Genomic DNA, 57,671 nt, shown 5'->3' on the forward strand with positions numbered 1-57,671 from the left:
TGGAAATATGTACCCCTTCTTGATAAGACCTATACCTCTGCATGAGGTTGAAGCTACGATGCTAGGTCTGCAAAAGGGTGCTTGAAATAAGCACTCGACACATGTGGAGTGCTGTGTGTTGCTAACTAAGGAATAGTACTCGGATACCACATTTACCTAGAAAAACACTATAGAAGTTCAAGCATCATTTCAGCTTGAGCTTCTATTTTTCTTATACTGACGATATCTGAGCAGAACTATTTAAGCGTCGTTTACAGATTTCCGTTATTCCCATACTGGCAGCATGTTAATTACAAAGGCTCTTTGCCAAATTTTGCACCTGATTAGTGAAAGAGAAATATATCAATTGCACCTAACATAGGTACAATGTCTCTCCATCTTGGGGGACTTCCAACTTCTTCTTCCCATAAAAATACTCCTTTCGACCTTAGCTCAATTATAACTTAGAAGTTATCTGGGGTCTCATGGGGTCAGTATACAAGGATAGTAAACAGTCTGGAGAAAAAAAGATCCAAATCCAGGTTCATATTGGGATGTGGCTCGTAGGGGCATTGTAGTTTTATGTCGTTTAATTACTAAAATAGAAGGATTTTGATAATTTATGTTGAATTAACTCGGAAATACATTTTCTTACAAGTATTTATTAAAGAGTAAAGATGGGAGGTGGACAAAATAAGGATAGGATGGGATAAACGGGCTATCGAGCCAATAGCATCATGGAGCAAAAGGTATGAAGAAGTGAAATATACTCGATAATATATGCTATTGTGTGCATATTTTATAGAAATTGGCAGAATAAAGATTATCTGTATGTCGAAATAAAATGTATGGGATGGTGAAACATCAGTGAAAAAATTTTTAAGTGAAGGTATTACTTTAGGAAGTTACATTGAGAATAGTACAGAGATAGAGTTCTCTCCAGAAAGTATGAATTTTACGATTAATACCTCGCTTACAAACAGAATGAAAGCAATTGCCGAAAAAGATAAGAATTCAGTGAACACCCTTTTGTTTACTGCATTTGCAATTTTATTGTTTAAGTATACCCGTGAAGAAGAAAATATTATTGAAAATATAGTTTCAACTGAGAATATCAGTAATCAATACAGTTATTCTTTTATTAAGAATGCGATAAATGAAAATGAAACTTTTAGAAGTGCAAGTGTGGAAGAAAATGTTCAATTCGCTGAATTTTCAGGCGGTTTTAATAAGGCGGACAATTATCACAATGTTATCTTTGATACTGTGACTATGCTGAAGGAAATTCCTTTGTTAAAAGAACTTAAGTTTGGTATATGGATTAGATTTAGTGAAATTTCGCAAGGAATAAATGGGAGAATCGAATTTAACGCAAGCCTTTTTGATAAAAATGAAATTAAAAATTTCTCTGAATGTTTTATCAATATATTAAAAGAAGTAACAGAGAATCCGGAAATTAAAGTGTGCGAAATAGACATGCTTTCAGATGTAGAAAAGAAGAGGATTTTAGTAGAATTCAATGACACCAAGGAAGAATTTCCCAAAGACAAAACGATATCTGTGTTATTTGAGGAGCAAGTTGAAAGGACACCGGATAACATAGCAGTAGTTTATGAAGATAAGAAATTAACCTATAGAGAACTGAATGAGAAAGCGAATCAATTGGCAAGGGTGCTGCGGTATAAAGGTGTAGTGCCGGACAGCATTGTAGGAATAATGGTAGAGCCATCGATAGAAATGCTGATCGGAATAATGGCAACGCTAAAAGCGGGTGGAGGATACCTGCCTATAGACACCAAGTATCCTAAGGAAAGGATACAATATATGCTTGAAGATAGCAGAACAAGCATATTACTTGCACAAAAGGATTTGTTGGAAATAGATTTTAGGGGAGAAATAATCGACCTGAACAATGAAGAAGAATATTCAACGGAAGGAGAAAATCTAAAAAGTGTAAATAGCTCAAATGCATTAGCCTATGTGATATATACCTCCGGGTCTACAGGAAAGCCTAAGGGAGTTATGGTAGAACATATTAGCTTAGTGAATTTATGCATTTGGCATAACAATTATTATGAAGTAGATGAATCTGATAAAGCAGCAAAATACGCAGGAGTCGGGTTTGATGCTTCTGTATGGGAGATATTCCCATATCTTATATCCGGTGCTTCCATACATATCATCAGTGACGAATTGAAACTTGATGTCAATAAGTTAAATAAATACTTTGAGGAGAACGAAATATCAATAGGCTTCATGCCGACTCAAGTTTTTGAACAATTCATAAGATTGGAAAATAATTCATTACGGAGATTATTAACGGGAGCTGATACGCTCAGATATACAGAGAATAAGAACTATGAGATATACAATAACTATGGCCCGACAGAGTATACTGTTGTATCGACAAGCTTTAAGATAGATCGGGAATATGAAAATATACCTATTGGAAGACCAATAAGTAACACAAAGATATATATTGTTGATAAAAATAATAATCTTCAGCCAATAGGTGTTCCAGGAGAGATATGTTTATCAGGTAGCGGTATTTCAAGGGGATATTTACATAATGAAGATTTAAGTAAGGAAAAATTCATAGAAAATCCTTTTGAATCAGGCACATACATGTATAAAACAGGAGATTTAGGAAGATGGCTGACCGATGGAAACATAGAATTCCTGGGTAGGATAGATAGCCAGGTAAAAATAAGGGGCTATCGAATCGAACTTGGAGAAATCGAAAGCCAGTTACTGAAATATGAAGGAATTAAGCAGGCAGTTGTGCTGGATAGAGAGGATGGACAAGGAAATAAGTACTTATGTGCCTATATTGTATCCGAAGAAGAGATAACAGTACCAGAGTTAAGGAAAAACCTGTCTCAAAGCTTACCGACCTATATGATACCGACATATTTTATGCAAATAGAAAAAATGCCTGTAACACCCAATGGCAAGATAAATAGAAGGGCACTGCCAAAACCGGACGGAGAAATCGATACAGGAGTGGAATATATCGCTCCAAGAAATGAAGTAGAAGAAAAGCTTGTGAAAATATGGAATGAAGTATTAGAAGTAGACAGGATCGGAATAAATGATGACTTCTTCACTTTAGGAGGAGATTCATTAAAGGCTATAAAAATTGTGTTAATGATACAAAGAGAGCTAAATGCTGATATATCTGTAGGTGAAATATTTAGCCATCTGACTGTAAGAGAGCTGGGAGAATATATAGGGAAAACGAAAGAAGCTGTATATTCACCCATAGAAGTTGTAGAAGAAAAGGAACTGTATGAAGTATCCTCGGCTCAAAAAAGAATGTTTGCCCTACATCAGTTTTCAAAACAGGAGACCAATTATAATCTACCCTTCCTATTGCTTTTAGAAGGCGGGCTGGAAAGAAATAAAGTTGAAGAAACCTTGAGAAAGTTTGTCCAAAGACATGAAGCCTTCAGAACTTCCTTTGAATTGGAAGCTGGAGAAATCATGCAGAGAATTCATCAAACTGTTGAATGTAAGGTGGAATATGAAGAAATAAACACAGATTCAGAAGAAATAATTAAGTGTGAAGTAGAGAAATTCGTAAAACCCTTTGATTTATCAAAAGCGCCCCTTTTAAGGGTGAAGCTTATTAGGCTTGCAGCAGAGAAGCATATGTTAATGTTTGATATGCATCACATCATATCAGACGGTACTTCCATGGGTATTTTTATGGAGGAATTCACAAAGCTGTATAAAGGTGAAAGCCTAGAAGAGCTAAGCGTACAGTATAAGGATTATTCTGCCTGGGAAAATAAAATGCTGGAATCCGAGGCAATGAAAAAACACGAAAAATATTGGACAGAGATATTCAGTGATGGCATACCAGTACTAGATTTACCAATGGATTATCAAAGGCCAGCTCTTCAAAGCTTTGAAGGGGAAAGTATTGGCTTTAGACTAGACAAGAGACTAACAGAAAAGCTGAAGAAAGTAGGTAAGGATAACGGAGCAACCTTGTACATGACTTTATTATCTGCCTACAATATATTGTTAGCCAAATACAGTGGGCAGGAAGATGTAGTCGTGGGTTCAGCGACAGCAGGCAGATCCCATGATGATTTGCAGGGAGTAGTGGGTATGTTTGTAAATACCTTGGCTATGAGAAACTACCCTGAAGGAAAGAAAAGCTTTGCTGAATTTCTAGGAGAGGTAAAGAAAAATGCATTACGTGCATATGAAAATCAGAATTATCCGTTTGATAGATTGGTGGAAGCACTACATCTAAGAAAAGATGTAAGCAGGAATCCGTTGTTTGATACGATGCTTGTGCTACAGAATACGGATACGAAAGAAATTGAACTTGAAAATATAAGCATAAGAGAATATGCGTATAAAGGTAAAGTATCCAAGTTTGATATGACTTTGGAAGCAGAAGAAGTAGGGGAAGAAATAAAATGTAATTTAGAATATTGCACCAAGCTATTTAAGAGAGAAACCATCGAAAGAGTAATTCAACATTATATCAACATAGTAAAGGTAGTAACAGAGAATCCGGAAATAAAACTATGTGAAATAGACATGCTTGTAGAGGAAGAGAGACATAAGCTACTGCATGAATTCAATGACACCTATGCAGAATATCCAAGGGGCAAATCTATTCATGAGTTGTTTGAGGAGCAAGTTGAAAGGACACCGGATAATATAGCAATAGTATATGAAGATAAGAAACTTACTTACAGGGAGCTAAACAGCAAGGCGAATCAGGTTGCTAGAACTTTGAGAATTGAGGGAATAGAGGAGAATAAGACCGTAGGTATTTTAATTTCCAGATCTGCTGAACTTCTCATAGGTATACTTGGAGTGTTGAAGGCAGGAGGAACATATCTGCCTATAGATACGCAATACCCAACAGATAGAATTGAATATATGCTGAAGGATAGCGGTACAGGCATTTTGTTGACACAGGAAAGCTACCGTAAGCAGACGGAAGGATTGGGTATAAAAGTAGTAGGGATAGAAAAAATTCTGGAAACGTCCGAAGAATCCGTAGGTAATTTGAATCTCAAGTATCGTCCGGATAGACAGATGTACCTTATCTATACCTCAGGTTCTACTGGGAACCCAAAGGGAGCCACGGTAAGAGCCGATTCTTTTTCTAACCTTATGAACTGGTTTACAAGGGATTTTGAAATAAATGAAAGCGACAATATCCTCTTAATAGCACCTGTAGGTTTCGATTTAGCTCAAAAGAATCTTTACGCGTCCCTCATAAAAGGGGGGAGGCTGATTGTGCTTCCAGAAAAGATTTACAGCTATAACAATGTTCTTACACTGATGGACGAGCAAAAAATCACGATCGTGAATTGTACTCCTAGTGCATTTCAGTTAATCGTTGATACATCATCGGACTATCATGAATTAAGGCAATTGAAGTGGGTATTTTTAGGCGGTGAACCAATAAACATCCCTAAATTGTTAAGCTGGATAGATACACCATACTATCAGGCGGAGATAGTAAACACCTATGGCCCGACAGAGTGTACGGATATAGCGACATACTACAGAATACCGAATGAACAGATAAATAATATAGAAGTAGTACCGATAGGTAAGCCAATTGACAACGTAAAGCTGTATATTGTCAATAAAGATTATCAGTTGCTTACAGTTGGACAACCAGGAGAACTGTGTATAGCTGGTGACAGTTTAGGAACAGGGTATATGAACAAACCGGAGCTGACAGCAGAGAGGTTTGTGCCTAACCCCTTTGTACCGGGAACAAGAATGTACAGAACAGGAGACCTAGCAAGATGGCTGCCTGATGGCAACGTAGAATACCTGGGGAGGATAGATCACCAGGTGAAAATACGGGGCTTCCGGATCGAACTGGGGGAGATAGAAAACCAGCTGCTTTTCTATCCAAACGTAAAGGAAGCAGTAGTAGTAGCAAGAGGAGAAGGCGGAAGCAAGTACCTATGTGCATACATAGTAGGAGACAAAGAACTAACGGTAGGCGAGCTAAGAGAATATTTATCGAAGGTATTGCCGGACTACATGGTACCGTCATACTTCGTACAATTGGACAGATTTCCGTTGACACCAAACGGTAAGGTTGACAGGAAGGCGTTACCCGAACCTGATGGAAGCATGGAAACAGGGACAGAATATGAAGCACCAAGAAACGAAATGGAAGAGAAATTGGCAAAGATATGGCAGGAAGTGCTTGGGGTAGAGAAAGTAGGAATAAATGACAACTTCTTTGTCTTGGGAGGACATTCATTAAAGGCCATAAAAATGGCAGCAATTGTACAAAGAGACTTACTGGCTGAAATATCTGTAGATGAAACATTTAAAAACCCAACGGTAAGGGAACTGGCAGAATATATAGGAAATACCAAGGAAGCTGAATATTCACCGATAGAAGCTGTAGAAGAAAGGGAACTCTATGAGGTATCCTCGGCTCAAAAGAGATTGTTTGCCTTACATCAGTTCTCGAAGGAAGAAATCAGTTACAATATCCCGTACGTATTGGTTTTCGAAGGCAAACTGGATAGAGATAAGCTATCGGAAAGCTTTGCCAAGCTTGTGCAAAGACATGAAGTTTTCAGAACCTGCTTTGAAGTGGAAGATGGAGAAATAAAGCAGAAAATTCATGAAGCTGTTGAATTTAGAGTGGAATACGAAGAGAGAAACACAGACTCTGAAGAGATGGTCACCTCTGAGGCGGAAAAATTCGTAAAACCCTTTGATTTAGCAAAAGCTCCCCTTTTAAGGGTGAAGCTTATTAAGCTTGCAACAGAGAAGCATGTTGTAATGATTGATATGCATCACATCATATCTGATGGTACTTCCATGGGTATTATTTTGGAGGAATTCACAAAGCTGTATAAAGGTGAAGATTTAGAAGAGCTGAAAGTACAGTATAAGGATTATTCTGCCTGGGAACATAAAATGTTAGAGTCCGAGGCTATGAAAAAACAAGAAGAATATTGGACAAAGATATTCAGCGATGAAATACCTGTATTGAATTTGCCAATTGATTATCCGAGACCGAGTTTTCAGAGTTTTGAAGGGGAAAACATAGGATTTAGTCTGGACAAGCATGTAACAGAAAAGCTGAAGAACATATGCAAGACTAAGGAAGTAACCTTGTATATGACGTTACTGTCAGCCTACAATGTATTGCTTTCAAAGTATAGCGGACAAGAAGATATCGTAGTAGGTTCACCGATATTGGGCAGATCGCATGCTGATCTGCAACATATGGTAGGAATGTTCGTAAACACTCTTGCCATGAGAAACTATCCTGGAAGAACGAAGACTTTTGCTGGATTTCTACAGGAAGTAAAGAAAAATGCCTTGTGCGCATATGAAAATCAAAATTATCAATTTGATCGATTGGTGGAAAATCTAAATCTACGAAAAGATTTAAGTAGAAATCCATTGTTTGACACGATGTTTGTGCTACAGAATACGGATGCTAAAGAAATTGAGCTTGATGAGGCAAGGATTAAACAGCTTCAATTTGAAAGAGGCGTTTCCAAGTTTGATATAACTTTAGGAGCAGAAGAAAAAGGGGAGGAAATACGCTTTGAGTTAGAGTATTGTACCAAGCTGTTTAAGAGAGAAACCATAGAACGAATGATTGAGCATTTTAAGAATATAGTAAAGGCAGTAACAGAGAATCCGGAAATACAGCTATGCAAAATAGAGATGCTTTCAGAGGAAGAGAAAAAGGAAATAGTAGTCGATTTCAATAACACGAAAACACAATATCCCATGGATAAAACCATCTGCGAAGTCTTTGAGGAACAAGTAAAAAAGACACCGGACAATATAGCAGTAGTATATGAAGATAGGAAATTAACCTACAGGGAACTAAATGAGAAAGCAAATCAATTGGCAGGAGTGTTAAGAGGTAAAGGTGTAAAAGCAGACACAATCGTCGGAATAATGGTGGATAGATCAGTTGAGCTGATGGTTGGAATCATGGGAATAATAAAAGCTGGGGGAGCCTATTTGCCAATTTCTCCGGAATATCCGAGTGACAGGATAAAATATATGCTGGAGGATAGTAAAGCTACCCTGTTGCTGACACAAAAACATCTGGTGCATACGATACAGTTTGATGGAATTGCATTAGATTTAGAAGACGAACAACTATATCAAGGCAATAAAATGAATTTAGAAATAGTAAACAATTCCAATGATCTTGCCTATGTAATCTATACCTCTGGTTCAACGGGCAGGCCAAAAGGAGTTATGATCCAGCATGGTAACGTTATTAATCTTGTTACAGGGCTAGGTAAAATAATTTATGATCAATATACTGGGCCATTACATGTAGCTTTGGTTGCACAATATGTTTTTGATGCTTCAGTCAAGCAGATATTTGCCAGTTTGTTGAGAGGTGACTGCCTGCATATTATCCCGGAAGACTACAGAACCATAGGGGAAAAACTTGTAGAATACTACATTGATAACTCAATAGATGTTTCAGATGGAACGCCGTCTCATCTTAAATTGATATTGAGTGATAACAGAGAAAAAATAAAGGATATGACCGTCAAGCATTTTATATTAGGCGGAGAAGAATTGACCGTTCAAGCAGTTAAAGACTTATTCACACTTTGCGGTGAGAGAAAACCTGAGATAACCAATATATACGGGCCAACCGAATGCTGCGTGGACTCGACAGCCTTCTTGATTGACCGTGAGCGTCTTGATCTGTTGAACACTATTCCTATTGGTCGTCCGTTAGTCAATTATCGTGTATACGTATTGGACAAAGATAATAATCCTCAGCCGGTAGGGGTAGCAGGAGAACTATGTATAGCAGGAGACGGACTGGCAAGAGGTTATCTCAATAACCCGGAGCTGACAGAAGAAAAATTTGTAGCAAATCCATTTGCCCCAGGGGAAAGGATGTATAAGACAGGAGACCTTGTAAAATGGCTGGCCGATGGGAATATAGAATTTTTAGGCCGTATAGACCATCAGGTAAAAATCAGAGGCTACCGCATTGAAATAGGGGAGATTGAGGCTACGATCAAGAGACATCCTTCCGTTCAAGACTCAGTCGTACTAGTTCGCGAGGATAGCGCGGGAGAAAACAGAATAGTAGCGTACATTGTTCCAAAGACAAACAGTGATGAGAAATATAGTGAAGCGGGATTAAAGGAATACGTAAAGAAAAAACTTCCCCAATACATGGTTCCGGCTAAATTTGTTCAGCTTGAGTCTATACCGTTGAATACCAATGGTAAGGTTGACCGTTTTGCACTTCCTGAACCTGATATGCTGCAAAGAGATTCGGATGAAGGCTTTATCGCACCAAGGAACAAAGAAGAAATTGAAATGGCTGAAATTTGGGCCCAAATACTAGGAATTGAGAAAATAGGCATTGATGACGATTTCTTTGATTTAGGTGGAGATTCTTTTAAAGCCATTAAGCTGGTAAGAAGCATTAGCAACAACTTAGGGGTAATGGAGCTGTTTAAGAATTCAACGGTTCGTGAATTGGTAGCTTATTTATCAAAAGATGTAGCAAATAATAGAACTATGCTGCATGAGCTTACAAAACCTGTTGATGAAAAAAATAAAGTTGTATCACTCATTTGCTTTCCTTACGGTGGAGGAAGCGCGATATCTTATCAACCTTTAGCTAATTCCCTACCGAAAAATTATTCGCTTTATGCCGTTGAGCTTCCAGGCCATGACTACAGTTGCCCCGATGAAGAATTGGTTTCAATCGAGGAGAGCGCAGCTCGTTGCTTGGAGGAAATCATACAAAAGGTTAAAGGGCCTGTAGTTCTTTATGGACATTGTCTGGGTGCCACAATGTCGGTACTTCTTGCTCCTAAGCTGGAAGAGGCTGGTATTCAGGTTGATGGGGTTTTTGTTGGTGCTATGTTCCCGACACCGCGTATTTCCAATATGTTTTTCAACATGTGGGAGAAAATATTCCCCACTCAGTTGACGGACAAGGGCAATCGAGACATGTTGAAAATGATTGGAGGTTTAACTAGTGAATTTAGTCCTGATGAAACAGAATTTGTTCTTAGGAATTTGAAGCATGATGCAAAGGAATGTGTGAAATGGTATACACAGCACTATAACAGCAAGAAAAATACGAAATGTAATGCTCCAATCACATGCATCATTGGAGAGGGCGATAGGGCTACGGAATTTTATCAGGAAAGATATAAGGAATGGGAGCACTTTAGTGAAAATGTGGATTTAAAAACAATCAAGCATGCAGGACATTTTTTCTTTAAAAACCAAGTAGTGGAGCTAGTTGAGATTATTAAAGAGAAGGTTGACGTATGGAAGGAGCGTTCTTCTAAGGTATCTGAAACCAAGAAAACGAATGAAAGCAAAGAAAACAAGGTAAGTTTGAAAGCACCTACGAAAAGGCAAGTAGTTCCAAGTATGAATTTGTTTTTGATGGTTGCCTTAGTGCAGATTATTTCTGAAATAGGCTCAATCTTATCTACGTTCGCAACAGGTATATGGATATTCAATCAAACCCAGGCACTATCGGAATTTGCCATAATGTTTCTCTTGGGAATGCTTCCTACTATTTTGGTTCTTCCGTTTGCAGGTGCCATTGTAGACAGGTTTGACAGACGTGTAATTCTAATTATCAGTGATTTGGTTTTAGCAATATGCCCTTTAGGTTTGCTTATATTGTTATTTGGTAATGAGCTTCAAATTTGGCAAGTATATGTATTTACAATCATTACATCTGTTGCAAACTGCTTCAGGCAACCGGCGTATATGGCAGCAATTACGCAGATTACGCCAAAGATGTACCTGCCACAGGCAAATAGTGTTTCTCAATTTTCCGTTGCGATAGGAGGAATACTGGCACCAATCTGCGGTGGCGTATTTATGGATTCGATAGGTTTTAAGGGGCTTGTTCTCATTGATTTTGTAACATTCGCAATATCCGTTGTAGTTTTGCTCTTTTTGAGATTTCCGGATACCATGTTTACAAGATTAGAGGAACCTATTCGGAAGGAGTTAATGGGTGGCTGGAATTTTATCATGAAAAGAAAAAGTTTGGTTGCAATGGTTGTATTTTTTGTTGTAGTTAACTTTTTACTGAGCATGTTTCTGGTTACAATGACACCGCTCATCCTTTCCTTCACGAATTCATCAATGTTGGGGATTATTAATGCATTTTCAGGAATTGGAGTTCTCTGCGGAGCTATAGCTATGTTAGTAACTGGCGGTATGAGTAAAAGAGCAAAAGGGATGGTTGGTTTTGTAATTCCGTTAGCAGTTTCAATTATGATTGCAGGAATAAGACCACTACCTATTTTTGCGGCGATTGCTTTGTTCGGATCCTCTTTGGCTATAACTATTACAAATATTCATTGGCAGTCATTGATACAGGTTAAGGTTGGACTGGAATTGCAAGGACGTGTATTTGCTGTGAACCGTATGCTGGTGGCTCTATTAGCACCGATTAGCTATATTGTCGCAGCTATATTAGCAGATGAGGTATTCGCGTCTGTACTGACATCTAGTGTATTTGATTCACCAATCGTAAACATGATATTAGGCACAGGTGCAGGCCGCGAAATGAGACTTAGTCTGTTAATTGCTGGAGCAGTATTATTTGTTTGGGGCTTAATAGGGATCAGGTATAAACCATTGAGTGAAATGGATGATATCCTTGAAGATGCAACTCCAGGCGAAATTATTATTAAAGATAAGGATAAATTACAAGAAATAGCCGATGAAAAGATTAAAACGTTTTCAGGCGCGTCTGAAAGTGCTAAGAGTGGAGAACTTCCTCCTGTTGCGGGATAATGTAGATAGAAAATGTGTACAGTGCAAAAGAGCCATGCAGTAACATGACTTCCCGCGCAATAGCCACTTTTAAGAGCGGTGGGCTTCAAAAGACGAATCGATCAGAAATAGACCGTTACCTTGATCAGGGCGGTCTATTTCTTATTTCTGGAAATTTCAAACGAAAATGACTGAAGTATGGAGTGGAAATGCCGATTAATATTTATTTGTGGCGAATTGATAGAAACTATTTGTAAGGAATATGGGCTGAAAATTGCTGAGGTTGGTGTGAACAGGATTAAGTATATTTATGTTCGTTACATTTTGGTTTGAGACTTTTGAGTTAGTTCCTCAAGTTTGCACCTATGAAGATAATTCTCAACTACTTGATAGCCAGGAGTTATGTCAATTTTTTTGGGAAAAATATCCTTTTGTGAACAAACAGACATTTTGTATTGGGAATCTATACTATATTGTTGAAAATACCATTCATCCCCATTATCAACTAAAGAAATCCTTCCTTCGCTCTTTATGATAGAAAAGGTATCTAGTGGATGGTATAACCCTTTTCCAATAGCTTTTATATAGCTTTCTTTTAGTGTCCATAAATCATAAAAGTAGAGAATCCTTTCTTCTGCAGGCAGAGAATTCAACGTAGCAACCTCCAGTTTAGAGAAAATCTTATCTGATATTCTAATATCTATATCCTCAATTTTTTCAATATCTATTCCCACTAGAAAAGGTGCGGTGACACAAACAATCCAATCACCAGAATGAGATATATTAAAGTAATAATCTGGATTTTGTTCCCAAAAAGGCTTCCCATATTTATTTGTTGTTAGAAGAAACTCATTGTGTCTCATTCTAAAGGTTTCCATGATTGAAGTGCGAATTAGTAATTGCGCGATAAGTGAACGCCAAGCATCTTTGAATTTGACAAACTTACCTATTTTGATCCTTGACTCTGTCGGTAGATATTCCAGTATGTCTTTTAAGTCATAAGAATAAAGCAATTCTTCTAAATAAGCTGCACGTATCTTCACCTGTTTTCCCCTATCATAACCTATTATCTCTTTTCTCTTTCGTATATCTAAACCTAAGAATAAATATTTTTTAGTTTTCTAAAGAGGAAAGTTTGCTACTCACTATAATAGTATTTTACTACCATTAAATACTCAAGATACAATTCTTGTTTGTACACTACATTTATGTATAATTATATCTACTCCAGTTTTATTGTCAGTTGGCAACTTAATGATAGAAAGTGGGATATAGATGTTAGGAATTGAGAATATTGATATAACGGCTTACAACTATTGTCTTTGGCTACATACAGCCACTTTTCAAAGTACTCAAACAATGATGGATTCATTCGGCACTAGGTAGCCCCACACCATCAAGACCTAGATATCGTTCATTTTTTCTCTTCGCTCCTTGTTTTGGAATGCAATTATAACTTCATAAGCATCTTTAGGACTTAGTTTTGCCTTTTCAGCCTCTTCAAGGGCTATTTCAATAGTACGGAATCGAGGGACTAATTCCCCCTCATCATAGTTTAAATAGTATCGTCCATTCTCCACACTTATTTCAACCCCGTAATCAGAAAATATTACACTCATATTAACGCTCCCTCACTTTAATATTTCAGTAACGATGAGTTTGTCTAAAGGTACTTGATCTATTGTCGCTTCAGGTATTCCACCACCCGTATAACCTCCAGGAATCCACTGTGAATTTGCTGCTACCTCATTGCCATCGGGCATTCTTAAACCTGTCGGCTTTGGTATATTTACACGAACAGGCGAACTTTGGCGAATTTTGTAAATATTTATCCAAAAAGCTGGTAATTTAGTTGTAAATATTGTAACATAGTAAGGGGCTATTTTTTTGGAATTTTCATTCACAAGGTTATTCAAGGTGGGAATAGTATTAGCAGCGGTTGAATTTTCATAATACATACAAGGGAGAGACACAATTAACAATGAAAAAGATATTAATATTTGTATTAGCTATTTCTATGGTTGCTATCCTTGCGGCATGTGGTGGGACAGACAACGTAACAGTTTTTAAGAGTAAAGACAACAAGTTTCAAGTAAGTGCCTCTAGTAGTTGGAAAGATGCGAACGGCATGCTACATCCAGAAAGTGATCTTGAAATCTATGATCCTCAAAAAGAAAAATATTTCATGGCACTACTCGAATCAAAAGAGGATTTCACAGATTCTTCACTACAAAAGTATTATGATACAGTTACCGAATCATTCGTTTCTTCATTAGACACTCCAAAACAAGGAGATGTAAAAGAAGTTACGATTAATGGTAATAAGGCGCTACAATATACGCTTGAAGGTACTTCAGACAATTTAAATGTTGCTTATTTAGTCACAGTTATCGAAACACCTACACATTATGGTCAATTGATGGTTTGGACACTTAAGAGCAATTGGGATGGATATAAAGACGAATATACGAATTTGATCAACAGTTTTAAAGAAGCAAATTAATCCCTGACCTCTTGACCTGTATAGTTCTGAAAATACCCCATTAGCATGATACTTAATTATAAATAATAGCCTTTATTTAGGGGCTGTCCAATACGTCACTAAAAAGTAAAAGCAGATGGAGATAAACGTACGTTTTAACTCCATCTGCTTTTTTTTTGGGGTTATTGAAAGTAGTTAGGCGGATGTCCGCAACTTTTAATAGATTGTGTGCTATTTTACTTGAGTTAGATGCCCTTTTTTGAGTATCTATCATTTGACTAGCTCTCCTTTTAGTAATTATCACTTTGCTGATATCAACTGCGCGGTATTCTTCTCAATCACCATATTCATAAGTATAGCTATAGGCTGCATCAAAGCAAGCATGATGAATGTCCATGACCGTATAGTCTGGCATAGTAAGTTCTAAGATTGCTTGTTTAACGAGTCAGTGAATCCCATAAGAAGCAAGGGTTCCCAAAAGGTATATATGATGGCAGCTATATATCTGGCTTGAACAATATGTTTGCGTTTAATGGGCAGTGTAATCAGAAAATGATGGTTATTGTTTTTGATATCCATCATCGTACCTAGATTAAGTAAAGCGAATGCAGTTAAGATACCCACAAAGTGAATAGACGATGAAAATTTTGGTATAAAAGAGACACTGAATACAGCCAGAATCAGGATACTCATCCATAAGTGTTCAACAGTCCGCACTCAACACATGTGGAGTGCGTAGTGTCAATACATCGCATTGACAAATAATGGGGATACCTAAACCGAATGGATTGTTGAATAAACCCTATTTGAAAAAAACTAAGCTATTTGAATAAGCTTAGTTTTTTTGTCCTTAAGAATTTTGCAAGATATCTGTGTATGCTATTAAAAAGAATAGGGGATTGAACAAGCATGTCACAATTATTTGATTTCTACAGTGGCAAGAGATTAAGTTGCGAGTTGGTGCTATAGGGAGAGTGTAAAGTTAATTGAGCTTACTGGGAATATAATGGCGTTCTTACCAAACCTAAAGCAAAATCAATAATAGAAAAAATCGAACTATTGGAATTCAAAAGTAAATGTTGGGTCATCAGCAAGCAAAGCTGAGGACTTTTGGTTAATTTTAGGGATGAAGCTTAAAAGTTTTATTCAATACTTTTTAATGATTCAATCATATTTATTTTGGTTACTTTTCTCCTAAGTAGTAAGTTAGATAGAATGGTAAGTAAGAATGCAAGAATAACAGATGCCAAAATTATAAAAATATTTAATTTATCTGGGATTTGTTGATGGGTACTAGACAGTGCCTTTACAACAAATGAATAAATATAGCCACTGATCGGTAAAGCTACAATTACCGCAAAGGTGGTTAGTATGATGTTTTCAAAAAATATAAGTCTGTTTATTTTATTTTTTTGATAGCCTAATACCTTAAGTGTTGCAAGCTCACGATTCCTTTCATAAATGTTGATGGAAGATATCGTATATATGGCGCTAAAGGAGAGTATGACGGCACAAATGGTAAACATGATAAATACAAAACTGTTTTGTTTCAAAATATATTGAGCTGATTTCTTTAGACCAGTCTTATCTGCAATTGTATCTACATGAGGATCTTGTTCAAAGAAGTTACGAACACTTGTAAGATCTGTAGAGCTATTTGCTTCAACTAAAAGCGAGGTTGGACTATAGTCGATGTCAAAGCTCTTTAAATAGGCTGGTGTAATATAAAACGACGGATTCGAATACTGTGTAGATATTTGTAAAACCTTCGTATCTACAGTTTTATTTTTAAGCTCTGGTGCTGTGAATTTTATTTGGATGATATCCCCTTCTAAAATATGATATTTGTCGGCGTAAGATTTGGGTACCAGCACACCATTGTTTTCTAAAGATATCTCATTGTCATTTTCGTCAAAGAAATGAATGAGACTGTTTTCTTTTTCAGTAACAACTAAAGTGGCATTTTCTTTTTCATCATCTTTTATGAATTCAACAGGAAAGGTGGATAAAAAATAATTACTTTTAATACCGGAGGGTAGTTTTAACGTATCAGAAGATGTTCCAATCGTATAATCTACTTTTAAATCATAGGTATAAACATCTTCAATTTGGTTCGCTACTTTTAGCAAGGCCGCTTGAGTGCCAAAAGCAGTTATCAATAAAACAGTGCTTACAACAACACCGATTGAGCTCGCTAAAGCTTTTGGTTTATTTAAGAAAATATTTCTCAAAATGAGTTTATAACTGTATGAAATGCGACTCCATAGACCTGGAACTCTTTCTATAAGTAGCTTTTTCATTGTCTTTGGCGGTTTAGGACGCATAGCCTGAGCCGCACGTTCTTTTAATATGGTTCTACCACTTAAGTAACATGCTAGGAGTCCAAAAGCACTAGAGAAAAGGATGGGAGGAATGATCGAATAAAAAGAAAGTGAGTATGTAATGTCAGGCAGAGAGTGGGACCTTGCACTCGACGCAGTTACTAAAGGAATAAATACACTAGCGGCAATGGCACTACCTATGATTGAGCCTATTATACCTGCCAGTACAGGATATCCCATGTAATGAAGCATGATGTTTCTGTTTTTTACACCCAAAGCCTTCATAATACCTACTTGATTTCTTTGAGAATCTATAATCCTCGACATGGTAAGAAATAGGATAATAGCTGAAATCAAAAAGAGAACTAAAGGTACAACCTTACTCATCATACCATTATTATATATCGTTTCATTTATTTTAGAATAATTGAAAGTCCGTTCTTTACTTACTTGGTTTAAATAAGAAAGTTGTTTGGTTTGTACTTCAATGGATTGACCTAATTTATCAATATCGTAACCATCTTGAGCATCAATCATGATTTCATTATAGGAAAAGCCGTCTGCGACTTTAGGTATTGCCACTTCGGCAATATAAGCTACTCCGTAGGCTTTATGGTCTTGTGTTTCGTTCTTTTTTGCATGTTCAACATTCTCGCACAAGCCGCTAATGGTAAACGTAAAATCTCTCCCATTCGTATTTATACTGATTTTATCACCGACATGATAATCATGTTCTTTTGCATAATGGGAATCTATTAAGATTTCATCCTTTTTTGTCGGGATACTGCCCTCAATCATAGTAAGCGTATTTATTTCATTTTTTACAGGGATCGAATGAATTTTTAATGAAGTTTTATAATCTTCAAAGGCTTGCGTGGCATCCAAGGTATAACGTCCTTCTATTTTATTTATACCTTCAACTTCGCTTAAACCTGCCACATCATCTTTGGAAATTTGACTGTAATACACATTTAAGTCACTTAAATTATGTTCTTCAAAGTATTCTTTAGTATAAGTACTAAGCTTATCGCTATAAGTTACCAGCCCCGTATAGAAAAAAGCTCCTACTGCGATAACCAAAACTAAGGCTATAAATTGTCCAATCGATTGTTTAATATCCCTTACTAATTTTAAAAGTAATTTCATAATCACCACTCAATCCCTTCAACACTTTGTTTTTCATCATTAATCGTAACGCTTTCTATCATTCCGCTTTTAACCTTAATAATTTTATCAGCCATAGGAGCAATTGCGGAATTATGTGTGACCAAAACGACGCACTTTTTCGTTTCCTTGTTCAAATCTTGAAGAAGCTTTAAGACGGACTTACCTGTAACATAATCCAAAGCTCCGGTTGGTTCATCACAGAGTAAAAGTAAAGGATTTTTGGCAACAGCTCTAGCTATAGCAACTCTTTGTTGTTCTCCTCCAGAGAGCTGGGAAGGGAAGTTTTTGATACGATTCTTTAATCCAACTTTATGTAAAATATCTTTAGCATCCAGATGGTTTTTACATACTTCAGTGGCAAATTCAACATTCTCCAGAGCATTTAAATTCGGAATTAAGTTATAGAATTGAAAAACAAAGCCAACTTTCTCACCGCGATATTCTGTTAATTTTTTTTCGCCCAATCTTGTTATTTCTTGATCACCAACAAACACTTGACCTGAGGTAGCCGTATCCATACCGCCAAGTATATTCAAAATCGTACTTTTACCGGCACCACTTGCACCCAAAATAACGACGAATTCTCCCTCTGATATGGAAAAATCAACACCATCAAGGGCCTTGATTAGCACTTCTCCTATTTTGTATTCTTTCTTTACTTTTTTGAATTCGATTAACTTTTTCACTTATTACATCTCCTCGTATAGAATTTTTTGAAGCTTTGTTTGAAAAATTTCAGATTTTCTAAATATTCAAACTATATTTCTTTCTAGCATCTTGGACCTGTCCGTAGGACAATAGGATCAACAAGCTTCTTCTCAGGATATTTCTTCTCTTTGCGGGTTTAATGACACTACTTAGGAAAGCCTGTCACCCAAGATCCGCCACTCAATTTCTAACCACTAGTTGCACCGCTGAACTGACGGGGGGGCCTCATGTTCCGATATGAGTGCTGATGACGAGGATGCAGTAGGTGGTTCTGATGGACACCCAGGTTTGAGATCAGCTTGATTAATACTTAGGAGGCAATCTTATATCGCAAATGCTGGTTGAGATTGACGTTAGTTTACGCTCACATCATGTACAATTCATGAGTGAGACCGGGGAATCACTCGCTTCCTTCTCCATCCCCAACGACCGTAACGATGCTGACACATTTGGTGAAACGGATGCTGGAGACTGCCATCGTAAGCAGAGCCGAAACCTGCAGATTGGAATGGAAGCGACCTCGAGTCTCGGTTTGCACCTCATACTTGTCTTATGTTCTTATTGTAGGCGATTCCGTGATTCGACACAATCGGACCCGCGATGGTTTTTGCGACTGGACCTAAGTCGGAGAGGCGGGTGGGGGATGGGCGAATGAGCAGCAAATGGACTGTTTATGAGCAGCGGGATTGTGGCAGACCGATTCAGATCAGCTCGTCTGCTCACAGAAGACATTAAGAAGAGTAGCAATTTTTTCTTTGAGTTTTTCCATTAATTTCAACCAACTATAAGCCGTGATGAATCATGAAAGCTGAAAAAATGTTCACGAATAATGATATAATTGAATCATAGAAAGTGAGAAATAAAGCTCTATACACTTGGATGAATATTATTTCATAATAGAATAAAAACGTATAACTACGAATGATTATTCAAATCCATTCACAAACATATGGCCTACAGTAAATGATACTGTAGGCTTTTCAATTTTCTTAAAGACTTCAAAACCCGATATCTACAGGATGGAATTCAATGAAGAAGTATTAATGGAAACAAAGAGATTATGGAAGGGCTAATTTTGAATGTAAATCGAAGAAGGTTGTGACTTTATATAACACCGCATTAGCGCAGAGTACCTGACGGCCCTTGGTCGTCGAGAGGCATTTTCGAGGAAGAAGATTCAAGTTGACAACTCCTGTGTGAGTTAATTCGTCATTAGGGGGAGTTCAAACGAGAAGTCGTCCTGCAGCTTCCCTTCCCGAACCTTCCAGTCCACCGGATTTACACCGCTTGCCTGGATCGAAACCAAAAGCTCGTCTTCTCCAAGTTTTGGTGTGGATAGCTCAACCTCCTGCAAGCGGCTCTCGTCTCCATACTGTGTAATACCTATTCCTCTTAGTCATCATCTCCTCTATGTTTGGCTTAATTCAGTTCCGAAGGATGGATCAGGAAGGTCTCCCTGATCAATTTCAAAAAGGCTTCAATGGCGGGCGAGATCCATTTCTCTTCATGCCAAAACATTTGGGTAGCAAACGATGTGGCGGTCAAATCCCACGGCAACGGAACCAGTTCTCCCCGATTCACTTCTGCTGTCACTGCCATTTCAGGTAATATGGCGATACCCATTCCTATTTTTGCACATTGTTTAATGGCTTCTGCGCTATTAAACTCCAATTCGATAATTCCACCCATGCCCTTCTGTGAAAGACTTCGCTCAAAAAACGTACGATAGGAGCATCCCTTCTCCGTCAATAAAAAGGTCTCACCATTAAAATCTTCAATGGCCAACGCAGTACGTGAAGCCAAAGGATGATCAGGCGCTGCCAATACATAAAAGGGCTCGTCCAGCATTTTTTCTCCGCAAAATCCTGTCTCGCCCTTGTCCTCGTCCAGCATAAAAATAATGTCCGCGTCCCCTTCCCGCAAGCTCTGTTTGAGGTTCGGATGAGCCAGCGGCCGAAACATCAGCCGAATGCCCGGATAGCGCAAGCGAAACCGGCGCAGTACGGCCGGCAGCCGGTACGTACACAACGTTTCATCTGCACTTATGACCACCGTACCCGTTACCTCGCCAGATTGCTTGACTGCATGCTGTGCTTCTTCAAGCTCACTAAATATGTTTTCTACATAGCCCAGAAAACGTCTCCCTGCATCGGTCAGGATCACTTTTTTACCCAATCTGTCCACCAACTTGACACCCAGTTCTTCCTCCAAGGCCTTCATCTGCATTGTAACCGTTGAGGGGACATAGTTTTGCACTTCTGCAGCGCGGCTAAAGTTGAGTGTGGAAGCAAGCGTATAAAAGGTTTTTAGTTGGCGCAATTCCATGGTATATTCCACCCCTTAATTCAAAAAAAATGAACGTTCTATTCAGAAACGTTTCTTTGACTTAACCATAACATCATCGTAGAGTGATGACAAGAAAGGCATCCCATCTTTAACTATCGAAAGGAGATTTTCACATGAGAGATTATGCTGCAATCCGGCGACACCCTGCCACATGCCGTTATCGCCTACAAAACCTACGGAACGCTAAATGCAGAAAAAAACAATGTTATCCTTTATCCTACATGGTTTGCAGGCCAGCATACCGATAATGAATGGTTAATTGGACCTGGTAAGGCACTAGACCCGGAAAAGTATTTTATCATCATCCCGAATATGTTGGGCAATGGACTATCCTCCTCGCCAAGCAATACGCCCCCGCCCTATCATCTAGCTAATTTTCCGCAGGTTTCGATTTATGATAATGTGCGGCTGCAGCATCAACTGGTTACCCAAAATTTTGGTATAACAAAAGTCGCCCTCGTTGTTGGCTGGTCACTCGGAGCCGTGCAGACCTTCCAGTGGGGAGCAAGCTATCCCGATATGGTCGAACGAATCGCTCCATTCGGAGGGACTGCCAAGACCCGGCCACATGCAAGGGTTGTATTTGAAGGAATGATCGCTGCCCTTCAGGCTGATTCTGCCTGGAATAATGGCTTTTACACGCAGCAGCCCAAAGCGGGATTGGCAGCCATGGGTCGAGTCTATGCAGCTTGGGGTTTCTCTCAGGCTTATTATCTAGAGAAGCTCTATCAGCAAGAGGGCTACCACACACTGGAGGAATATCTCGTGGATTACTGGGATCAAGTGTTTTTGACCTTTGACGCTAATGACCTGATCACCATGTTACGTACTGGAATCACCGGCGACATTAGCGCTAATCCGACGTATGACAGCGATTTTGAACTTGCATTAAGCAGGATTACAGCACGGGCGCTGGTTATGCCGGGAAGTACGGACCTTTTCTTTCCTCCCCAGGATAACAAATTTGAGGCACTGCATATGCCAAATGCGTTCTTCCTCCCGATTGAATCGAAGTGGGGGCATTGCGCAGGCATTGGACAGCATGAACCAGATTCCGTATTTATAGATAAAAGCCTAAAAAGGTTCTTGCTTGAATGAAACCTTCGCACACTTGACTTTCCCCTGCACGGGAAACTGTATACTCCCATTATGTTATAGATTGGAGGTGATATTTTGTTTAAAATCAGTGAGTTTTCCAGGTTAAGCAAGGTCTCCTTAAAAACATTGCGCTATTATGACCAGATTGGCATATTAAAGCCGAGAAAGGTGGATCACGACACCGGCTACCGTTACTATTAAGCAGACCAGCTTCTTGTGCTCAACCGAATTTTTATCTATAAGGAATTGGGGTTCACATTGCCACAAATTATACAGTTGCTCCACGAAGATATTACATTGGAGTATATTCAAGGGATGTTTAAGATGAAAAAAAGTGAAATCCAGAATATCATCGATATAGAACAAGCCAAGCTCGCCCGGATTAAGGAGCGTATGCAGCTTATAGAAAGAGAGGGGCAAGTGGAAACAGGACAAGAAATCAGAATCAAAGCAGAAGGTGCTCAACAGTTTCTTTCTTTGAAAGCGCGCGGTAGAGAAGAAGAAATTCCAGATCTCTTTCGTACATTTAATCAATTATTAACAAAGGAAACTCGCCAATTGGCTCAAAGTCCCCAGGTCGTTTTGTGGAAAGAAATAGACGAAAAAGAGGATGAGTTTGAATTTGAAGTCGGTTTTTTTTAACCCGGGAGCTTCCATTATCTCCAGATACATTTCAACTACGGACTCTTCCTCCTGAGCCGATGATGGCCACAATGGCCTTTCGTTCGGATTCTAACTTTGCTTGTACAGCCTGTGTTGATTTAGCTAAATGGATTGAGAAAAATAACTATCAGATCAAGGAAAACGAACCTGGTAGGGAAATATACTTACCGTTATCTACAAAACAAGATGCACAATTAATGGAAATACAAATTCCAATTATAAATAGATAACTGGAGGAGGAGCGGATTGAATTGAAAAATAACCTGATCATCAATGTCCTGGCACTTGCTGTTTTTCTGATCGGAACCATTGAATACATTATTACAGGAGTCATTGAAATGATCGCCGTGGAATTAGGAGTAACTACTTCGGAAGCTGGGTTATTGGTGACTGTATTTGCTCTCGCAGCGGCCATTGTCGCTCCAATTCTGATCGCCCTAACGATAAATGTGGATCGCAAAAAGCTGCTCATGGTTACCCTCAGTGTGTTCATTGCCAGCAACGGATTGATGTTTATAAGCCCTTCTTATGAAACAGCACTATGGATACGAATTATTCAAGGGGTTAGCGGAGGAATCGTTACGGTGGTAGCCATGGCAGTAGCTACTCGACTGGTTGAAAAAGAAAGAAGAGGCCGTGCTATCGGCATTATTTTGATGGGCCTCAGCAGCTCGCTCGTGCTGGGTGTTCCGATTGGCACATTTTTTAGCGAGATGTTTGGATGGAGAGTTTTGTTTATTTTGATCGGTTTATTAAGCATTCTTCCATTGCTTACGTCTATAAAAAGGTTCCGGCAATTAAAGAAGAAGAAGCAGTTACCCTCAGGATGCAGCTCTCCATTTTAAAAGATTCAAAAATTCTGACTGCCTTGGTCATTACTTTATTTTATATCGGCGGCTATTCTACACTATTCACTTATATTACGCCTTTCTTGCAAGCTACATCTCCTCTTTCCATAACCCAAATTAGCGGAGTTCTATTTCTCGCAGGAATTTGCAGCTTCGTCGGATCAAGAGTGGGCGGACAATTGGCAGATGCAAAGGGATCGAAATTCACAATTTGTCTGGGACTCCTGTTACAAGGAGTAACTCTCCTTTTAATCGCTCTAGCCGGTGCCAATCTCTTTGTATTGATCTTGGTTTTTATGATCTTTATGTTAGCAACCTGGAGTATTTCCCCTGCCCAGCAGCTATTACTGGTCACTCTGGTGCCTCGAAATCCGGACATTGCCCTAAGTGTAAATACTTCCTTCATCCAATTTGGTTTTGCACTGGGATCTGGATTAGGCGGGCTTGTCATCAGCCGTACCTCTGTCCTGAATTTGAATTGGGTAAGTTTAGCTGCCGTAAGCATCGCTTTACTTCTTGCCATCTTGCTATTCAAAAAAATGAGCAGAGGGATTGGAACCCCTATTGTTACTAAAGACTAATGAAATGGACTGAACCAGGGGTGAAACTAAATTATACTCGCGTCTCCTTCAAGTAGCACAAGCATGTAATCCCTTTACGTTTCTCCTACAGAAAAATATTAAATAGCTCCAAATCTGCCCACATCCTTCCTTTATATTGAAGTGCTCGACTGAAAATCGGCATATTCAACAATAGAGGTAGGATGTTTTTCTATAATCTCGAGGAATTTTTTTGTCTAAAGTTGTTTTTTCACAAGTCCTTTCCATTTCAGTATGATAGGAGATGGTTAGGTTTAGATATAGGCAATTACGGATATCATTGGTGGATACTAACTAATGAGAAACATGAACCGACGACTCCTCATGCCTATTTTGCAATGGGATATGAGGGTCAATATATTATTGTTGTTCCTAAGTATGAGATGGTGGTCATTTTTACTAGCTCAATGCCAAATCAGACATTTTTACCTTTGACTTTATTTAAAAGGAACCTCTTTGAAACTTTTCGCTGAACTAACGGGTTCGATAGTTCAATCAAAGAAGCCACTCCATTTTTTTGGAGTGGCTTTGTGGTTATATGCTGATGTAAATTTTATGATCAAATCGTACTTTGTTCTTAGATACTATACGGTGAACTGTATCACAAATAGTGGTAAAGCAGAAAATGATGATAAAGGTTGAAGCGGCATTGATAAATATTTTTGGGGGATTAGAGTAGATAAAGCCTATAACCTCTTGTACAATGAAACTATCTTCAAAAATGAAGGGACTGAACTATGCGCAGATGTCAATATTTTCAACCTAACTATTAAAATATAATGGAGGTAAAAGTATTGATTACAGAGTTACACACAGAACGTTTACATATGAGAAAAATGAGGGTATCGGATTCGTCTAGCTTGTTTAAAATTTGGTCTGATCCAGATGTTACTAAATTTATGAATGTTAGTTGTTTAACTAATGAAAATCAAGCAAAAGAAATGATTACTCTCCTTGATGATCTTTCTCATGAGAGCAAAGCTATTCGTTTCTCCATAATTAAAATAGAATCTAATGAAATCATAGGTTCTTGTGGTTATAATTCCTTGGATTTTGAAAATGCAAAAGCAGAAATTGGATATGACATTGCTAAATCATTTTGGGGAAGAGGATATGCTTCAGAAGCTATCTATTCTTTGTTAGATTACGCATTCTCATCATTAAAGATGAATCGAATCGAAGCAAAAGTTGAACCTGAAAACGTGAATTCAATAAAACTTTTACAAAAGCTAAACTTTACGTTTGAAGGAACACTAAGACAATATGAAAGAGTAGACGGAAAGTTTAACGATCTCAATATCTATTCAAAATTAATATCGGATTGATTTGATTTTTCCTGCCTAATTTGAATTGCAAGTAGCATACACGAAAACTTACCGTTACAGACAGCGCGGGGAAACCGTATCACAAGGCATTAAGCTAACGGATTCGATAGTTCAATAAACCAAAGCCAGTCTAACACTTTATTTTTGTGTTTTGACTGGCTTTTTTGTACGGAAGGATTGATTAGTCTCATACATATTCAACGAACAGCAGAAAGATATTTTATCAGTTTGAAAACAGTAGTTTATAACATTTGCTCCCAGGAACTTTGATAATTAAAATCCAACAAGTACTACTTAGTTTATTCTTCAACTGTTTCACAAATAGCCGGGGGATATCGAGGAAATGTTTGTGGTAGACTTCACCTTATAGATGCTCCTTTTTTCTGGGATGTTGTGATAGGAAACACCATTCTATCAAAGATTTAAGGCACTTTTCATGTTATTATACCCAAGTTATTCTCCGGATTATTTGAAGAAAAATGTAAATATGTGATAAACTACAAATGAAATCAATCATATCTTTTGAAATGTCGAATAATTTTGTCAAATTATCGTGCGCGTAATACATAAAACCTCATAAGGAGTATACCATGCCTGAAACTGACTCAATGAGTACGATTCCACGTGCACCCCGAAAACCTACGTTAAGACAAAAAAAACGTCGTCATCGACTCCGACTTTTTCTCATATTTTGCATTCTTTCACTGTTAAGTATGGGAGGTGTAGGTGGTATGATAATGTGGAATACCAATAAAGTACTTGAACAAATTACACAACCAAATCGTGACGATAATCTTTTAGTTAAGGATGACGGTATTTACCAATCCGATAAGCCGGTGTCACTAGTAATTCTTGGACGAGACACACGTAATAAAAATGGAATGCAGAATACAGATGTCATGCTCGTTGCAGTAATTAATCCGATGAACAAAAAAGTCACGATGCTTTCGATTCCTCGAGATACTCGAACGAAAATTGAGGGTTTTAATGGTTATCACAAAGCTAATTCAATTTATTATTATGGTGAATTAGAACGTCGACAAACCGAAAGTAAAGGACAAAAGGCTGATATGAACGGTATAAAATTAGTGAAAAAAACTTTGGAGGAAATATTAGGAATTCCAATCCAATATTCTGTACAAGTTGACTTTCAAGGATTCACTTCGGTTATCGATGCAATTGGAGGCGTAGAAATAAATATAGACCGCGAGTTGAAATATAATGATCCAACTGATGGGACACACATTGATCTCATGCCCGGACTCCAATTATTAAATGGAGACCAAACTCTTGGATACGTACGTCATAGAAAAGATAATCGGGGAGAATTATATTACTCCAGTGATTTCGATCGAAACAGACGTCAACAAGAAGTAATAAAAGCAATAATGAATAAAATCAGTACATTTGATGGAATGACGAAAATACCCAAAATTGTTGAGGTTAGTAGTACTTATGTAAGTACAGATTTAACAAAAGATCAAATTATGGGACTAGTATTTAACTTTAAAAACATTAATTCAAGTGCAATTACCATTCTAGAGAATGGTGCTTACTGGCAAACAAAATTTACTTATCTGCCTAAAGAACAATTAACTTCGATTCGAGAAAGGTTGCAAAATGAGATGGGAATTGCGCGTAACACCACTACTAACTTGAACGATTCTCCTATTTTACTTCCAGAGGAAGCGAAATCAGTAGAAACAAGATCAAAAACAAAGCAAAAACCCATGAAGTCAGTACAATCCAATCAGCCTACACCTAAGACTACCAAGCAAACTGAAACGAAACAACCGAACACTTATCAACAACCCGATCCTAGCATCGAGCCTCCGGCTGAAAATCCATCAGAAAATCCATCAGACACAGAAATTATACTTCCGCACGACAATACACCACTTAATGAAGAACCTGTCGATTTGATAGAACCACCTGTTGACTCTGGTGTAGAAAATGGCCCCAGTACTTAAATAAAAGCAATACTTGAATCGTGTAAACTAGGAAAAATTGGAAACTTACCCGAGCACAATCACGATCAAGTAATTCAATCTTGCCAATAGAGTATGAAGTTCAAACCCCTTATTGGTGTTTAGAAAAATAATTAGGGAGCCTGTTATTTTATATGGCTTCCTTTGTTCTTACAAAACTCTATGTAGGAAAAGACATTTCCTACATGGGTTTTGTAATTCTTATGTTCATTAATCTAACCTATCAAAATTCATATCCACTATTATTTCCTTTATGTCTATATCCTCTCTTTCCCTAGTAAAATTCATCAATCTAGAGTCAAAGGAAGTTTCAATTGAAATAATTAATCGACATAAATAGTCATTTGTCTTCCTCTTAAGAATAAACAGTAGAAAATGCTGGCATTGTCATTCCAAGAGAATGTAATTATTACTCTCTAGGATTTAGACCTATTTCAAGGGCGCCCTGCATGGACGTTATCTATAGGGTTCAAGTCCCAAATGGTGAAGGCAGTAGTAGACATAGCTTAAAACAAGGGTATCCATCGTGAGGTGGAATCTGAAGGAAGTCGGTGGCAAACCTCCGGTCAGAGGAACGCGAATCTCATATAATTCTAGCATTCGTTGGGTGAGTCTGCTTAACAAGATAAAGCCCTTACTGCCAAAGGCGAATGAGAGTAAGATGGATGGAGGGGAAGATAAAGCTCTTACCTGGGGAGACCTGACTTTTTGTAAGCAACAGTGCTAAAATCCCTAATATCAACGGTTTCAAATTCCCCATAAATAATGGACAATAGCTATAAAACTTCCACGATGGAGTAGAGAAGCTATGTTCAAGATTGGGGAATTTTTTATGATAAAAGAATTACATCAAAAAGGATGGACTCAAAAAGTTATATCAGATGTGACCAGATTCGATCTTAAAACAATACGTAAATATTTATATCAAGACAAACTACCTGAAAAGGCACCAGCTGAGAAGAAACCAAGTAAGCTTGACCCTTTCAAATCTTATATTCTACAAAGACTAAATGAGGGAACGACAAATTGCTCCGTTTTACTTGAGATAACAGCAATGGGTTATCAAGGTAAAGTAACCATTCTAAGAGATTTCGTCAGACCTTACAGGAAACAGCCAAAAAAACAAGTAACTGTAAGGCTTGAAACACCACCTGGAAAACAAGCTCAAATGGATTGGGGTTATGATGTTGGAAAGTATGAGGTGGACGGAGTCCAGCGAGATGTCTATGCCTTCGTGATACATTTCGATCGAGGCATTATCTGAGGGGGTTCCTTTAAGGGACATGCGCATGGTAATGGGCAAGTGCCGATTTTAATGTAAGGGATGCCATTATAAGGGCAGGCGTCGCTAATGATAATTTATTATAATCACTAGTACTGAGCAATAGTTGCAGCTATTAAAATCGAAGGAGGCCACCTTTTTTGTCACCCAATAGTTTCAAGTTTAGTGACACAAACATAGTTGTCTATTTTAGACATAAATATGGTTGTACATTGAGAAGTGCAACCATATTTATGTCATTCAATATGTCTAGTGACAGATTTCAGGTTGTTAAGAAACAGCTTAAAACTCGTAATACTTGTAAGGAGCAACCACATTTGTGTTACAAGACACTTGGTTCTTAGACTCATTCTATAACAACCAATACAGTCTCTTTATAAAGTGAATGTATACTCGTGAATAATAGTATAATGCTAGATAAGTGCCGTGGAGGATTTCTCAACTAATATGATTCACATGACATTACTTAGAGTAATCATATTTTCCAATCTCATTTTTCTTGAGTCATACTTCTTGCTATAAAAGGTTATTCACCCTTAAAATTCGTAACATTTTTGATCATCACACTTTTAAAAGAGATGTCCGATCTTTTTATAGATACTAACAAATGAAAAAATATAGTAAAAAAGCAAAGATTATTTCAAGAGGAAGTGATTCAAATTAAGGATAGTTTGAGAAGAGTAGCGATCATAGCAGGATCTGAAAAAACAGCGAATGTCATTGCAATTCAACTGAACGAAATATTAGGAAAATTCATTACATTTATTGGGTTTTCCATGCATGAATGGAGAGAAAACAAGAATGAATTCCATATGGTCTTGATAAGTACACAGACCATCTTTACTCGAGATATCGCACCTCGAATCAAAACAGGAACAATCATTTTTGTTATCAGGCGTACGTTGCTTCGCAAAAGCTGGGAAAAAGTGATGGCTATTCCGTCGGGAAGTAAACTCCTTGTAGTCAATGACCAAAGAGACTCCTCGGAAGAAACAATTTCCCTGTTAAGAGAATTGGGCGCCGGTCATCTTGAACTGTTTCCGTATTATCCTGGTGTGCCGAATTGGCAGGAAACAACAGCTGCCATCACACCGGGTGAAAGACAGCTTGTACCCGCATTCATCAATCAGGTGATCGATATCAATGAACGAGTAGTGGATGTAAGTACACTGGTTGATATTTTAACCCAGTTTCAACTGCTGAATAACGAAACCAGAAACGTCCTCTCACGTTATGCTGACAAAATTGTTACACGCAGCCAAGGTATCCAATTCACGCTCCAAGGAATGCTTCATATCAATAATATTCTGCAAAGAACGTTAAATATGGTGCAGGACGGCGTCATTGCATACGATCATGATGGAATTATTACCTTATTTAATCGGACTGCGGAAACAATCTTTGGCTTTTCTTCAGAAGAGGCGCAAAAACACACAGTGGAAGGACTGCTTCACCGAGAAGGGGTCGATCCAATTACACTGCAGCAAGAGTGGAAAGATTGCCTCATTCACATCAAAAAGCAAAAGATCCTGATAAATCGACAGCATATCGATGAAAACGGCCTTGTTACAGGCGGTGTGCTTACGCTGAAAATAGGTAAAAAGGTTGAAGAGCTGGAGCTGAAACTCCGCATGCAGTCAAAGGGACATGAAGCCAAATACTCGTTCAGTGATTTGATCACATCATCGGAAAAAATGATAAAAGTAGTCTCGCGAGCGGAAAAAATGGCGAAGAGTGATTTGAGTGTACTGATTTTGGGAGAAAGTGGGACTGGAAAGGAATTATTTGCACACGCAATCCATCAGGCTTCACATCGGGCTTCTTTTCCCTTCGTGGCAGTTAACTGTAGTGCCCTTCCGGATAATTTGCTGGAGAGCGAGTTATTTGGATACGAGGAAGGGGCGTTTACTGGAGCGAAAAAGGGTGGAAAGCCTGGTTTGTTTGAACAAGCACATAAGGGAACCATCTTCTTAGATGAGATTGGTGATATTTCCCCCAACATGCAGAGTCGTTTGCTACGGGTATTGCAGCAGAAGGAAGTTTTGAAAGTGGGTGGGACACGGCTCCTGCATGTCGATGTTCGAATCATTGCAGCGACCAATCGCCATTTAGCAAAGCTCGTCGAAGAAGGGAAATTTCGCGATGATTTGTATTACCGTTTAAAAATATTGCAACTGGAAGTACCTCCGTTACGTGAAAGGCGAGAGGATATTCCGCTTCTTGCCTCTTATTTTTTGGAGCGTAGAGGAGCAATTGAGGTGGGGTTGGACGGAATCTATGAGGCATTGCAGTACTATCGCTGGCCAGGCAATGTAAGAGAACTGGAAAATACGATGGAATACATCGCCTTCATGAATGATGGAAATCTGACCATTGAGGATCTTCCTATGTATTCCGATGAACAGGTCGATCAAAATCCAATCCCTCTCGATACGAAGGATCAGATCGTTTCCGTAAGTGCAGCAGGGATCAGTGTAGAGAAATTAGTACTCAATATCATTCATCAATCCAAAGCGGAGGGGAAAAACGCAGGCAGAAGAGCAATCGTTACAAGTGCGAAAGAAAAAGGGTTGGCTATTTCGGAGAATGAAGTTAGAAAAACAGTAGAAAAGCTACGTGTAGCTGGATATGTAGAAGTGGCTTCAGGACGTTCCGGGTGTAAATTGACGCCACAGGGATACCAAAAAATCCAGAATGGGACAATTTAAACGGGACAAATGGGATAAATGGGATGATTTTCGCCTGTTTATCCCATTTATTTTTTGAAAAATGGAGCACTTCACATCATTACTGGGCATTATTTTCAAATTTTTTACATGGCATAGCTTTTGCAATCTCTAAGAGCAACGACCCCAAAAGGAGGGGATGTATTTCAACATGATGATAGGAAAGCGAAGGGTGTGGCTACATGAAAGATTTTCTTGTACCGTTAGCTATTGATTTGATTCGAATGAAAAATACCAGTCCAGAAGCAATCAATACATCCGCAGAATTTTGCGCGAACTGGCTAGGACAGCAAGGACTCAGTATAAAAGTGTTGGAAAACCAAGGCTTAAAGAGCGTTGTGGCAGTAGGCGGTCAGTCTGACTCAGGAGAAACACTGATTTTAAACGGACATCTGGATGTGGTTCCGGGTGATCCATTAGACTTTGTTCCTCGAATAGAAGATGGCAAATTGTTTGGCCGTGGCAGCTACGACATGCTTGGTGCAGTCGCAGCCATGATGATCGTGACAGCGGAGATAGCCAAACAGCCTTCTGCATGCAAGGTTGTCTTGCAACTGGTTCCAGATGAAGAGACTGGAGGCCAGTGTGGCACAGGCTTTTTAGTTGAACAGGGAGCGCGAGGCGATTTTGTCATTTGTGGGGAACCGACTAATCTTCATATTGCGGTTCAGGCAAAGGGAGTCTTACAGCTTCAAATTGAGGTAAGTGGTATTGCTGCTCACGGCAGTCGGCCGTGGCTAGGGAAAAATGCGATCACAAGAGCTTTGGAAAACTATCAGAATATCCAATCCCTTGATTTTTTACATGCCAGCAGCAAGTTTTTTCAGAGACCTTCCTTTAACCTAGCAAAGATAGAGGGTGGGAAGGCGATTAATCAGGTGCCGGATCATTGTTCATTTCATTTGGACATTAGATATCTTCCCAATCAGGACCCAGAACAGATTTTAGCTGATATCAAAAACGTTGTATCAGATGCTACCGTAACGGTTGTTCAGCAAGGCGATCCGGTTCAAACAGACGAAAACGACAGGCATGTGAGCTTGTTGCAAAAGACAACTAGCGAATTGACGGGGAAACCCATAAAACTGTTTGGGCAGGATGGATCGGCTGATACCCGCTTCTACGCCAAGCATGCCATACCAGCAGTGGAATTTGGTCCTGTTGGTGCGAATCACCATGGTCCTGATGAGCATGTGAATATTGAATCACTGTACACGTATCAACAGATTCTGAAGAATTTCATCACAAAACAAAATGAGAGGATGATTTTGCATGAAATTAAAAAATAAGGTAGCGATTGTGACAGGTGCTGGTTCAGGAAATGGTCGGGCGATTGCCCTTCGTCTGTTTCAAGAAGGGGCAACTGTGGTTGTTGCTGATTTGAATGAGGCGGCTGCACATGAAACGATTTCTCTCGCATCTGAAGGTAGCAAAGCAATGGTGATAAAAGTGGACGTGACCAAAAAAGCGGAAGTGGAGAATATGGTTGCGCAAACGATTCGTGAGCTTGGAAAAATTGATATTCTAGTTAATAATGCCGGGATCGTTGCATTTACACCGTTTCTTGAACTGGGCGAAGAAGAGTGGGATCGTGTACACAATGTGAATCTGAAGGCACCATTTCTATGCTCGCAGGCGGTTGCGAAGGAAATGATTCAAACGGGTCAAAAAGGGCGAATTATTAACATCACATCGGTTGAAGCCCAACGCGTTGTTTCCAGTAGCGGTCACTGCCAGCCTCATTACAACTCTTCCAAAGGCGGATTGCATATGTTGACCAAGGCGACTGCATTGGAGCTCTCTTCCTATGGCATTACGGTCAACAGTGTTGCTCCTGGTGTGGTACAAACCCCTTTCACCGAAAAAGGCTTGGCTATCCCGGAAATTAAGCAATGGGTATTAGATCGTGTGCCTGCAGGACGGGTCGGTAAGCCACAGGATGTTGCCAATGCAGTTGTCTTCCTTGCTCTGGATGAGTCAGAATACATTACGGGAAGCACTCTTGTTGTTGACGGAGGGTGGACCATTCAATAAGCATATTAACCTGACAGAAGGAAGTGAAGGTAAAATGGGAAAAATGAATTTGAAACAATTGCAAGACCATGTTCAGAATGGCTTGATTGATACGATTACGGTTGCAGGTGTCGATATGCAAGGTAAACTGTTTGGAAAAAAGCTTCCCGCGCGCTTCTTTTTAGAAGATGCGCTGGAAGGAATCCACACGTGCGCTATTAATTTCATTTGGGATGTAAGTCTTAAGTTTTCTGAAAATTATGAGTTCTGTAACTTTGATACTGGCTTGCACGACATGAAAGTCACACCTGATTTCAGCACGCTTCGTACCTATCCTTGGATTGCAAAAAATGCGATTGTGTTGGGAGATATTTTTAACAAGGATGGTTCTGTGGTGAGCATAGCACCGCGGCACATGCTGAAAAAGCAATTGAAGAAGGCGGAGTCGATGGGCTTTCAGGCATTTGCTGCATCCGAAATGGAGTTTTACATCTTCAAAGAGACATCAGAATCTGCCCGCGAAAAGAATTTTACCAATCTAAAGCCGTTGTTCTCTTATCCGATTGATTATTCCATCTATCGGCTAAACGTGGATGACTGGTTTTTGGGACAGGTTTCTCGTTACCTGGAAGAAATTGGCATTCCACTTGAAGCTATCAAGGGCGAATGGGGTAATGGGCAGATCGAAATCAATGTAAAGTATGCGGATGCTTTGGAGATGGCGGATCGCACGGCTCTCTATAAAAACGGAATCAAAGAGATCGCCGCGCAAAACAACATGATGGTCACCTTTATGGCCAAGCACGACACGAACGATTCAGGAAGCAGCGGGCACACGCACATCAGTCTGTGGGACAACACTGGAAATAATCTTTTCTACGATCCTGACCACAAACATCGATTAACAGATACTGGACGATACTTCCTTGGCGGCATGATGGCGTTGGCACCAGAATTCATGATCTTCTATGCACCTTATATCAATTCATACAAACGTCTTTCGAATACTGGCGGAGCCCCAAATACATTGACGTGGGGAGAAGATAATCGGACAACTTCCTTTCGCGTCGATGGAAAAGGCAAATCGTGTCGGGTAGAGAATCGCATCCCGGGCGCTGATGTGAATCATTACCTTGTTTTAACCGCCATGTTGGCTTCCGGTCTGTATGGCATTGAGCATCAAATTGATATAGCCGAGCCCACAAAGGGTAACGCTTCGAGTGCACCGGGTGTAAAACGACTCCCTTCTAATCTGGCAGAGGCGATCAATCTGTTGGAGCAGAGCGAGATAGCAAGACAGCTTCTGGGCACTGACGTGGTCGAGCATTATCTGATTGCGGCAAAGAATGAGCTGAATGACTATTTCTTTGAAGTAACGGATTGGGAGAGAAAGAAGTATTTCGAGTTTATCTAGCAAGAGATTAAGGGAAGGGGATGGAAGATACAAGATGAAGCTGATTCAATTGAACGATTGGAACTTTTCATGGATTAACGGGGAGAAAGTTCAACTAGATGATACAAGCGAGGTAATTAATCCAGCAACGGGCGAAACAATAGGCCTGGTTCCCAATGGAGGAAAGGAGCTAACTCAACGTGCGATAGAGGCTGCTTCCCAAGCCCTCCCGTCTTGGTCAAAATTGACTGCTGGACAACGAGGTACCTATTTACTGGATTGGGCAGATCGGGTTCTAGCAGATAAAGAAGCGCTTGCGCAGTTGCTATCGTTAGAGCAGGGCAAACCTCTCGAAGAAGCCAGAGGAGAAATAGAAGGCGTCGCAGTCTATATCCGCTGGTATGCAGAAGAAGGGAAACGTGCGTATGGAGAAATTATTCCTGCATCCCGTCCGGGGCAGCGCCTGATGGTATTACGGGAAGCAATTGGCGTGGTGGGATTAATTACACCAGCGAATTTTCCAGCGGCAATTCTCGCAATGAAAGTGGCACCCGCCCTTGCAGCAGGCTGTAGCTTTGTTCTTAAGCCAGCCGAGCAGACTCCGATGATTGCTATTGCTTTGATTTCGCACCTGATGGATACTAATTTGCCAGCTGGCGTCGCCAACCTGGTTACGGGAAATCCCGAAGTGATTGGAAGTACGCTGTCAGCGGATTCGAGAGTGAGGAAGATCGCGTTTACAGGATCGACAGAAGTTGGCAAAATTCTCATGCGCCAGGCAGCGGACAACGTAAAACGATTGACGCTTGAGCTTGGCGGCAATGCGCCTGTCATCGTTTTTCCTGACGCCGATCTGGATAAAGCAGTTGACGGTATTATGGGGAACAAGTTTGAGAATTGTGGTCAGGTCTGCAACGGAATCAATCTAATCTATGTTCACGAAACAATTCACCACGAATTGGTGGAGAAACTGGCAGAACGAATCAAGCTCTTAAAGGTAGCGAGTGGGACCGAACCAGGGAGCCAAATTGGTCCAATGATCGATCCCTCCTACCTTGACAAGGTGGAGACACTGGTTAACGATGCTGTAGCAAAAGGAGCAAAGGTGCTCGTAGGCGGAAATCGTATCGCCCGGGAAGGCTATCAAAACGGCTATTTCTATGCACCGACGCTTTTGGACGAGGTACATGCAGAAATGGAGCTGACCCGCCGAGAGATTTTCGGGCCGATCGCACCTGTACTTACGTTTACTGATGAAGAAGATGTAGTGAAGCGATGCAACAACACGCCATATGGTTTGGCCGGTTATGTGTACACCAAGGATGCTGCGCGCATGTTCCGCATGATCGACGGTTTGGAAGTAGGTAATCTGGCGATCAACGGTACGTCTCTGGCAAATCCGCAAACGCCATTCGGCGGTGTGAAGGAAAGTGGAATAGGCAGGGTTGGTGGACATCAAGGGCTGGAAGAATACTTGGAACTTAAGTATGTGTCGTTAACGCTGGAGTGAGCCCCACTCCTCTGCGGAAGATTTTTGCCAGATCAATAGAAATGAGGAATGCTCATGTCTGAAGTGGTGATTCAAACGACAGAGAGTGAGAAAGGCACAAATCTTGGCTACAAACAGGAATTAAAAAGAAGCCTTACGCTGAAGGATCTAATTATTTACGGTTTGATAACCATGTTGCCGATTGCTCCTATCCAAGTTTATGGCCTGATTGCCAAGGAAAGTTTTGGCATGGCACCATTGGTTTATCTTGTCGGGGTAATTGCGATGGTGTTTACAGCTATTAGTTACAGCCAAATGAGTAAAGAGTTTCCGATTGCTGGCTCCGTCTACTCCTATGTTCAGCGCGGATTAAATCCGCACGTCGGGTTTGTCACAGGATGGTTAATTGCCGTCGATTACATTATGGCGCCCGCTTTGCTCACAGGTTTCTCAGCAATGTGGTTAAACAGTATTTTTCCTGCCATTCCTACTGTTGTTATCATGCTTGTTTTTATTTCGATTAATACTTTTATTACCGCAAGAGGAATTAGCTTAACCGCTCGGGCAAACAAGATCTTTCTCACTATGGAAATTGCCGTTCTGCTTATTTTTCTCGGATTTGCCTTCAAATTCGTTTTTATTGACGGAAACGGGGTGGGAGGATTTTCACTTGATCCTATCTTTCAAGCTGACAAGATAGACTTTCATTTTATTGCCAGTGCTGCATCCATCGCAGTGTTAGGTTTTCTCGGATTTGACGTCATTAGCACGCTGTCTGAAGAAGTGGAAAATCCGCAAAAGACAGTAGGTAAAGCGACTATTACTTCCTTGGTGATAATTGGCTTAATTTTTATGCTGCAAACCTATCTTGCAGCTCTCGCGCATCCCGACTATGAGGGGCTCGATCCGGATATGGCCTTTTTCGATATTGCCCGGGAAGTTGGAGGGGATTTCCTATACTATTCGCTTATCTTCGTGGGCGTAGCAGCTGTAGGGATAGCTAATGCGTTGGCGATTCAATCAGCGATTTCACGGATTATCTACTCCATGAGTCGAGATAAACTGCTTCCATTCTCGGGAATCTTGGGAAAAATCCATCCGGTTTACAAAACACCCTTTAATGCAACGATTTTTGTCGGCTTCGTCTCGCTCATTGTCTCATTATTTATATCGATTGAAAATATCGTCCAATTAATTAACTTTGGCGCATTAACCACCTTTATGGTGTTGAATCTCTCCGTATTCGCGCACTTCTATGTGAAAAAGGGACGACGGGATGCAAAAGGGTTTTTCAATTACCTTCTGCTTCCGATGATTGGCTTTTTGATTATATTTTTCGTTTGGTCAGGCTTTGACCGAATGACATTTATCGTGGGAAGTAGCTGGATGATTGTAGGAATCATTTTGGGGGCAATCAAATCTAAGGGATATAAAGAAGTTCCTCCGGTTATGCGGGATATGTAAAGAGAGAATAATTTGCTAATTACGGGGCTACGAAGTAGGAGGAGCGTCATTTCCTCCTACCTGGGACTAGCAGGAAAACGGAGTTAATCTAAAACCCACTTCAGATTAATGAGAACTTTATCAATTGGCCGAGAACACTCATGATTTTAATCATGAGTGTTCTTGGCTTTGGACAAAGTCAAGTTGTTCTATCTGTATAACGACTACAGGATTTATTTGTTGAGAAGAAATAATCGGAACCCCTGAATATCTAGATGCATTCCAATCTCTTTTCATCTATAATGATAAAAATCAAAAACTCAACCAACCATGAGAAAGATGAAACAAGAAAAGTAATAAATAGTTCTGGAGGTGTATTACATGGCATATCAAAGCAGATTGCCAGAAACTGGAGCCACTCATGCAAAGCCGGGTATTGGAAAGGCGATACTTTGCATGGGGCTAACGTTTATCAAATCATAATCGCCCACGTGTACTGCTTTCATTTCTAATCATACTGGCTTTGCACCTTATTTTTCTATTTCAAAAAGTAAGGGGCTAGTAGAAATGAAATATGTGAATGCAACCACAATATTACCTGAAAAGTTACTTATAGAAATACAAAAGCACGTTCAAGGGGAAGCTATTTATATCCCAAAACCAAAAACAGCCCATGAAAAATGGGGGACACGTTCTGGAAGCAGGAAGTTACTAGATGATCGAAATACCAGGATTAAAAAAGCATTTAAAGATGGTAAGACTCTCAAACAATTAGCTGAGGAGTACTTTTTGTCTATCGAGACGATTAAAAAAATTGTTTATTCGTAATAATACTTGGATAAAGCACGGATGATCTGAACATCACAGATTATCTGTGCTTTTTTATGCCAAGTTTTCTAATCTGCGAACTCGTTAAGGTCCCGCAAGGGAGCCAAAACTGTCCGCTACACAGCAAAGAGTGCGGGAAGTGCAAAAAATAGAAGTTTTTCGTATGGCGAGTTCGTTTCTAAGTCGTCTTCTACATGTGAGTTGCTAGCCAGATCACATATAATAATGAGTAGTCAAAAAGATTTTTTCATTGGCTTCTTCAAGTGGCTACTTGTCAAATTGCTGTAACATGATTAGGAGTGAGTAGAATGGAACCGTTTATCCGAAATGATCAATATAATTTTATCAAGGCGCAAGCTAAAAATATCGTGAATGCATATGCATCTGTTAATGATAAGGCTATTCTTCATGCAGTTAAATCTGTCGCACAAGAAAAAGCGGTAGGGCTTTTCGATGATTTGGCTCATATGCAAGCAGAAGTAATCAGCCCAATTAGTCAAATTGAGAATAGAGTAACGTCGGATGCGTACTTAGCTCAACTAAAGCCGTATGTAATTCCGTTTCATCCGATATCGGATCGTACGATTGCTACTCTATTTCCAAAGGTGAAGAAGTTAAAGGGCCCCTCACTGGAGAAAGTGAATCTTCAAGAAATCTCATACCTGGGTTGGATTGATAAGGGCTCGAGCAAGAAATATATGATCGTAGAGTACCAAGACAAGTTAGTTGGTTTACAAGGTACATTTTCCAATCTTAATCAAAAAGGGGTTTGTGCACTTTGTAACAGGCATGAAGAGATAGGTATGTTCGTTATGGAAGTAAAGCGGTCTGGACTAGATAATTATGTTAAGAGAGGTAACTATATCTGTCAGGATAGCAAAAAATGTAATGAGAATATAACCACCTTGGATAGATTACACGATTTCGTCGAGTTACTAACCAGTTAAATCAATTTTTTAGAATAGGACAGTGATTTATTAATCTAGCACTTATGTCCCATTTCTTTTCAACATTATGTACAGGGAACTATGAATGAAAAGTCATAACTGCTTTTTCTAATAGACCAAAATAAAATCCTGTAGACCGTGATGAACAAAGGTCTACAGGATTTATTTGTTGAGAAGAAATACCAGAGCCCTTGAATCGTTTTCTTAGGAATTAGTAAGATGTATTCTCCGTTAAACTCATATGTTCCAATTAATTAGCAATCCGGCGTGTGTCAATCCACCACCGAAGCCATATAATAGCAACTTATTGCCATTCTTGATTTTACCTTCAAGTACACCTTTATCCAGTGATAAGGGAATTGTTGCTGAAGAAGTATTCCCGAATTCAACTAAGCTATATAATGTTTTCTCTATCGGGAAACCACTTTTTTCACAGATTGACTCAATTATTTTTACATTTGCACTATGAGGCACGAACCAATCAACGTCGCTTAGATCAATTGACGTATTTTTCAAAACAGCTAACATGCCTTTTGGAACAGTGGTTACAGCCCACTTGTAGACCTCGCGACCACTCTGAACAAAATGACCATTTCCTACTAAATCTTCACCGTTCATTCTTGTAGCGAGATTTGTGCAATATAACTTGCTTCCTCTTTCACCCTCTGAACCTAAATGAGAAGAAATAAAACTTGGCTGTTGGTCGTCATATTCAACGAGAACGGCTCCTCCACCATCTCCAAAAATTACACAAGTTGTTCTGTCTGTATAGTCGGTAACTCTAGATAAAGTTTCAGCACCAATAACAAGAATTTTCTTATGTAATCCAGATGTGATCAATCCATTAGCTACATGTAATCCGTAAGTAAATCCTGCACAAGCAGCATTCAAATCAATGGCTCCAGTGCTAGTAATACCTAGCTTTGCTTGAACTAAAGAGGCTACGCTTGGAGTCTTGAAATCAGGAGTCATCGTACAGACGATAATCATATCGACATCATCGACAGATTTATCGTATCGATCCATGAGATTCCTTACTGCCTTATAAGCAATGTCACTTGTAAACTCATCTTCATGTGCTATTCTTCGTTCCTTAATCCCAGTTCGCTTTACAATCCATTCATCATTCGTTTCTACCATTTTTTCTAACTGGGTATTTGTTAACCTTTTTTCTGGAACATACGAACCTATTGCAGTAATTCTTGCTTTAGATTTGAGCATATAGATTACACCTCAGTTTTTTGACTTATATGTATTCTAGCACTTAATATTATGATCTAGTACTAAAAATTAATATATAACGAAGGAACGTTTTTCAAGGCTAAACCTGAGGGGGTTTTTTTTACGATTATTCGGTAAAGTAATGAGGTAACAAAATGATACAAATAAAAACTGACGTTGTTGTGTGCGTTTTCATATAAAATGTCACATCACTCAAACCTGTAACGGCACAATGATGGCTGTTTCAGGTTTTTTTCATGTTCGCAATTATTATCAATTATTATGTCTATCTCTTACATAAACCTAACCACACTGGCTAAAGATGGTGATAAAATAAATATGAATTTGAGTATGTTTTGTCATAAATAAAAAAAGTCAATTTCCTGCATCACAATGTAAGTTTCATTTAAAGTCATAACATGAAAAGGGATATTGGTTACGAATCGCTATAGAGAGAATGCTTGTTTCGCTAGATTTTTCAATATTTTTCAAATTCGTTATATTCATAAAGTGAAAACTATCGCATACAAAGGAGGGTGAGCTTCTTGAATATCTTATTTGCTGAAGATGATGAGAGTTTAGGAAAATTAATTTCTCATTTACTGAAGAAGGAATTTTGCAGGGTGGATTGGGTAAGGGATGGAATGGCTGCTTATGATTATGCCTTGTGTACAGATTATGATTTTATTGTCCTCGACTGGATGATGCCGAAGTTAAGTGGAATTGAAACATGTCGGAGGCTGAGAAAAAAAGGCTATAAAGGTGGAATCTTATTCCTTACCGCAAAAGATTCGATAGAAGATGTTGTTGCGGGTCTAGACTCTGGTGCAGATGATTACCTAATTAAGCCTTTCAAATTTGAGGAACTTGCGGCAAGATTAAGAGCACTATCGAGAAGGACGGAGAAGCCTTTTGAAGAAATTCTTTTCTATGGAGATTTGCAATTGAATCTAAATACACACATAGTTAAACGAAATGGGCAGTTGATTGAACTATCTAAGAAAGAATATGAATTATTGGAGCTATTGCTCCGAAATAAACACCAAATTCTAACGAGGGAAGTTCTTCTTGAAAGAATTTGGGGGTTTGATGTCGAGATTACGGAGAATGCGCTTGATGCTTTGGTCAAGCTTGTTCGGAAAAAAATTGATCAATCTGGCCAGCCCTCCCTCATTAAAAATGTTAGAGGGGTTGGCTATAAATTGAGGGACGGTTATGTTTAATACGGTAAAAGCAAGGCTAACCCTACTCTTTACAGGATCTTTATTGATTATTCTGGTCATGTTTATTATTGTATTATATATTTTTATTTCTGGAGACATTAAAAATAATGAAATAGCAGAATTAAACAGCTTTTATGAAAAGGAAGAACATGAGTTTCTTGAGATATTTTTTGAAGATAAACACAAATATTTGGAATATAAACCAGAAAAAAATATTTTCTACTATGTATTTGATAGGAATCATAATTTGGTTTCCGGAGAAGAGACAGTTAAAAGCTTAGCTCAATATATCGAGAGGAATGATCTTCATAAGCAATCTTCAAAGTCTATGAAAGAAATAGAATGGGAGAATACTCATTTCCTTTTGGTCAATTATTCACTTCAGCATGATGGGAGAATCTTCGGAAGCGTCATGATTGGAATGGAAATTACAAATGACAAACATTTAATAGATAATATTATTTGGAATCTGCTATTTCTAACCTTATTGTTCAGTATATTATTTGCTTTGGCTGGGTATTTTTTTGCGGGGCAAGCAATGAAGCCGATCCAAAAATCCTTTCTCACACAGAGAAAGTTTGTTGCAGATGCCTCGCATGAATTAAGAACTCCTTTAAGTATTTTTTATAGCTCGATCGATGTGCTTGCAAGGGAAGAAAAAGAAAACTTAAGTTCTTTTGGACAGGAAGTTTTAGAAGATGTAAAAAACGAGGCAGAAATGATGAATTCTCTTCTTAATGATCTATTATTTTTGGCAAGAAATGATCAAGACAATTTGGAGTTGGAGCTAGAAGAACTAAATCTATCTTTACTTCTATATGATTTATTAAAAAGATTTTCGGGAATTGTTCCATTCGAATTAACTCTAACGTATGACATCCAAAATGATGTTGTTTTAAAAGGTGATCGTGTTCGGATACAGCAATTTATGTATATTTTATTAGACAATGCCGTCCGTTATACAAAAGAAGGGACTGTAATTTGCAGGCTAAAGATGCTCAATCAAAAAATAGTTATCCAGATACAAGACACAGGTCTTGGAATTTCTCCAGAGGATTTACCTAATATTTTTGACAGGTTCTATCGCGGCGATCCTTCTAGAAATAAAGATGGCTCTGGACTTGGTCTATCCATTGCTAAAACAATCGTCAATGCCCACGGAGGTGATATCCAGGTCAAAAGTGAAGTTGGTAAAGGAACTGAATTTTCCATAACATTTGCATCTAATATGCCGATCAACTAAAAGCGTCACGCGTCCTCTAAAACGAAAGGTTTTTTAAAAGACGTGGCGCTTCTCAGTTGACTCTCCTCTGTAACGGAGTTATGTGTTTGTTCTTGGACCTTTCTTATTTAGCGGATTACGTCTTCCTTCCAGATATCTGAATTGGATTAGTGTGATGACAAGTATAATGCTTGCGCCATACAGAAAGGAAGCCCACGGTTGTTCAGAGTCTGTACCAATCAAAATGCTATGCAGTACCATCAAAATCCACGCCGGAATGACGATGAGATGGACTTTCTTCCATAAGTCACGACCTAATTTTTTTATGAAAAAATCTGATGTCGCAAATGTGATAACAAACAGATAAAGGGAGATCGTTCCAAGGGCAGAGAAGACAGTGGCATTTTCAGCTAAAAAAGGAATGAGTATTTCCTGGATTTTATAGGGAACATACTCATTTTTCCATAGCAGTATCACATGAAAAATGCTAGTCAAAAACCCTGCCCAGCCGCTTGTCTGGTGAAGCTCCAACATGAGGAGTTTTTTCTTTTGAAAAATCGCAAAGCGGCTTAACAAACCAGCCGATATCGAAAAGGTAAATAGGAAGAAGGCAAGAAAACCAGATAAACGGATGAAATTCCAGATGGAAAATAACTCAATGCTCATTTTAGACAGTCCCCCCAAGCTTCAAGTCACCATTGAATGTAACAAGAACATAACTAAATTGCTCATGAACTTTCTTTAATACAGATTTTGTACATGTGGGATCATCCATTAAGCAAATTTTTGCGCCAATTTCTGCATCTAGACAATGTTCGGTTACAACGGATGCTTGAACAATCGGTGAATAGACAGGCATCCCAGTTCTTCCATCTAAAATGTGATGTTTTTTCGTGTCTCCCATCCTCCAGCTTCTATAAATAATATTAGAGGTGGCGATGCCCCCGTTTTGAATGCAAAAATGTCCTACTTCTTGGTCTTCGTGGTAAGGGTGCATGACTCCAATATTCCAGGTTTTTTCCCCATTTGACCATACCGCTATATCGCCACCCCCGTCGACAATACCATATCTACTATGAGCATGCTTCTTTAACCACTTGGAAACAGCTTCAACGGCATAGCCCTTTGCAATCCCACCAAGATCTATTCTTTGGCTTGTTTTCTTTGTTATTTGACTGCCTTCATGAAAAAGTAACGGTTGAAACTCCTTTTCATAATTTGTTGATTTCTCTTCGTTAGTGGATGTTTCGAAGGGAAAGGATTGTTTATATCCATACTCCTCTAGTTGAGTGAGCATATATGGTGAAAACCGACCTTCTGTTTTTATACGGTATTCCTCTGCCTTTTTTAATAGATCATAAAGAGTAGGGGAGACGTATATAAGTGAATCCCTTTTTGTCTCGTTAAATCTACATAATTCATTATTGTTTTGAAACCTTGAAAATGCATATTCCATATATTTGAGCCATGAGATGATAGGTGATTTCCAATCAGCAATGCTACTATTTGAAATGGAGATAAAAAACGTAGTATTCATCGTATTAAATTCTAAAGTCTCCATCTTATCATTATTAGCTTCTTCTTGAAGATCGATCATTCTTAGAATTCCTTTCATCATTCATTACTTGAACAGAAAAATCACTCCAATCAAGCTTTACTAGCTCTTTTTCCCGATCACTCATTGAGTCGTTAATTTCAACTGCCAGTGGATTTTTGACAGTAGATTCATTTTCAGTTAATTGACCTAGAATAAATGCCGAGAAAGCTGCTCCCGTAATTCCAACTATCCATTTTGCTTTTGTATTTTCTTTCATTTATTTCACCTCATCTATAATATTTCCTGGAAGATAATGGTCTCTTTTTCTGCATTCCAGCTGACTCTATAACCGAAAGCATTTGCGATCACTGAAATGGGCAAATAGACAGATTCTTCATAAAAGAAAGCCGATGTAGGCATTGGTGTTTTGACCATATTTTCATAAGCTGCATTGGATCTGGCACGGACAATGAGTTCTTTTTTGTCCTTTGAAACTTCAAGAATCTTGCTTTGTTGATAATATGTTGACTCTGCATTAAGAAACATTGCTATTTTTTCACCCTTAACGAGCAATTGTCCGTTTTGTGGAATTATGTAAAACATTTCGCTTCTGTTATTTAGTTCAATTATTACTTCCCTTGTATCCTGAATGGGTAGATTCTCATGTAAAGAAATGCTTGGCTCCCTTGTCCATATGTTCCAAAATGAATTTTTGACTAGATTACTTTCATATAGAGACCTGGTTCCATTTTTATATGTTTCATTATCATTTTTCCAATCATCATCGTCGTGATCGTCATCATCCCAATCAAAAAAATTCTGTTCATCTTTCTTGTGCTTTTCATATTTTTCACTCTTTTTGTGATCATCACCATGATCGTCATCTGCTTTCACAATATTTGTTGCTTGAAAAATTAATAAGAGAATGAACACAAACAAGGTCCACCTCACAATGATTGATTTCATTTCATTACCTCCTTGGGAAACACTTTAATCACCCTTTCTGAAAAAAGAATGAAAGGATCAAACAATATTGAGGTCGATTTGAACATCGGAAGCATGTAAGCTAACGAAAGGATTCAAGGAAGTGGAGCTGGTGAGTGGTGAATTATTAGGTGTTCGTGAAGTCTGTTTCAGTGGTGGCTTGATTTGGTAAAATAACGAGGTAACAGAATGATACAAATAAAACAGACGCTAGATTGATTCTACGTCTGTTTTATTTGTATCAAATTTTTGAAGAGTTATAGAAGAGGGGAAAGTCCATTTCAACTAAGAAAAATTATTCAGGTGTAGCAATTGCGATATAGATATCGACGACAACGTTGGCAGGGTCCATGCACCGTTCGTCATATCGTTCAAAATCACCTGTGAATGTCCGAGACACTCCATTTTTCATGGACCATTTCCATATATCTTGCCATGTTTCAATTACCACTTCAGAGAGAGGCCCGCGTCTGGTAGTAAAAACGGCATAGGTGGCCTTGGGGAGTGTAACCACGTCCAGGCCTTCTGGGACGCCCTGAGTAGAGCTGACTCTTTTTCCGGCCATTATTGAGTATTCTCCCAATGCTCCGTTCTCATAATTATAGTAAACACCATAAGCTACTGCGGACTCATCTGTTAGTACCTGATCTAATTGCTTGGCAGCATACTGCTCCCATAGATTACCGATAACCCCTTCGCCAGACATTTCACATGCATTCGTCGTACGTGCTGAGATCCCGGCTATCACGATTGGATCAAGATGTTCAATTCGGGGTTCAGGGACTGAATCAACACTCGTTGCCCCTTGGTTTTCCCAACGCTTTAAGTTGGGTAGTACACGTAAAAGCATAGCTCGTGCTTGTTCATCGTCCATATTTTCCTGAATCATATGAGGGACACAGATTTCAATCATTTGTTCCATTGTGCAGTCGGGATAGGTAAATGCGCCATCTTTATAGCAATAGATACAGTAATCCTTTGATTTGCTTTGATCTTTTTCAGTCCCCAGAACAGCTTCTCCTAGCGGCATACTACAACTTTGACAAAAAGTAGGTAACGTCATGTTTATCACTCCTTCTCTTGAATAACACCAGTATAACCGGCAAAACCTGACAACTTTCTGTCAGGTTTACTTATTTTGTTCATATTTTTTTACGATCTCTGCTGATAATTCTATAATACGCTTCCGTACATGAATAGGTTCTATCACTTCCAGTAACGGACCAAAGCTAAGAATAAACCCATAAAGCCAATCATCCTCAGGAAACGAGGCATAGACAAGTGAATAGCCGTCCTGATCAGGTTGTACCTCCTCAACCCCAAAATATTCCTCAGCGAGATGTCTCGCATTTGGGTCAAAACGTAGAACTAGTGAGATTACCGAGGAAGACTGGCGCCAGGATTGGTTCCAGGGAAGCTCTTTTGTAGAGATCGATTTCCGGGTAAATGGATCATTCAGATATTGCAGATCTTTCATTCGGTACACCTTGAAAAAACGGAATTCTTGTTTGTTACAACAATAAGCATACAAATACCAGGAAGGTCCTTTTCGTACTAGTGTATATGGTTCCACAAGGCGATCATTAACTTCTCCTTTGGCATTTCGATAGATGAAGCTTATTCGTGTACTGCTATCAATCGCTTGTTTTAGGTGTTCGAGCATTTCCTCCAGCTTGGAATGCTGTCCCCACTGAGAGAAATCATAGATTACTTGCTGCGATAGAGACTGGAACTGCTCAGATTGTGTTTTTGGTATAATCGTATTAATTTTCTCTACTAAAGCCTGATTCGCGTTTTGGGGATGCTGATGAATGGTGGCAATACTTTGTAGAGCGGTTACAATCGTAATCAATTCCTTGTTGGTCAAAAGTTGACGGTCCAATCGGTATCCATCTGCGAGGCCGATTCCACCATTAATACCCTGATAAGTAACAACAGGAATACCTGCCTGACTAATAGTTTCGATGTCTCGATATATCGTACGAATGGATACTTCAAAACGTTCAGCCAAATCTTTGGCCTGAACCAGATTGCGATTCAATAACAAGATGATGATACCAAGAAGGCGTTCTATTTTCATAAGATTATTTATACTCCGTTCTTTGGGAATGGAAGATATAATTCGGTAATAAGGGGGCACTTTCCTGTAGAATAGTTGTATGATATTTTATGTGTAAACACGAAGGACGAGAAACATGTGGTTCGAGTAGGGTAGGTATTACAAGTTTGGAAGACTTTTTCTTACAGCAGCCAAAAAAATATTTTTCCCGTATAGAGGAGGTGAAGCTACGCGATGAAAATTGGTGTCATAGGTTCAAAGTTTTTTCTGGACTCAGTCTCTGTGCACTTTTCTCAGTTTCCAGAAGCAGAGTTTATTTGCTTTCAATATGAGATGCCTGAAGAAAGCCGTCTTTTGATAGATGAAGCATGCAGACAAACCAATCTGGTACTCTTTTCAGGATCAATCCCATACTATTATGGATACACACAAGTAGAAAAACATAAGAAAGAAGCCCTATACATCCCGTTTGATGAATTAACCATGGCACTTTCGCTATTATCTATTTCTAATAAGGAACGGGTTCCATTAAACAAAATATCTGTAGATTTACCCGATCGGAATCGCTTATCAAAGGTTCTGAATGAATCAGAAATTGATGAGGGACCTCTATATGTGAAGGATTATCCGTGGGTATATAGTAGAGAGAATGAGACGAATGAAATACATATCGTAGAATTTATCCATTTTCACCACAAGCTATATCAGGAAGGTAAGATCCTATTTGCGTTGACGAGTATTCATGCTGTCTATGAAGAGCTTCAGAAACTCTCCATTCCATCCAGGTTTATGGTAGAGTCAAAACACACTTTACTCGAGAGTCTTGCAAAGGCTACATCCTTGTTAAAACTAAAGAAAACGGAAGAATCACAGATTGCGATTATCTCGATTCAAGGATGCCAGCAATCCCTGAAGGAAAACGAGCACTTTTTGACTACATTGCAGAAAGTAAGTAAAAGCCTGCATGCCAGAGTCTCATTAGAATATCAGGACCCTCATTTGATTTATACGACCCGTGGAGCATTACAAGCCTTTGGATACGATTATTTTCGTACCATAATAAATCAGTATGAAAAAGAATTTAACACGCTGTTTCAAATTGGTATCGGTTATGGATATACGATCCAGGAGGCAGAAAATCATGCGGCTCAAGCCTTGTTTTTTACGGAGAAATTTCTGAAGAATAAAACGATTACTTGCCTGGTAGATGAGGATCAAAAATTGTTTGGACCATTACTTGAGAAAAAAAGCTATGTTGAACTGAAAAACGAAGATCCAGCTATCCAAAAACTAGCTAATGAACTGAAAATGAGTGCGAAAAATCTAAAAATTATTCAGCGATTTATTACAGTAAACAATTTTGGTACATTTTCAGCCGCGGAGTTGCAAGCCTATATGAATGTCACTCGCCGAACTGCTGAAAGATTCATTAAACGACTGAAAGAAGTAGGATTTCTTTTGCAAGTAGGGGAAGAACATCCATACGAACAGGGAAGACCTCGAAATATATACGTGGCAACCGAAAAACTGAAATCAGTTACCTAAATAAAAATCTTTCATTGAAGCCGTGAAGCTTTCCATGAAAGATTTTTATTTGTATAAAGATAAAATATTCTGACTTTACAAAAAAATAATAGTATTATATATTGTTTTAAACGACAAATAGCGACAATTAGTATAGGGGGGCTCCAGATTGAAAATTATTCAATGCGAGATTTATGCCATTCATTTACCTTTAAAAGAGCCATTTGTTATTGCCTACGAAACATACAAGAATATGCCGTCTATCATTGTGAAATTGACAGCGGACAATGGACTCGTAGGATATGGAGAAGCAGTCCCAGATGAGCATGTAACGGGAGAAACCATTTATGCAACCTTCGAGGTCTTAAAACATGTTCTGCTTCCTGCTGTAAAAAATCAAAATCCGTTTCAGTTAGAAAAAATTCACCATATTATGAATTCGTCGATAGCGGGAAATTCTTCAGCTAAAGCAGCCATTGATATTGCATGCTATGACCTGATAGGAAAATACACCAAATTGCCGATTTATGAATTACTAGGCGGAAAGTATCATGATTCGCTTACCTACGCAAAAGTTCTAAGTATTGATGAGCCTAGGGCGATGGCAGAAAAAGCACAGGAAGCCATCCAAAAAGGATACAGTTCCCTAAAACTGAAGGTGGGCTGGGATATTGATGCAGATGTGGAGCGTATTGCAGCCGTTCGGAAAAAAGTGGGGGATAAGGTGCCTGTTCGGGTAGATGTGAATCAGGGATGGGGAACCTACTCGAATGCACTACCTGCTGTGAAAGCGTTAGAGCCTTACAAACTAGCCTGGCTAGAACAGCCGATCAAAATGGGTGATATTGACGGTTTAGCCGAGTTAAAAGAGAAGACAACCATCCCAATTATGGCTGATGAAAGCATCCATCACCAAGAGCACTTGCTGGAGATCATAAAGAAGAAAGCCGCCGATAAAATCAATATTAAATTGATGAAGTGCGGTGGTATTTATCCAGCTATCCACTTGGCAAAGACAGCCGAGAGTGCTGGGATAAGCTGTCAAATCGGGTCCATGGTAGAATCCTCAATCGGATCAGCTGCAGGCTATCATACTGCCATCTCACGAAAAAATATCTCCAGTACGGAGTTGACGGGACCTCTCCTATTTAGTCAGGACATTGGTAATTTGAAATATGATATTCCTTTTGTGCACCTTACAACTGAACCGGGTCTTGGGATTGTGGTTGATGAAGAGTCTTTGCAACAGCTAACAATTAAAAAAGAGCACATCTAACATTGTGATGAGGTGGACGGATGGAAACGGAAAGAAATCCTGTATCATCGAAGAAAAAGACATTGCTTAAAGTACCGCATACATACACGCTTATCTTTATTATCATCATTCTTGCAGGGCTAGCATCCTATTTTGTCCCTGCTGGTGAATTCGAGCGTGTCAAGGATGAGTCTACAGGAAGAATGCTCGTAGTAGATGGCAGCTATCATACAATTGAAAGTGATCCGGTCAGCTTTTTTGAAATATTTACGTCTATTCCCATGGGCTTAGAAAAAGGAGCTCAAATTATTTTTTATATCTTTCTTGTTAGTGGCGTATTTGGAATTATCCGATCGACGGGTGCGATTGAAGCAGGGGTTTTTAAAGGTGTACGTTCACTTGAAGGACGTGAACGGTTACTAATCCCCTTGAGCATGATTCTATTTTCTATCGGTGGTTTTACCATGGGGATGGCAGAAGAAACCATCATTTTCGTACCAATTGGGATTGCCTTAGCAAGAGCGATGGGCTTTGATGCCGTTACGGGAACGGCTATGATTACTCTTGGCGCGGCCAGCGGTTTTTTTGGAGGTATGCTGAATCCGTTTACGGTAGGGGTTGCTCAATCACTTGCTGAAGTACCTCTTTTCTCTGGAATTGGTTTCCGTTTTGTTGTCTATCTGTTTGTACTGGTGTTTGCGATTTGGTATGTAAGTCGATATGCGAATAAGGTGAAGCAAAACCCTGCGAATAGTGTCATTTATGATATAGAACAAAATGAAAAACAAGGAACCGGATTAGGCGAATTCCCGGAATTGACCGGACGCCACAAGCTAGTCTTTCTTGTTATGCTTTGTGGTCTCGCCTTTAATGTTTATGGTGTATTTAAATGGGGATGGTTTTTAACTGAGCTCACTGCTTCTTTTATGATCATGGGGATTATTAGTGGCTTGGTAGGCGGTTTACAACTAGGAAAACTATTCGATTCATTTATAGCGGGAGCAAAAGCAGTTACGTTTGGTGCTTTAATCGTTGGCTTTGCGAGGGCGATTACAGTAGTGCTAGAAGAAGGGAAAATCATCGATACCGTTGTCTTTATGATGGCATCAGGGATCAGTCATCTGCCACAAGCATTAAATGTAGTAGGTATGTTTTTTGGTCAGGCGATTTTGAATTTATTCATTTCGTCAGGTAGTGGGCAGGCTGCTGCGACTATGCCAATAATGGTTCCCATTACGGATTTACTAGGATTAGAAAGGCAGATTGCCGTTCTTGCCTTCCAATACGGTGACTCTGTTACCAACTCCATTATCCCTACATCTTCAGCACTAATGGGGTACCTGGCTGTTGCTGGAATTCCTTATGAGAGATGGGTTACATTTATTTGGAAATTAATTCTTGGCTGGGCTTTAATTGCTTGTGTGGCTTTGCTAGCTGCGGTAGCTCTCGGTGTCTCCTAATGAAAGAGGGGGTTATACGATGAAGGATTTGCTACATGAAATAAAACCTCAAGTTATGAGAATTTTCCGCTAATTATATGAGAATCCAGAAGTGAGCTGGAACGCCCGAGTAATGGATTCAATAATGTCCATTGCTCGGGTATTTTTTTATTTTTCGTATGAAAAATACCACCCCAAATTTCTATACGCCCATGCCAATCCCTGTGCTCTTTCATACTATGTAACAAACTGGGCAAAGGGGTTATAAAATGAACAGAATTCCTATTACAGGATATTTATTCCATTCCGATGATTCAACAGCAACTCACTCACATGAATTATATCTCACCTCTTGGAATGGGATAACCGTAACACATAGGCACATGTTTGCTGGTACGACTTCAGTAGATGACAGGCATGATCATAAATATATCGGAGAAACGGAACCAGCACCGACTGGAGTACCCCATGTTCATCAATACCGTACACTAACTTCCGTTAATGATGGTCACCAGCACGTAATTGAGGGAGTAACAGGACCCGCTATCAGTGTGCCAACTGGGGGACACGTTCATTATTTTGAAGGGTATACAACTGTAAATGGAAGGCGTCCGCATTCCCACCATTACAACGGGACCACAAGAAATATGATTGAGTAAATAGCAAATTCTATGATTTTCTTACAAAATATATACGGTGAAACGCCTATTGATTCGTTTTGCTTAAAACGAGTTCATAGGCGTTTTTGTTATTTTAATAAAGAGTTTACTAATCGGTGAAAAAAAAAGGATAAATGATGAACAGACATTTCTAACAATTTTAATATGATATGATTGAGATAAGTAAGTTACTAACTTGTATACTTGTTTGTTTGACTACTCCCTTTCCTGATTTCAAGAGGAAAAATAAATTACCTGAACACATCAAATATTGGGAGGAATAAATCATGGGTATTAACGATGACATGAAAAAAATTTTATTGGCAGGTATTGGCGCTGTAGCTGTAACCGCAGAAAGATCCAAAACCCTATTAGATGAGCTGATTACAAAAGGAGAAATTACCGTAGAGCAAGGTAAAGTATTAAATGAAGAGCTCAAACGGAATGTACAGGAGAGCTTTAAAAAGCACTCTCCACAGAGTCATACAGAGAAACCGACTACTACCACTGTAGTAGATATGCTAGACAATCTGAACCCTGAAGAAATTGCAATGTTGAAGAGAAAACTTGCTGAAATGGAGAATAAAGAGGATGGAGTGGAGAAAACAGAGGAATAAGAATGGACAAAGAGATACATCCTCAGCAAGATTAAAAGAAATGATCCAGGTCCTGAAACGCCACGATGTGATTCGTGGTGTTTCTCCCGAAAAACTACGTATGATTCTAGAAGATTTAGGGCCGACCTTTGTTAAATTCGGACAGATTATGTCTTTGCGTTCTGATATGTTGCCAAAGAGTTATTGTGATGAATTGGTTAAACTGAGGGCAGAGGTAAGACCTGTGGAGTTTTCCAAGGTGATTAAGCTGGTGGAAGAGGAATATGGGGTATCTGTTCATGAGATATTTACGCATATTGATGAAAAATCCCTTGGTTCAGCCTCAATAGCTCAGGTCCATGCTGCGACACTGACAAGTGGAAAAGAAGTCGTGATAAAGGTACAACGCCCTGGAATCTATGAAACAATGGCACAAGATATTGTTTTGCTTAAGAAAGCATCTAAGCTGTTACAAGTATTTGGAGCAATGGATGGTTTAATTAATTTTACTGCCATTATCGATGAGATGTGGGTGGTTGCCCAGCAAGAGATGAACTTTTTGAAGGAAGCAGAAAATTGTAAAGAGTTTTATGAGCTGAACAAAGAGATCGAATATGTGACATGTCCGAAGGTATATCGCCACCTGTCTACCTCCAAGGTGTTAGTCATGGAATATATTGAGGGAATTCAGATTGATTCTCTGGAAAGACTGATGAGTCATGGGTATGATCTGAACGAAATTGGAATGAAACTGGCTGAAAATTATACGAAACAAGTGCTAGACGACGGATTTTTTCATGCAGATCCTCATCCGGGGAACATCTGGATTAGAGAGGGCAAAATAGTCTGGCTCGACCTCGGAATGGTAGGACGGTTATCCAATCGAGATAAAGAGCAGTTAAAAAAAGTCGTACTAGCTATGGTAGAGAATGATAGTTATGAAATAATCCATTCACTTCTCACCATTGGTACTCCAAAAGGAAATATTAATTACACAGGTCTCTACTCTGACATTGAGGACATGTTAGTTAAATACAGACATGTTGATCTAGGGAATCTGGACCTTGGCAGCTTGATTAATGAACTGATTAATCTAATAAAAGATCATCAAATCGCGATGCCAACTGGTATCACGATTCTGGGACGGGGAATTATTACGTTGGAAGGAATCCTGAGAACTTGTTGTCCTGAGGTAAATTTTCTTAAGATATTATCTACTCACATGTCAGAGCATCTCTTTCTTCAATTTGATTTGGAAAAAGAGCTTCAAAATAGAGGGAAATCTGTTCATAAACTGTTTAAAAAATCTATTGATATTCCAACTCAGATTTCGGACATATTGCGAATGGCGAGGAAAGGACAAGCCAAAATGAACTTGGAATTAACAGGAGCAGAAGAGCCGCTGAGACAAATTAATCATATGGTCAATAAAATGGTAATTTGTCTTGTCAGCGCTGCCCTCTTAATTGGCTCAAGCCTAATCTGTACAACAGATATGCAACCCAAGATTCTGGGAATCCCTGCGATAGGTGCGATCGGCTACTTAGGGGCTATTTTTTTAGGCGGATGCCTAATCCACGATCTTTTGAAAAACAGATAAGAATAAAACTTGTTTTAATAGAGTTATCAGTACGGATAAAACCTACTGCCGTTTTCGAGAATGAGAAAACGGCAGTAGGTTTTTTTCTATGAAAAACGTCTCGACGTTTTTCATAAAATTGGATGTGACCGCTTGCGATCAACAAAACGGTCATGGCCGTTTTGTTGTTTCAGAAAGTAGATAGTAGATTGTATGCGTATGCAAGCGCAAAAAGTTTAAAAGATGTAAAATTACTGTTTACAACATACCTATAGGGGTATATAATCAATGTGTAAATACCGTATGGGGTATGTTATTGAGGCAGGAAAAGCAGTAACAACTATGATTACAGCTGTGGAATGATCTACACAAGAAAAGAGGTGACAAGATGGACATAGGCTTTATGATCACGATTTTTATGATTGGGTTCGTTGGTTCCTTGATATCAGGAATGGTAGGGATTGGTGGGTCCATCATTAAATACCCCATGCTTTTATATATCCCACCGTTACTGGGATTTGCGGCATTTACAGCTCATGAAGTTGCGGGAATCTCTGCCATCCAGGTCCTCTTTGCCACGATCGCAGGTGTATGGGCATACCGGAGGGGCAACTACTTAAACAAAAGCTTGATCCTGTATATGGGTGCAAGTATTTTGGTGGGTAGTTTTATTGGTGGCTTTGGCTCCAAGTTGTTAAGTGAGGCTGCGATCAACATTGTATATGCAATGTTGGCAACGATAGCGGCAGTGATGATGTTTATCCCGAAAAAGGGGCTAGATGATAAGCCGCTCTCTCAAGTTACCTTTAATAAGTGGATAGCCAGTATTTTGGCATTTGTTGTAGGGATCGGTGGAGGAATTGTAGGTGCAGCAGGTGCATTTATTCTGGTTCCCATCATGCTTGTTGTCCTGAAAATACCTACTAGAATGACGATTGCCACTTCGCTAGCCATTACATTTATCTCATCCATCGGTTCTACCGTAGGGAAGATCTCAACTGGACAAATAGATTATGGACCTGCTGCTATCATGATTATCGCAAGTATTATCGCCTCTCCAATCGGTGCTGGCTTAGGCAAAAAAATGAATACAAAAGTACTTCAATTCTTGTTAGCAGGACTTATTGTAGCAACATCGATTAAAATCTGGCTGGACATTCTGATGTAACAAAAAAATTTGACTAAAATAATACCCCTAGGGGTAATTGACTTGGAGGAAATTGTACATGAAAGGCTTATCACCGAAAGAGCTAAATGAATTACTTGTAAAGAATGAACCCATTTTTATCTTTGATGTTAGAAATGTTTTTGATTTCAATGATTGGAAAGTAGAAGGGAAAGAGGTTGAATATCTGAACATTCCATACTTTGAACTGATCGATGGCGTAGAGCATGTTATGGACAAGCTCCCTCAAGACAGAAATGTAATTGTTATCTGCGCGAAAGAAGGTTCATCCATCATGGTGGCGGAGATGCTAGAAGAAGCAGCAGGACTACAAGCTAACTATTTGATTGGGGGCATGAAGGGATGGAATGAGTACTTATATCCAGTAAAAGTGTATCAGGATCAGGAAATTACGGTTCACCAGTTTATTCGTGTGGGCAAAGGATGTTTATCCTATATGGTTACATCTGGTGAAGAAGCTCTAGTAGTAGACGCATCACGCTTCGTTGATCGTTATATTGATTTTGCCAATGAACAGGGAGCTACGATTACGCATGTAGTAGACTCACATTTACATGCTGATCATATTTCAGGTGGACATGAATTGGCACAAAAAACAGGAGCAAACTATTATTTGATGAAATCAGAAGGGGCAGTGCTAGATTTCCATTCACTAGAAAACTATGAAGTACTCACCTTCGCTTCTATTACTTTAGAAGTTTTGGCTGTCAAAACACCAGGACATACTCCTGGTAGTGTATCCTTCCTTGTAAATGGAAAAGTGCTGTTCTCAGGAGATACGATTTTTGTAACGGGGCTAGGACGTCCTGACCTTGGGGGAAAAGCAAGAGAGTGGGCAGCTGACCTTTATCACACGGTATACGGTAAAGTTGCACAAATCGCTGATGACGTTATTGTTCTTCCAGGTCACTATGCCAAGTTTGCCGAAGAGTTGCATGAAGCTGGCTATATTGGTAATACGTTGGGACATATCCGAAAAATGAATGATGTCATGAACGGGAAAACAGTCGACGAATTTGTTGAGGTAGTTGCTGCTGCAACGTCAAGTGAGACTCCACCTAACTTTGAAGAAATCGTAGCGATTAATCGTGGGATGCGAAGTGCCACACTCGAAGAAAAACAAGAGCTTGAAATCGGACCTAACCGTTGCGCAGTTCATCATACTCATTGAGAGAGTAAGCTACTAGGGTGGTTCGAAATAATTTGGTTCAAATGAATTATACTTTCGGGTTACTCTTATTTTGCCTATTGCAAGAAATTAGGATACCATACTCATATGGGTCTATCAATAAAACAATAAAGGGGATATGAAAAATGAATGATATCACTGTTTATACTACAGATACTTGTCCGTACTGTGTTCATATGAAAAATTTCTTGGATTCAAAAGGATTACCTTACAAAGAAGTAAATGTGCAAAGAGATCAGGAAGCGGCGCAAAAATTAGTAGAAACAACAGGTCAAATGGGAGTACCTCAAACCAATATTAACGGAAATTGGGTATTAGGATTTGATCCGGAAACAGCACTTTCCTACCTGAAATAAGTTGGGTAATCATGTGTGAAACGAGAAGCCAAGGTGTATCTAACTCCTTGGCTTTTTCATTTGAATTCATCTCAGATAGTATAATTGTCCATGGATGATAGAAGATACACTTGAAATGTAAATCTAATAGTTATTAAAATATTTTAAATGTTATAATAATTTATAGGTAAAAACACATTATACTACTAACTTGTAGGAGGCACTCATGAAAAAATATAT

General features: G+C 39.1%; 41 protein-coding genes and 3 pseudogenes (1 of these 44 running past the window's edge). 30 read left to right on the forward strand and 14 right to left on the reverse strand.

All coding sequences use genetic code 11. The features are described from left to right. Positions 1-846 precede the first annotated feature (846 nt). A complete protein-coding gene (locus LM917_RS02890; RefSeq protein WP_232695994.1) occupies positions 847-11,778 on the forward strand; it encodes a non-ribosomal peptide synthetase in 10,932 nt (3,643 codons plus the stop codon). A gap of 296 nt (positions 11,779-12,074) precedes the next feature. On the opposite strand, the gene LM917_RS02895 is transcribed toward LM917_RS02890, so the two are convergent. The 3 genes from LM917_RS02895 to LM917_RS02905 all read right to left on the reverse strand — a co-directional run bounded on the left by LM917_RS02895 (position 12,075) and on the right by LM917_RS02905 (position 13,715). Beyond that, a complete protein-coding gene (locus LM917_RS02895; RefSeq protein WP_232695995.1) occupies positions 12,075-12,800 on the reverse strand; it encodes a 4'-phosphopantetheinyl transferase family protein in 726 nt (241 codons plus the stop codon). 360 nt (positions 12,801-13,160) lie between these two features. Then, entirely contained in the window at positions 13,161-13,376 is a 216-nt protein-coding gene (locus LM917_RS02900; RefSeq protein ID WP_232695996.1) for a hypothetical protein, read from the reverse strand. Between the two features lie 12 nt (positions 13,377-13,388). After that, entirely contained in the window at positions 13,389-13,715 is a 327-nt protein-coding gene (locus LM917_RS02905) for a hypothetical protein (protein WP_232695997.1), read from the reverse strand. A 23-nt stretch (positions 13,716-13,738) separates the two neighbouring features. On the opposite strand from LM917_RS02905, the gene LM917_RS02910 reads away from it, so the two are divergent. Then, positions 13,739-14,260, forward strand: a complete 522-nt coding sequence (locus LM917_RS02910) for an LptM family lipoprotein (RefSeq protein ID WP_232695998.1) — start codon at positions 13,739-13,741, stop codon at positions 14,258-14,260. A 402-nt stretch (positions 14,261-14,662) separates the two neighbouring features. On the opposite strand, the gene LM917_RS02915 is transcribed toward LM917_RS02910, so the two are convergent. From LM917_RS02915 to LM917_RS02925, 3 genes are all read right to left on the reverse strand, one after another. Further along, positions 14,663-14,932, reverse strand: a complete 270-nt coding sequence (locus LM917_RS02915; protein WP_232695999.1) for an ABC-2 transporter permease — start codon at positions 14,930-14,932, stop codon at positions 14,663-14,665. Between the two features lie 449 nt (positions 14,933-15,381). Continuing rightward, positions 15,382-17,706, reverse strand: a complete 2,325-nt coding sequence (locus tag LM917_RS02920; RefSeq protein ID WP_232696000.1) for an ABC transporter permease — start codon at positions 17,704-17,706, stop codon at positions 15,382-15,384. A 2-nt stretch (positions 17,707-17,708) separates the two neighbouring features. Then, entirely contained in the window at positions 17,709-18,413 is a 705-nt protein-coding gene (locus LM917_RS02925) for an ABC transporter ATP-binding protein (protein WP_232696001.1), read from the reverse strand. Between the two features lie 356 nt (positions 18,414-18,769). On the opposite strand from LM917_RS02925, the gene LM917_RS24715 reads away from it, so the two are divergent. Continuing rightward, complete coding sequence (locus LM917_RS24715) at positions 18,770-19,090, forward strand: IS110 family transposase (RefSeq protein ID WP_373688751.1); 321 nt, start codon at positions 18,770-18,772, stop codon at positions 19,088-19,090. 764 nt (positions 19,091-19,854) lie between these two features. Here LM917_RS24715 and LM917_RS02930 read toward each other — a convergent pair. After that, complete coding sequence (locus LM917_RS02930; protein ID WP_232696002.1) at positions 19,855-20,760, reverse strand: LysR family transcriptional regulator; 906 nt, start codon at positions 20,758-20,760, stop codon at positions 19,855-19,857. 144 nt (positions 20,761-20,904) lie between these two features. Between LM917_RS02930 and LM917_RS02935 the strand changes: the two genes are divergently transcribed. From LM917_RS02935 to LM917_RS03005, 15 genes and pseudogenes are all read left to right on the forward strand, one after another. After that, a complete protein-coding gene (locus LM917_RS02935; RefSeq protein ID WP_232696003.1) occupies positions 20,905-21,879 on the forward strand; it encodes an alpha/beta fold hydrolase in 975 nt (324 codons plus the stop codon). 75 nt (positions 21,880-21,954) lie between these two features. Beyond that, positions 21,955-22,772 (forward strand): annotated as a pseudogene (locus LM917_RS02940) (MerR family transcriptional regulator). A gap of 21 nt (positions 22,773-22,793) precedes the next feature. Next, positions 22,794-23,971 (forward strand): annotated as a pseudogene (locus LM917_RS02945) (MFS transporter). Between the two features lie 812 nt (positions 23,972-24,783). Continuing rightward, a complete protein-coding gene (locus tag LM917_RS02950) occupies positions 24,784-25,314 on the forward strand; it encodes a GNAT family N-acetyltransferase (RefSeq protein ID WP_232696004.1) in 531 nt (176 codons plus the stop codon). A 737-nt stretch (positions 25,315-26,051) separates the two neighbouring features. Next, positions 26,052-27,284 (forward strand): LCP family glycopolymer transferase, encoded by a 1,233-nt coding sequence (locus tag LM917_RS02955; RefSeq protein WP_232696005.1) that lies wholly within the window; start codon positions 26,052-26,054, stop codon positions 27,282-27,284. Positions 27,285-27,828: 544 nt separating this feature from the next. Further along, positions 27,829-28,029, forward strand: coding sequence for a hypothetical protein (locus LM917_RS02960; protein ID WP_232696006.1), 201 nt, complete (start codon positions 27,829-27,831; stop codon positions 28,027-28,029). Between the two features lie 81 nt (positions 28,030-28,110). Then, a pseudogene (locus tag LM917_RS02965) lies at positions 28,111-28,542 on the forward strand (IS21 family transposase); the annotation flags it as partial. Between the two features lie 692 nt (positions 28,543-29,234). Then, positions 29,235-31,292: a sigma-54 interaction domain-containing protein gene (locus LM917_RS02970; protein ID WP_232696007.1), complete on the forward strand. Its 2,058-nt coding sequence runs from the start codon at positions 29,235-29,237 to the stop codon at positions 31,290-31,292. Between the two features lie 200 nt (positions 31,293-31,492). Next, positions 31,493-32,599: a M20 family metallopeptidase gene (locus tag LM917_RS02975; RefSeq protein WP_232696008.1), complete on the forward strand. Its 1,107-nt coding sequence runs from the start codon at positions 31,493-31,495 to the stop codon at positions 32,597-32,599. Continuing rightward, a complete protein-coding gene (locus tag LM917_RS02980; protein WP_232696009.1) occupies positions 32,583-33,344 on the forward strand; it encodes an SDR family NAD(P)-dependent oxidoreductase in 762 nt (253 codons plus the stop codon). Before LM917_RS02975 ends, LM917_RS02980 begins: the two co-directional genes overlap by 17 nt. Then, positions 33,259-34,737: a glutamine synthetase family protein gene (locus LM917_RS02985; protein ID WP_232696010.1), complete on the forward strand. Its 1,479-nt coding sequence runs from the start codon at positions 33,259-33,261 to the stop codon at positions 34,735-34,737. Before LM917_RS02980 ends, LM917_RS02985 begins: the two co-directional genes overlap by 86 nt. A 34-nt stretch (positions 34,738-34,771) precedes the next feature. Next, the gene (locus LM917_RS02990) at positions 34,772-36,226 is read left to right on the forward strand and encodes an NAD-dependent succinate-semialdehyde dehydrogenase (RefSeq protein WP_232696011.1); all 1,455 of its coding nucleotides are present in this window, start codon (positions 34,772-34,774) and stop codon (positions 36,224-36,226) included. Positions 36,227-36,280: 54 nt separating this feature from the next. Further along, positions 36,281-37,669, forward strand: coding sequence for an APC family permease (locus LM917_RS02995; RefSeq protein ID WP_232696012.1), 1,389 nt, complete (start codon positions 36,281-36,283; stop codon positions 37,667-37,669). Between the two features lie 546 nt (positions 37,670-38,215). Beyond that, the gene (locus LM917_RS03000; protein WP_232696013.1) at positions 38,216-38,476 is read left to right on the forward strand and encodes a CD3324 family protein; all 261 of its coding nucleotides are present in this window, start codon (positions 38,216-38,218) and stop codon (positions 38,474-38,476) included. Positions 38,477-38,784: 308 nt separating this feature from the next. Continuing rightward, positions 38,785-39,423 (forward strand): FusB/FusC family EF-G-binding protein, encoded by a 639-nt coding sequence (locus LM917_RS03005; RefSeq protein ID WP_232696014.1) that lies wholly within the window; start codon positions 38,785-38,787, stop codon positions 39,421-39,423. 237 nt (positions 39,424-39,660) lie between these two features. On the opposite strand, the gene LM917_RS03010 is transcribed toward LM917_RS03005, so the two are convergent. Further along, complete coding sequence (locus LM917_RS03010) at positions 39,661-40,644, reverse strand: ketoacyl-ACP synthase III (protein WP_232696015.1); 984 nt, start codon at positions 40,642-40,644, stop codon at positions 39,661-39,663. Positions 40,645-41,189: 545 nt separating this feature from the next. On the opposite strand from LM917_RS03010, the gene LM917_RS03015 reads away from it, so the two are divergent. Together LM917_RS03015 and LM917_RS03020 are read left to right on the forward strand one after the other, a co-directional pair. Continuing rightward, positions 41,190-41,867, forward strand: a complete 678-nt coding sequence (locus LM917_RS03015) for a response regulator transcription factor (RefSeq protein ID WP_232696016.1) — start codon at positions 41,190-41,192, stop codon at positions 41,865-41,867. Continuing rightward, positions 41,860-43,110, forward strand: a complete 1,251-nt coding sequence (locus LM917_RS03020) for a sensor histidine kinase (protein ID WP_232696017.1) — start codon at positions 41,860-41,862, stop codon at positions 43,108-43,110. Before LM917_RS03015 ends, LM917_RS03020 begins: the two co-directional genes overlap by 8 nt. Positions 43,111-43,188: 78 nt before the next feature. On the opposite strand, the gene LM917_RS03025 is transcribed toward LM917_RS03020, so the two are convergent. The 6 genes from LM917_RS03025 to LM917_RS03050 form a co-directional block, all read right to left on the reverse strand. Then, on the reverse strand, positions 43,189-43,755 hold the full coding sequence (locus LM917_RS03025; protein WP_232696018.1) for a ferric reductase-like transmembrane domain-containing protein: 567 nt from the start codon (positions 43,753-43,755) through the stop codon (positions 43,189-43,191). Position 43,756: 1 nt separating this feature from the next. Beyond that, on the reverse strand, positions 43,757-44,686 hold the full coding sequence (locus LM917_RS03030) for an FAD:protein FMN transferase (protein WP_232696019.1): 930 nt from the start codon (positions 44,684-44,686) through the stop codon (positions 43,757-43,759). Further along, entirely contained in the window at positions 44,661-44,903 is a 243-nt protein-coding gene (locus LM917_RS03035; protein ID WP_232696020.1) for a hypothetical protein, read from the reverse strand. Before LM917_RS03035 ends, LM917_RS03030 begins: the two co-directional genes overlap by 26 nt. A gap of 14 nt (positions 44,904-44,917) precedes the next feature. Then, on the reverse strand, positions 44,918-45,592 hold the full coding sequence (locus LM917_RS03040; RefSeq protein WP_232696021.1) for a copper amine oxidase N-terminal domain-containing protein: 675 nt from the start codon (positions 45,590-45,592) through the stop codon (positions 44,918-44,920). A 313-nt stretch (positions 45,593-45,905) separates the two neighbouring features. Beyond that, positions 45,906-46,673 (reverse strand): zinc ribbon domain-containing protein, encoded by a 768-nt coding sequence (locus tag LM917_RS03045; protein WP_232696022.1) that lies wholly within the window; start codon positions 46,671-46,673, stop codon positions 45,906-45,908. Between the two features lie 66 nt (positions 46,674-46,739). Beyond that, positions 46,740-47,690: a helix-turn-helix transcriptional regulator gene (locus tag LM917_RS03050; protein WP_232696023.1), complete on the reverse strand. Its 951-nt coding sequence runs from the start codon at positions 47,688-47,690 to the stop codon at positions 46,740-46,742. A gap of 213 nt (positions 47,691-47,903) precedes the next feature. On the opposite strand from LM917_RS03050, the gene LM917_RS03055 reads away from it, so the two are divergent. From LM917_RS03055 to LM917_RS03100, 10 genes are all read left to right on the forward strand, one after another. Next, the gene (locus tag LM917_RS03055) at positions 47,904-49,214 is read left to right on the forward strand and encodes a helix-turn-helix domain-containing protein (RefSeq protein WP_232696024.1); all 1,311 of its coding nucleotides are present in this window, start codon (positions 47,904-47,906) and stop codon (positions 49,212-49,214) included. 148 nt (positions 49,215-49,362) lie between these two features. After that, complete coding sequence (locus LM917_RS03060; RefSeq protein ID WP_232696025.1) at positions 49,363-50,469, forward strand: mandelate racemase/muconate lactonizing enzyme family protein; 1,107 nt, start codon at positions 49,363-49,365, stop codon at positions 50,467-50,469. A 20-nt stretch (positions 50,470-50,489) separates the two neighbouring features. Further along, positions 50,490-51,908 carry a YfcC family protein gene (locus LM917_RS03065; RefSeq protein ID WP_232696026.1) on the forward strand — a complete coding sequence of 473 codons (1,419 nt, stop codon included), beginning with the start codon at positions 50,490-50,492 and terminating at the stop codon, positions 51,906-51,908. 248 nt (positions 51,909-52,156) lie between these two features. Next, the gene (locus tag LM917_RS03070) at positions 52,157-52,546 is read left to right on the forward strand and encodes a YmaF family protein (RefSeq protein ID WP_232696027.1); all 390 of its coding nucleotides are present in this window, start codon (positions 52,157-52,159) and stop codon (positions 52,544-52,546) included. Between the two features lie 287 nt (positions 52,547-52,833). Beyond that, on the forward strand, positions 52,834-53,163 hold the full coding sequence (locus LM917_RS03075) for a phasin family protein (RefSeq protein ID WP_232696028.1): 330 nt from the start codon (positions 52,834-52,836) through the stop codon (positions 53,161-53,163). Continuing rightward, a complete protein-coding gene (locus tag LM917_RS03080) occupies positions 53,138-54,742 on the forward strand; it encodes an ABC1 kinase family protein (RefSeq protein ID WP_232696029.1) in 1,605 nt (534 codons plus the stop codon). Before LM917_RS03075 ends, LM917_RS03080 begins: the two co-directional genes overlap by 26 nt. A 367-nt stretch (positions 54,743-55,109) precedes the next feature. Then, complete coding sequence (locus LM917_RS03085; protein ID WP_232696030.1) at positions 55,110-55,889, forward strand: sulfite exporter TauE/SafE family protein; 780 nt, start codon at positions 55,110-55,112, stop codon at positions 55,887-55,889. 58 nt (positions 55,890-55,947) lie between these two features. Continuing rightward, a complete protein-coding gene (locus LM917_RS03090; RefSeq protein ID WP_373688752.1) occupies positions 55,948-57,078 on the forward strand; it encodes an MBL fold metallo-hydrolase in 1,131 nt (376 codons plus the stop codon). A gap of 143 nt (positions 57,079-57,221) precedes the next feature. Then, positions 57,222-57,452, forward strand: coding sequence for a glutaredoxin family protein (locus LM917_RS03095; protein WP_232696031.1), 231 nt, complete (start codon positions 57,222-57,224; stop codon positions 57,450-57,452). 205 nt (positions 57,453-57,657) lie between these two features. Next, positions 57,658-57,671 carry the beginning of a PaaI family thioesterase gene (locus tag LM917_RS03100; RefSeq protein ID WP_232696032.1) on the forward strand. The gene runs 448 nt beyond the window's last position, so the window shows 14 of its 462 coding nt (coding positions 1-14); its start codon is at positions 57,658-57,660; the stop codon falls past the right edge of the window.

The organism is Brevibacillus daliensis, assembly GCF_021245735.1.
Classification (GTDB): Bacteria; Bacillota; Bacilli; order Brevibacillales; family Brevibacillaceae; genus Brevibacillus_B; species Brevibacillus_B daliensis.

Coding starts and splice junctions, on each gene's coding strand:
- LM917_RS03045 (WP_232696022.1), bottom strand. CDS start 46,673: ATGACGTTACCTACTTTTTGTCAAAGTTGTAGTATGCCGCTAGGAGAA.
- LM917_RS02985 (WP_232696010.1), top strand. CDS start 33,259: ATGCAGTTGTCTTCCTTGCTCTGGATGAGTCAGAATACATTACGGGAA.
- LM917_RS03095 (WP_232696031.1), top strand. CDS start 57,222: ATGAATGATATCACTGTTTATACTACAGATACTTGTCCGTACTGTGTT.
- LM917_RS03070 (WP_232696027.1), top strand. CDS start 52,157: ATGAACAGAATTCCTATTACAGGATATTTATTCCATTCCGATGATTCA.
- LM917_RS03005 (WP_232696014.1), top strand. CDS start 38,785: ATGGAACCGTTTATCCGAAATGATCAATATAATTTTATCAAGGCGCAA.
- LM917_RS02995 (WP_232696012.1), top strand. CDS start 36,281: ATGTCTGAAGTGGTGATTCAAACGACAGAGAGTGAGAAAGGCACAAAT.
- LM917_RS03010 (WP_232696015.1), bottom strand. CDS start 40,644: ATGCTCAAATCTAAAGCAAGAATTACTGCAATAGGTTCGTATGTTCCA.
- LM917_RS24715 (WP_373688751.1), top strand. CDS start 18,770: ATGCTGGTTGAGATTGACGTTAGTTTACGCTCACATCATGTACAATTC.
- LM917_RS02920 (WP_232696000.1), bottom strand. CDS start 17,706: ATGAAATTACTTTTAAAATTAGTAAGGGATATTAAACAATCGATTGGA.
- LM917_RS02910 (WP_232695998.1), top strand. CDS start 13,739: ATGAAAAAGATATTAATATTTGTATTAGCTATTTCTATGGTTGCTATC.
- LM917_RS03075 (WP_232696028.1), top strand. CDS start 52,834: ATGGGTATTAACGATGACATGAAAAAAATTTTATTGGCAGGTATTGGC.
- LM917_RS03040 (WP_232696021.1), bottom strand. CDS start 45,592: ATGAAATCAATCATTGTGAGGTGGACCTTGTTTGTGTTCATTCTCTTA.
- LM917_RS02930 (WP_232696002.1), bottom strand. CDS start 20,760: ATGGAATTGCGCCAACTAAAAACCTTTTATACGCTTGCTTCCACACTC.
- LM917_RS03020 (WP_232696017.1), top strand. CDS start 41,860: ATGTTTAATACGGTAAAAGCAAGGCTAACCCTACTCTTTACAGGATCT.
- LM917_RS03035 (WP_232696020.1), bottom strand. CDS start 44,903: ATGAAAGAAAATACAAAAGCAAAATGGATAGTTGGAATTACGGGAGCA.
- LM917_RS03080 (WP_232696029.1), top strand. CDS start 53,138: ATGGAGTGGAGAAAACAGAGGAATAAGAATGGACAAAGAGATACATCC.
- LM917_RS02990 (WP_232696011.1), top strand. CDS start 34,772: ATGAAGCTGATTCAATTGAACGATTGGAACTTTTCATGGATTAACGGG.
- LM917_RS02955 (WP_232696005.1), top strand. CDS start 26,052: ATGTGGAATACCAATAAAGTACTTGAACAAATTACACAACCAAATCGT.
- LM917_RS02980 (WP_232696009.1), top strand. CDS start 32,583: ATGAAATTAAAAAATAAGGTAGCGATTGTGACAGGTGCTGGTTCAGGA.
- LM917_RS02905 (WP_232695997.1), bottom strand. CDS start 13,715: ATGTATTATGAAAATTCAACCGCTGCTAATACTATTCCCACCTTGAAT.
- LM917_RS03090 (WP_373688752.1), top strand. CDS start 55,948: ATGAAAGGCTTATCACCGAAAGAGCTAAATGAATTACTTGTAAAGAAT.
- LM917_RS03050 (WP_232696023.1), bottom strand. CDS start 47,690: ATGAAAATAGAACGCCTTCTTGGTATCATCATCTTGTTATTGAATCGC.
- LM917_RS03065 (WP_232696026.1), top strand. CDS start 50,490: ATGGAAACGGAAAGAAATCCTGTATCATCGAAGAAAAAGACATTGCTT.
- LM917_RS02935 (WP_232696003.1), top strand. CDS start 20,905: ATGCTGCAATCCGGCGACACCCTGCCACATGCCGTTATCGCCTACAAA.
- LM917_RS03000 (WP_232696013.1), top strand. CDS start 38,216: ATGAAATATGTGAATGCAACCACAATATTACCTGAAAAGTTACTTATA.
- LM917_RS03055 (WP_232696024.1), top strand. CDS start 47,904: ATGAAAATTGGTGTCATAGGTTCAAAGTTTTTTCTGGACTCAGTCTCT.
- LM917_RS02915 (WP_232695999.1), bottom strand. CDS start 14,932: ATGAGTATCCTGATTCTGGCTGTATTCAGTGTCTCTTTTATACCAAAA.
- LM917_RS02975 (WP_232696008.1), top strand. CDS start 31,493: ATGAAAGATTTTCTTGTACCGTTAGCTATTGATTTGATTCGAATGAAA.
- LM917_RS03085 (WP_232696030.1), top strand. CDS start 55,110: ATGGACATAGGCTTTATGATCACGATTTTTATGATTGGGTTCGTTGGT.
- LM917_RS03030 (WP_232696019.1), bottom strand. CDS start 44,686: ATGATCGATCTTCAAGAAGAAGCTAATAATGATAAGATGGAGACTTTA.
- LM917_RS03025 (WP_232696018.1), bottom strand. CDS start 43,755: ATGAGCATTGAGTTATTTTCCATCTGGAATTTCATCCGTTTATCTGGT.
- LM917_RS02900 (WP_232695996.1), bottom strand. CDS start 13,376: ATGAGTGTAATATTTTCTGATTACGGGGTTGAAATAAGTGTGGAGAAT.